This is a genomic window from Streptomyces sp. NPDC037301 (assembly GCF_055602785.1).
This window is the reverse complement of sequence record NZ_JBVJWD010000044.1, coordinates 1-54733: the sequence shown is the minus strand read 5'-3', so window position 1 is coordinate 54733 and position 54733 is coordinate 1. Positions and strand designations below refer to the sequence as shown.

Sequence of the window (54733 nt, the reverse complement as noted above, 5' to 3'; positions counted from 1 at the left end):
CACCACAGAACCAGGACACCCGTACCGTATGAGCAACTCCACGCCGCGCTTCGGCGTCAACTACACGCCCAGCCAGGGCTGGTTCCACCACTGGCTGGACTTCGACCTCGACGCCGTGCGCGCCGACCTGGACTCGATCGCCGCACTCGGGCTCGACCACATCCGGGTCTTCCCGCTCTGGCCGCTCTTCCAGCCCAACCGCACCCTGATCCGGCCGCGCGCCGTCGAACAGCTCGTCCAGCTCGCCGACGCCGCGGCGGAATGCGGCCTCGACGTCAACGTGGACGGACTGCAGGGCCATCTGTCGAGCTTCGACTTCCTGCCGGCCTGGACGCAGACCTGGCACCGGCGGAACATCTTCACCGACCCCGATGTCGTGGCCGGCCAGGCCGAGTACCTGCGTACGCTCGCGGCCGCTCTCGCCGACCGCCCCCACTTCATCGGCATGACGCTGGGCAACGAGATCAACCAGTTCTCCGGCCCCCCGCACCCCGACCCGGACGCCATCACCCCCGAACAGGCGGGCAGTTGGCTGCGTACCCTGCTCGACGCCTGTGAGGGGGGAGCACCGGGGAAGCTCCATCTGCACGCCGAATACGACGCCGCCTGGTACCAGGACGACCACGCGTTCACCCCCGCCCACGCGGCCCGGATCGGCGCCCTCACCGCCGTGCACTCCTGGGTCTTCAACGGCACTGCCCAACGGCACGGCCGTACCGGAACTGCCACCGAGCACCACGCCGCGTACTTGATCGAACTGTCCAAGGCATGGGCCACGGACCCGCACCGACCGGTCTGGCTGCAGGAGGTCGGCGCCCCGTCCCCGCTCATTCCCGCCGAGCATGCCGCCGCGTTCACCGAGGCGACCGTCGCGAACGCCCTGGACTGCGAGGACGTGTGGGGCGTCACTTGGTGGTGCTCCCACGATGTGTCCCGCTCTCTGGCCGACTTCCCCGAACTCGAATACAGCCTGGGCCTGTTGACCAACGACCGGCAGGTCAAACCGGCCGGCCGGGCCATCGCCCGGATCGTTGAGGAGCAGCGGGCGAGGGCCGACCGGCCAGCTCCCCGCACCACGGCCCTGGTGGTCGACACCGGTGACGACGAGACCGCGCCCCGCCGTTCGACCTGCGCCCCCGGCGGCACGTTCTTCGAAGCGTTCGCCCGGCTCACCGCTGACGGGGTCCGGCCCACGGCTGTCCTCGCGAGCCAGGCCGGGAACAAGGAACACCTGGACGCCCGCGGGATCACCGACGTCCTCAAGCCCGACGAGGTCCGATGACCGCGCACCCGCACCTGTATCCGCCCCCGCACCCTCATCCAGCTCGGAGCCACCCTCATGCATGACGACCGCAACCTGGTCGAAGCTCGTCTCAAGCGCGTCCTCGACGAGCGCATCCGGCCGGCCGTCCACCCGGAGTCCATACCGTTGGACGTCGCCGTCTGGAACGCGCCCGGTGAGCCCGTTCCGGTCACCGAGGGCCTCGCCGCCCCGACCGAACCGATCGCGGTCGGTGACCGGTGGGGCGCGCCCTGGGGCACCTGCTGGTTCCGGATCTCCGGGACCGTCCCCGAGGCGTGGGCGGGCCGCACCGTCGAGGCGATCCTCGACCTCGGCTTCGACGAGAACATGCCCGGCTTCCAGTGCGAGGGCCTGGTCTACCGGCCCGACGGTACCCCGGTGAAGGGCCTCAACCCGCGCAACCAGTGGGTGCGCATCGGCGCCCCGGTCGCGGGTGGCGAGGATGTGCTGCTGCACATCGAGGCGGCGTCCAACCCGGTCATCCTCGACTACCACCCCTTCCTGCCGACGCAGCTCGGCGACAAGGAGACCGCCGGGAGCGAACCGCAGTACACCCTCGCCCGGATGGACCTGGCGGTCTTCGACGAGAACGTGTGGAACCTCGTCCAGGACCTGGAAGTGCTGGGCGAACTGATGCAGGAGCTGCCCGTCGAGGGGGCCCGCCGCTGGGACGTCCTGCGTGCGATCGGCCGCGCCCTCGACGCGGTCGACCTGCAGGATGTGAACGGCACCGCGGCCGCCGCCCGCGCCGAACTCGCCGCCGTCCTCACCACGCCCGCGGAGCCGACCGCCCACCGCATCAGCGCCGTCGGCCACGCGCACATCGACTCCGCCTGGCTGTGGCCGCTGCGTGAGACGGTCCGCAAGGTCGCCCGTACGACGTCCAACATGACCGCGCTCCTGGAGGACGAGCCCGACTTCGTCTTCGCGATGTCGCAGGCCCAGCAGTTCGCCTGGATCAAGGAGCACCGTCCCGAGGTCTACGCCAAGGTCAAGAAGGCCGTGGCGGATGGGCGGTTCGTGCCGTCCGGCGGCATGTGGGTCGAGTCCGACACGAACATGCCCGGATCCGAGGCGATGGCCCGTCAGTTCGTGCACGGCAAGCGGTTTTTCCTCGACGAGTTCGGCGTCGAGAACGACGAGGCGTGGCTGCCCGACACGTTCGGCTTCGCCGCCGGGCTGCCGCAGATCATCAAGGCCGCAGGCTCCAAGTGGCTGCTCACACAGAAGATTTCGTGGAGCCAGACCAACAAGTTCCCGCACCACACATTCCAGTGGGAGGGCATCGACGGCACACGGATCTTCACCCACTTCCCGCCTGTCGACACCTACAACTGCTCGATGAAGGGCAGTGAGATCGCCCACGCGGCGAAGAACTTCAAGGACAAGGGCGTCGCCCGGCACTCCCTTGCGCCGACAGGCTGGGGGGACGGCGGGGGTGGCACCACTCGCGAGATGATCGCGAAGGCCGCCAGGATGCGCAGCCTCGAAGGCTCGGCGACCGTGACCTGGGAGACGCCCACCGACTTCTTCACCAAGGCGGAGGCGGAGTACCCGAACGCGCCGGTGTGGGTCGGCGAGCTCTACCTGGAGCTGCACCGCGCCACTCTGACCAGCCAGGCGAAGACCAAGCAGGGCAACCGCCGCAGCGAACATCTGCTGCGCGAGGCCGAGCTGTGGGCCGCCACCGCCGCCGTACGGACCGGTTTCCCCTACCCGTACGAGCAGTTGGACCGGATCTGGAAGACGGTCCTGCTGCACCAATTCCACGACATCCTGCCCGGTTCGTCGATCGCCTGGGTGCACCGCGAGGCCGAGAAGACGTACGCGGCCGTCGCAGAGGAGCTGAACGGCATCGTCGACGCTGCGATGCGCGCCCTGGCCAAAGACACCCCGTCGGGGGAGACGCTTGTCTTCAACTCTGCGCCGCACACCCGCGGAGGGGTTCCGGCCGGTGGCGCCGCGGCCGTCACCGTCGGCAGCGGCGGGCGGCTCGCACCGCGCGAGGACGGCGGATACGTACTCGACAACGATCTGCTCCAGGTGGAGATCGACAGCCGTGGCCTGGTGGTGTCCGCGTACGACATCGGTGCCGAGCGCGAGGCCGTGGCGCCCGGCCAGGCCGCGAACCTGCTGCAGATCCACCCCGACTTCCCGAACATGTGGGACGCGTGGGACGTCGACGCGTTCTACCGCAACACCGTCACCGACCTGACGGACCTCGACGAGCTCACCCCCGTCGAGGAGGGGGGAGTGGTCGGCGTACGCATCGTTCGCAGCTTCGGCGACTCGAAGGTCACCCAGCAGCTGACGCTCTCCCCGGGTGCCAAGCGGCTCGACATCGACACCGAGGTCGAGTGGCACGAGACGGAGAAGTTCCTCAAGGCGGCGTTCCCGCTGGACATCCACGCCGAGAGGTATGCCTCCGAGACGCAGTTCGGGCACTTCTACCGGGCCACCCACACCAACACCAGTTGGGAGGCCGCCAAGTTCGAGGCCTGCAACCACCGCTTCGTCCACCTGGAGGAGCCGGGCTGGGGCGTTGCGCTCGTCAACGATTCGACGTACGGCCATGACGTAACCCGGTCCGTCCGCGACTGCGATGCCGGGACGACCACCACCGTCCGGGTGTCGCTGCTGCGCGCCCCGCGCTTCCCCGACCCGGAAACGGACCAGGGCGTGCACCGCTTCCGGCACGCGCTCGCGCCGGGCGCGGCGATCGGCGACGCGGTCCGCGAGGGCTTCCGGATCAACCTGCCGGAGCGCCGGGTCGTCGGCGAACGCGCGGTGGCTCCGCTGGTGACCGTCGACAACGACGCGGTCGTCGTCAGCGCCGTCAAGCTGGCGGACGACGCGAGCGGCGATGTCGTCGTACGGCTCTACGAGTCGACGGGTGGCCGTGCCAGGGTCCGGCTCGGTACCGGGTTCGAACTCGTCGGCATGACAGTGACCGACCTGCTGGAGCGGCCGCTCGCCGTGGGGAACGTGCCGGTGCGGGTGGACGGCGGCGTACAGCTGTCGCTGCGCCCGTTCGAGCTGGTCACGGTGCGTCTGACGCGCGGCTGAGCGGAGCCGGGCCCGCCCCTCGGCAGGGGGGCGGGCCAACTCCGATCAGTAGCAGGGCATTCGGTGCCGTCCGCCCGTCCGCGCTCGACGCCTTTGCGTTATCGATCGTCAGCAAAAATCGTCCGCTATGTGGGAACCCCTCTTACCTTGCGGACTGTATGCGAAATACGGTCTGCGATATTCCGTGAGGCGGGTCGCGAGGGGCGATCGATAGCCTGCTCGACGATCAGGTGAACGAGTCGGCAGGGTCGAACTCCCCAGATTCTCCCAAGGGCCCGATTGTGAGCTTTGATTGGTTCGCTTGATACGTACAAGCAGCAAGGTGACGCGCATGTTCACGACCCGGCCCACCCTCCAGGGCACCTTCGGCATGGTGTCCTCCACCCACTGGCTCGCCTCGCAGTCCGCGATGGCCGTCCTGGAGGACGGCGGCAACGCCTACGACGCCGCCGTCGCGGCCGGATTCGTCCTGCATGTCGTCGAACCGCACCTCAACGGCCCGGCCGGTGAAGTGCCGATGATCCTGGCGCCGAAGGACGGCGAGGTGCAGGTGCTGTGCGGCCAGGGCCCCGCCCCCGCCGGTGCCACCGTCGCCCACTACCGCTCCCTCGGCCTCGACCTCGTCCCCGGCACCGGTCCGCTCGCCGCAGCCGTGCCGGGCGCGTTCGGCGCCTGGATGCTGCTGCTGCGCGACCACGGCACCAAGACCGTCGCCGAGGTGCTGCGGTACGCCATCGGGTACGCGGAGGACGGCCACGCGCCCGTCGAGCGGATCGGCCAGACCGTCGAGACCGTCCGCGAACTCTTCGAGACCGAGTGGCAGTCCTCCGCCGACGTCTACCTGCCCGGCGGCAAGTCGCCGAAGCCGGGCGAGCTGTTCCGCAACCCCGCACTCGCCGCCACCTGGCGCCGGCTGACCGCCGAGGCGCAGGAGACCGGCGGCGAGGACCGCATCGCCCAGATCGACGCCGCACGGAAGATCTGGAGCGAGGGGTTCATCGCCGAAGCCCTGGTCCGCCAGGCCGCCCGCCCCACCATGGACACCAGCGGTAGCCGCCACACCGGCACCCTCACCGCCGCCGACCTGGCCGGCTGGTCCGCGTCGTACGAGGCGCCCGCCACGTACGACTGGAACGGCTGGACGCTCGCCAAGGCCGGTGGCTGGAGCCAGGGCCCCGCCTTCCTCCAGCAGCTCGCCCTGCTCCCCGCCGAGCTTCCGCAGTACGGCTCCGCCGACTACGTCCACCTGCTCATCGAGGGTTGCAAGCTCGCCATGGCCGACCGCGAGGCCTGGTACGGCGACGCCGCCGACATACCCCTCGACACGCTGCTCTCGGAGCCGTACAACGCCGGGCGCCGCGCCCTCATCACCGACGAGGCCTCGCGCGAACTGCGCCCCGGCAGCCCGGACGGCCGCACCCCCGTCCTCAGCCGGCACGCCCACGCCGTCGCCTCCGGCGAGGCCGGCTTCGACGCCATGGGCATCCCGGCGGCGGGCGTCGGCGAGCCGACCGTGGCCAAGAACCGCGCCGGTGCCGGCGAGCCGGCCGTCGGCAAGGACGGCGCGACGCGCGGCGACACCTGCCATGTCGACGTGGTCGACCGCTGGGGCAACATGGTCTCCGCCACGCCCAGCGGCGGCTGGCTCCAGTCCAACCCGGTCGTGCCGGAGCTCGGCTTCCCGCTCGGTACCCGGCTCCAGATGGCCTGGCTCGACGAGGGCCTGCCGAACTCCCTCACCCCCGGCCGCCGCCCCCGCACCACCCTCACCCCGTCCCTCGCCCTGCGCGACGGCGTCCCGGTCATGGCGTTCGGCACGCCCGGCGGCGACCAGCAGGACCAGTGGCAGGTCCACTTCTTCCTGGCGGTCGCCCTGCGCGCCGAAGTCCGCGGCGGCCTCGACCTCCAGGGCGCCATCGACGCCCCGAACTGGCACAACGACAGCTTCCCCGGCTCCTTCTTCCCGCGCGGGATGCGCCCCGGCAGCGTCACCGTCGAGGAGGGCATGGACCCGGAGGTCGTCGAGGAGCTGCGCCGCCGCGGCCATGACGTCACCGTCGGCGACCCGTGGTCCGAGGGCCGGATGTGCGCCGTGGCCCGCGACCCGGAGACCGGAGTGCTGTCCGCGGCCGCGAACCCGCGCGGCATGCAGGGGTACGCCGTCGGACGCTGACCGGCCACCTCCCCGCCATGACCAGGTCGTCGGCTCCGCGGTGGACCGTGCTTAGCTGGGGTCATGATCGATGAATTCCTTGCCGGAGACCTGACCGAGGTCGAGGCGGCGGTCCGCGCAGCGGCCGCCGCCGAGATCATGCCGCGCTACCGGCAGCTCGCCGCGCACGAGATCGTCGAGAAGAGCGGCCCGCACGACCTGGTCACCACCGCCGACCGCCTCGCCGAGGAACACCTCACCACATCCCTGACCAGGCTCCTGCCGGGCTCGGTCGTCGTCGGCGAGGAGGCGGTCCACGCCGATCCGAAGGTGTACGACGCGCTGGGCGGCGACGCACCGGTATGGGTCGTCGACCCGGTCGACGGCACCCGCCAGTTCGTCCGCGGTGAACCGGGCTTCTGCACCCTGGTTGCCCTCGCCCACCGCGGCGAACTTCTGGCCTCCTGGACGTATGCCGCGGCCCTGGACGAGATGGCGATCGCCGTCCGCGGCCGCGGTGCCACACTCGACGGCAAGCCGATACACTCCGGCTCGCCCGCGCCCGGGGCTGTTCTGCGGGTGGCGATGTCGCACCCCGACTACACCACCGAGGCCCAGAAGCGCGCCCTCCTGGGCCTGCGCACCGAGGGCATCGATGCCCGCCCCTGTGGTTCCGCGGGCCTCGAATACCTAGCCGTCGCCCGCGGCGACCAGGACGCGGTCGCCTTCAACTGGGAGTACGCCTGGGACCACGCGGCAGGCCTGCTCCTGGTCACCGAGGCGGGCGGCGCCCAGGCCACGCTCTCCGGCGCCCCGTTCCGTATCACCGGCGGGAACGCCCTGCCGTTCACGGCGGCCCGTGACGAGGCGACCGTCGAGCGCGTCCTTCAGGCGCTGCGCGGCGAAGCCTGACCGACCGCCGCCTCGCCGTTGCCGTGCTGGATCAGGCAGAACGGATGCCCGGCCGGGTCTGCGTAGATCCGCCACGGGCGCCCCGTCCCGGCTCCGTCGTCGAGGACCACCGCACCGGCCGCCACTGCCTGTGTCTGCGCCGCGTCCAGATCCGGGACGCCGAAGTCCAGATGGAACTGCTGCGGGTGCGCCGGGTCCCCCCACAGCGGCGGCCGGTGGTCCGCCACCCGCTGGAAGGCGAGGACCGGCCCGGCCGCCGTGTGGAGCGTCGCCCAGCCGTCGCCGAGCGCCCATCGCCGGTCCGGCCGGTCGACCTCCCCGCCGAGCAGACAGTGGTAGAACCCGGCGAGGCGTGCGGGATCGGCGCAGTCGAGTACCACGCACTGGAGTTCGGCGATCATGAGCGGCTCCCGGGCTCTTTGGCGCCCGTCGCCAGCACCGATCGGACGTCCCGCACCAACTCCGCAGCCCTCTGCACCGCCGCCGCGTCCAGCCCCCGCAGCGCCTCGCCCACCCGTTCGGCGAAGTCCGCGGGGGTGTCCGGCAGCGCGGCCGCAGCGGCCAGCGCACCCTTCTCGTTCAGACACCAGGTGCGGTGGTGGGCGTGGAGCGACTGGGTGAGGATGCCGAACGCCCGCGACAGGCACAGGGCGACATGGAGCGGGTCCCCGGCAGGGGCCGACTTACGGGCGGCCGCAACCGAGAATTCCGCCTCCCACGCGGCTTCGACGAGCGCGGTGCGCAGTGGCTCCGGATAGGTCCGGGTCTCCTGCTGAAGCACTGTCAATTCGTTTCGGGGATCGGCGAGTACCCGCCCGAGCGCGACCTCCCCGGGATAGGCGGGGGACCAGAAACCGAGCGGATGCCCCGGCTGCACGCCCACTTCGAAGCGGCCTTCGAGGCAGTCGGACCAGACCGCCTCCACCCGGTCCAGATCGCGCAGGATCCAGTCCACCGGGGCGCCGTCCACCCGCAGCCAGGCCCCGCCGTCGACCCAGGGCCCCCAGCCGCCGGGACCCGCGACCTCTGCCGGGGAGCCCTGTACCTCGGACGCCAACGCGGTCAGTGCGGCCAGGTCGGGAGTGCCGCGGTAGTACACGCCCAGATCCCAGTCGGAGTCCGGGCGGTGCGTGCCGCGGGCCCGGCTGCCGCCCAGGGCGACGGCCCGGATGCCGGGCAGCGCGGCGAGCCGGGAGGCCATGTCCGCGATACGGGCGGGCATGACAGAGCCGGGATGTGCCACGGGCGGGGTGTGAGAGTTCGGCGTGTTCATCGAGCGGCGACCCTACCCGCGACCGGGCTGTCGGCGCCTCGGAATATCCTGGGTGTCCTGGCCGTCGGCTGACGAAGGAGTCCGAAGGTGCCGTCGATGCTTGATGCTGTCGTCGTGGGGGCGGGGCCCAACGGACTGACCGCCGCGGCCGAACTGGCCCGCCGTGGCTTCGCCGTGGAGGTCTTCGAGGCGGCCGAGACCGTCGGAGGCGGTGCCCGTACCGAGGAGCTCACCCTCCCCGGCTTCCGCCACGACCCCTGCTCCGCCGTTCATCCGCTGGGCATCGGCTCGCCCGCGTTCAACGCGATGCCGCTGTCCCGGCACGGCCTGGAGTGGCTCCAGCCCGAGCTGGCGCTCGCCCACCCGTTCCCGGACGGGTCGGCCGCCGTGCTCACCGGTTCGGTGGGGGAGAGCGCCATGTCGCTCGGTGCCGAGGACGCCGGGGCGTACCGCAGGCTCGTCGCCCCGTACCTGGGCCACTGGGACACCCTCGCCGAGGACTTTCTGCGCACCCCGTGGGACGGGCTGCCCCGTGACCCGTACCGTTGGGTGCGATTCGGTCTCGACGCGATCCAGCCCGCGACGCTGCTCTCCCGCCGCTTCCGCGGTGCGAAGGCGCGCGGTCTGTTCGCCGGGCTCGGCGCCCATGCCATAGCGCCCGTCAGCGGCCTGGCCACCGGCGGGGTCGCCCTGCTCTTCGCCCTCGCCGCGCACGAGAAGGGCTGGCCGGTGCCGCGCGGCGGATCGCAGGCCATCTCCGACGCCCTTGCCTCGTACATACGCGAACAGGGCGGCACGATCCGTACCGGCACGGAGGTCAAGCGCCTGGACGAGCTCCCGCCCGCCCGCGCCTACATCTTCGACACCTCGCCGACCGCCCTCGCCCGCATCGCGGGGCTGGGACACGCCTACAGCGGCTATCGGTACGGGGCATCCTGCTTCAAGATCGATTACGCGCTGTCGGGCCCCGTCCCCTGGACCGCGAAGGAGGCCCGCCGCGCCGGAACGGTCCACATCGGCCCCACGGCAGGTGAAATCAACTCCGCGCTGAGCGCCGCGGTGACGGGCCGCGACCCGAGTGTGCCGTTCCTGATCACCGCACAGCCCAGCCTGGTCGATCCGTCCCGCGCTCCCGAGGGCCGGCACGTCTTCTGGGCGTACGGCCATGTCCCGGCGGGCTGGGAGGGCGACGCCACCGATGTCATCGAGCGGCAGCTGGAGCGCTTCGCCCCGGGTTTCCGCGACCTGGTGCTCGCCCGAGCGGTCGCGGGGCCGCCCCAACTCGCGGCGCGCAACGCCAATTACGTCGGCGGCGACATCGCGTGCGGCGCGTTCTCCGGCCTCCAGACGGTGATACGGCCCAAGCTCGCACGGGTTCCGTACGCGACGGCGCATCCGGCGGTGTTCATGTGCTCCTCGGCCACTCCGCCCGGCCCGGGCGTGCACGGCATGTCCGGTCACCATGCGGCGAAGGCCGTCTGGCGGCGGCTTCGGGCGGCCTGAGCGCCTCAAGGCCGTCCGGAGCGCCGGGACCGTCCGGCCCCGGGCCCATGTGCCCGCTGCCCCACCGGGCAGGGGGGCACCGGTCGCCTCCGGCCGGTCACGGCCGCGCACCCCCGGCCGTGACCTTCAGCGCCTTCGCGGACCGGCCGTGGACGCGCGACAGGACGACGGCGACCACGACCAGGATCATGTCGAGCACGACGAGGGAGGCGAGCGGAGGCATCCAAACCGCGGCGACACCCGCGACGACGCAGGCGGCACAGGCGGCGCACGCGATGAGCCGTTCGGTCCGGGACCGGCGGGTGGTGGCGCGGAATTGCCGGGCCTGCGCGGCCAGGTGGACCACGGGTCCGCCGAACAGCAGCACCAAGGGCCGTGCGGCCGACGAGGACACGGCATCATGGCCGCATGCGCACACCCGAGGCCGTCACCGTCACCCTGGTACGCGGTGACATCACCCAGCAGTCCGCCGATGTCATCGTCAACGCCGCAAACTCCTCCCTGCTCGGCGGCGGCGGAGTCGACGGGGCGATCCACCGGCGCGGCGGTCCGGAGATCCTCGCCGCGTGCCGCGAGTTGCGTGCCTCGCAGTACGGGAAGGGTCTGCGCACCGGCCAGGCCGTTGCCACGACCGCCGGAAAGCTCGATGCCCGATGGGTGGTTCACACCGTGGGGCCGGTCTGGAGCGGCGCCGAGGACCGTTCCGCGCTCCTCGCCTCCTGCTACCGCGAATCGCTGCGTGTGGCTGCGGAGCTGGGGGCTCGTACCGTCGCTTTCCCCGCCATCTCGACCGGGATCTATGGCTGGCCCATGGACGACGGAGCGCGTATCGCCGTCCGCACAGTTCTGGAGGAGGCCGCGCCGCCCGTCGAGGAGGTGCGATTCGTGCTGTTCGACGCGCATGCGTATGCGGAGTTCGAAGAGGTCCTGGCCGCGCGGGGCTGATGGGCGCGGCGGGTACGCAGGGCCCTGACGCAAGGGGGCTGCGTGCGTCCGACGGGCCGGGGAGGGGCCGGCGAACGCACGCACCCTGCGCTGTTACCTGTGCGCGTAGGGCAGCAGGGCCATCTCGCGGGCACTCCTGATCGCCCGGGCGAGCTGCCGCTGCTGCTGTGCGGTGACCCGGGTCACGCGACGGCTGCGGATCTTGCCGCGGTCGGAGATGAACTTCCGCAGCAGATCGGTGTCCTTGTAGTCGATGTAGGTGATCCCGGCCGTGTCCAGCGGATTGGGGCGGGACTTCAGCGGCTTGTGGGGATCGTTGCATCGTGCCATGTGACATTCCTTGGAGGTGAGGGCGCCGCCGCGTTCGGTGCGGGGTCAGGAAACCGGGTCGAGGAGCGAGTCGAAGGGGGCCGGGAGCTGTTTCCACGCCTCGGGTCCCGCCGCGTATTCGGTGTCTGTGAGCAGACAGGTTTCGAGGAGTTCGGCCAGCCCGTCGCGGTCGAGGCCGGGGGAGGTGAAGACGAGGTGCTGGCAGCAGTCGCCGTGCTCGGGGTGCCAGTCGAGCGAGGCCGCCGCCCTGCGCATGGGAGGCACCATGTCCCAGGCCGCGTCCGGCAAGGACGCCAGCCACGGCCCTGCGCTCTCCACGCAGAGCGCGCCACCGGCGGCGTCCCAGGCCAGCAGGGTGTCGGGGCGGTCGGCGAGCCAGAACCGGCCACGACTGCGCGCGGCCGCGCAGCACAGGTCTTCCAGCGCCTCGTACAGCCGCTCGGGATGGAAGGGGCGGCGGCGGTGCCAGACGAGCGTGGCGACCCCGGCCTCGTCCGCTTCCTGCGGGAGCAGGGCGCAGGCGGGGTGCTGGGCCGCAGCCGCCGTCTCCACGTCGAAGCCCGCGAAGGCCAGTCGGCCGAGTTCGCCAGAACCTGCGGGCACCTGACGTGCGGTCGGGTGGAGCTGGATGAGCAGGACGCGGTCCTTGTCGTCGGCCGCTTCGCTGTCGACGAGGGCGAGCACGGGCGCGTACTCCAACTGTCGTGCCCAGGTGTCTCCCACGGTTCGCCGGTCGGTGGTGGCCGCCGCGAGACCCGCCTCGGCCAGGTCGTCGCCGTTGCCGAGGTACGGCAGCACGAGTGCGGGGTCGACGGCCGTCATCACATTGGTGAGTTCAAGTACGTGACCGCCGTGCGCGACGATGACCTCGGCCATCGCTCCGGGCTCGACCGAGTCCCACAGCTCGACGATCGCCAGCCGGGTCAGACCGCTGCCGGCCAGTCGCTCCAGCTCGGGGACCAGGTCCTCGCGCAGCGCGCAGCAGGCGCAGTCGTTGACGAGCGGGGCGTCGCCGTGGGACAGCTCACCCGACGCGTCCCGTACGAGGCGCCGCACGGTGCCCTCGGCGCCGGTGGCCAGATCGTGGTGGAGGGCGACGCTGCCGGGGACGATGCGCAGCAGTCGGTCCACGACCTCCTTGCGGGCGACGGAGTGCAGCCCGCCGACGATCACGACGGGCAACCGGGCCTGGATCCGCATCAGTTCGCCCCGCGTCGGCCGTAGCGGCGCTCGAACCGCTCAACCCGGCCGGCGGTGTCCAGAACGCGGGCGGTGCCCGTGTAGAAGGGATGGCTCACGGAGGAGATCTCGACATCGACGACGGGGTAGGTGTTGCCGTCCGCCCACTCGACCGTCCTGTCGCTGGTAGCGGTGGAACGAGTGAGGAAGGCGGAGCCGGCGGCCTTGTCGCGGAAGACGACGGGACCGTAGGCGGGATGGATTCCGGGCTTCATGACGGTGTCCTTCTGGGTGGCGTGGGAGAGCGGTCAGCGCTCTTCGCGGAAGTCGACGTGCTCGCGGGCGACCGGGTCGTACTTGCGCAGGACCATGCGCTCTGGGTCGTTCCGGCGGTTCTTGCGGGTGACGTACGTGTAGCCGGTCCCCGCAGTGGAGCGGAGCTTGACGACCGGGCGTAGTTCGGTGCGAGCCATGGCGCTACTATATGGCAATGATTTCCATTTCCATCAAATGGTCCACCGTGGAAGGCAGGTAGCGCCATGTCCGCCCACTGCCAACTGACCGGCGCCCAGCCGGGCTTCGGCAACAACATCTCCCACTCGCACCGGCGCACCTTGCGCCGCTTCGATCCCAACATTCAGCGCAAGAGGTACTGGCTGCCGAGCGAAGGCCGGAACATCCGGCTGACGCTCAGCGCCAAGGCGATCAAGACGATCGACAGCATCGGGATCGAGGCGGCCGTCGCCCGTATCCGCGCCAGGGGAGTGAAGGTCTGATGGCCAAGAAGAGCAAGATCGTGCAGAACGAGAAGCGCAAGGCGATCGTCGAGCGATATGCCGCCCGCCGCGCCGAGTTGAAGGAGACCATCCGTCGGCCGTCCTCGACGGTTGCCGAACGCCGCGCCGCCATGGACGAGTTCCGGCGCCAGCCGCGCGACGCCGGCCCGACCCGGGTGCGAAACCGGGACGGCGTGGACGGGCGGCCGCGCGGGCATCTGCGGAAGTTCGGGCTTTCTCGCGTCCGTATGCGCGAGCTGGCCCATGCCGGGTTCCTCCCCGGAGTCACCAAGTCCTCCTGGTGACCTGGTCATTCGTGATGTGTGGCGGTCGTCCGTGATCCCCGGCAGGAGGGGTGCGGCCGGCCGCCCACCCGGCCCGGAGGGGGCCGTCCTACGGCCGTCGTCCTCGGCGCCGCCCCCATTTGCCGGTCGGTCTCAGATCATTCTGCTCAAGATCGATCACCACCCCGTCCGTGTTGTTCGCGAGGCTAGGAATTCGAAGAGGCCCTGGCAGTACAAGGCTGATGTCGGATTCTCGCCAGCCCCCAAGTGCCCCGTGACCGATGCTTGAGTCATGCACACCGACACCGAGCGCTGCGTGCGGGCCGTCCAGTCCAAGGACTCCCGCTTCGACGGCTGGTTCTTCACGGCGGTCCTGACCACCCGGATCTACTGCCGCCCCAGCTGCCCCGCCGTGCCCCCCAAGGTCGAGAACATGACCTTCTACCCCAGCGCCGCCGCCTGCCAGCAGGCCGGATTCCGGGCCTGCAAGCGGTGCCGCCCCGACACCAGCCCCGGTTCCCCGGAGTGGAACGCCCGTGCCGACTCCGTCGCCCGTGCGATGCGACTCATCCGGGACGGTGTCGTCGACCGCGAAGGCGTCCCCGGTCTTGCGGTCCGGCTGGGCTACTCCGCCCGGCAGATCGAGCGCCAGCTGCTCGCCGAGCTGGGCGCCGGCCCGCTGGCCCTGGCCCGTGCGCAGCGCGCCCAGACGGCGCGGCTGCTCATCGAGACGACCGGACTCCCCATGGCCGAGGTCGCGTTCGCAGCCGGGTTCTCCTCGATCCGTACCTTCAACGACACCGTCCGTGAGGTCTTCGCACTGGCCCCGGGCGAGCTGCGCAGCCGTGCGGCGCGGTCCGCGACACCGTCGCCCACTCCGGGCGTGATAGCGCTGCGGCTGCCGTACCGGGCCCCGCTCAACCCCACCAACCTCTTCGGCCACCTGGCCGCGACCGCGGTCCCGGGCGTCGAGGAGTGGCGCGACGGCTCCTACCGCCGCACGCTCACCCTCCGGTACGGACACGGCATCGTCGCCCTCACCCCGCACCCCGACCACATCGCCTGCCGGCTCTCCCTCACCGATCCGCGCGATCTCACCCTCGCGATCAGCCGCTGCCGCTGGCTGCTCGACCTGGACGCCGACCCCGTGGCCGTCGACGACCAGTTGCGCGCCGATCCGCTGCTCGCCCCCCTGGTCGACAAGGCGCCGGGCCGACGGGTGCCGCGTACCGTCGACGGTGCGGAATTCGCCGTACGAGCGGTGCTCGGCCAGCAGGTCTCGACCGCGGCCGCCCGCACCCACGCGGCCCGCCTGGTCACCGCCCACGGCCTTCCCGTCAACGACCCGGAGGGCGGCCTCACCCATCTCTTCCCGACCTCCGGTGCCCTCGCCGCGCTCGACCCCGAACAGCTCGCCCTGCCGCGCAGTCGACGCACCACCCTCACCACACTCGTCGGCGCACTCGCCGACGGCACACTGCAACTCGGCACCGATACCGACTGGGAGAAGGCGCGGGCCGAGCTGACCGCCCTGCCCGGCTTCGGCCCCTGGACCGTCGAGGTGATCACGATGCGGGCGCTCGGGGACCCGGACGCGTTCCTCCCCACCGACCTCGGCATCCGGCGCGCGGCCGAGCATCTGGGCCTCCCGTCGACACCCGCAGCGCTCACCGCCCGCGCGGCGGCCTGGCGGCCCTGGCGGGCGTACGCGGTCCAGTATCTTTGGACCGTGGACGATCACCCGATCAACCACCTGCCCGCATAAGCAAGTTGGGAAGTTCGCTCATGACCGCGACGCATATGCGCGACGTGACCCGGCAGCACACGGTCGTCGACAGCCCGTACGGTCCGCTCACCCTCGTCGCCACCGACGGTGTCCTCGCGGGCCTTTACATGACCGACCAGCGGCACCGCCCGCCCGAGGAGACCTTCGGCGACCTGGACCCACACCCCTTCGCGGAGACGATCCGCCAGCTCGACGCCTACTTCGCCGGTGAACTGCGCGAGTTCGACCTGCCGCTGCATCTGGACGGCACCCCGTTCCAGCGCAGCGTCTGGGCGCAGCTCCAGCTGATTCCGTACGGCGAGACCCGCTCCTACGGCGAACTGGCCGAGTTCCTCGGCAAACCGGGCGCCTCACGCGCGGTGGGCCTCGCCAACGGCAAGAATCCGGTGGGCATCATCGTCCCCTGCCACCGTGTCATCGGCGCCTCCGGCAGCCTCACCGGATACGGCGGCGGGCTCGACCGCAAGCAGCGGTTGCTGGCCTTCGAGAACGGCACGCAGGACGACGCCCTGGCGCTCTTCTGACGCCGCCCGCGCGAAGAAACGCGAAGACGGGCTTGGAATTCCAAGCCCGTCCGCGAGCCACGCATGAAGAAGCCGAGCCGGCGGAGGCGTCAGCCGGTGAAGATCTCCACGAGGGTCCAGACCGCCAGCCCCAGCATGCAGAGCCCGCCGATCCGCTGAACCGTCTTGAGGGGCACCCGCTTCGCGATGAACCGCCCCGCGAGCAGCGCCAGTGCCGAGACGGACATCAGGGCGGCCGCGGACCCGATCGCCGTGGACCAGGTGCCGTTGCTCGCGGCCAGATTGGCCGTGGTGATCTGGGTGAGGTCGCCCCACTCGCTGATGAATACCGCCATGAACGCGGTCGAGTAGACCGGCCAGAAGCCGGTCACCGTCTTGGTGCCGCCCTCCTCCTCGTCATCGCCGCCGCCGTTGCGCAGCAGCATGAACGCCCCGAACGCGAAGAGGGACGCCGAGACGAGCTTGACGATCCAGTCGGGCAGCAGCCCGATCAGGCTGCCCGCCCCGACGGCGATGGCCACGTGCACGATGAACGCGGACGACGTACCGAACCAGACATACAGGGGTCGCATACGGGTGCCCATGGCAAGCGACGCGAACATCGTCTTGTCGGGGAGTTCCGCTAGGAAGATCAGCCCGAAGGCGGTGAGGATCGCCAGGGGGTCGAGGTGCATTCCGGGTGGCTTTCTGTAAGAGCCGGGCCCGGGCCTTCGCGAAGCGCCACTCGGGCTTTTCGGAGGACCACTCGGCCCGGCATGACGTCAGCGCCCACGGGGCGCGGGCGCGTCATACCTGACCGAAGGTCTCGCCCGCCCGTAAGGATCTACGGGCCCGGCCACCGGGAACCCGGAGGCTCCAGTGTGTCGACGACCGGTTTGCGGGGCTACTCCCCTTCGCAGCCATCCACTTTACCTCACCGGCCGGTGGGGGAGTGCAGGTGTTCGATCCGGCGGAGGGATCGGTAGAGTCCCACAGTGATCATCCGCGCCGGCACCGGAGGCGTCCCCGTATGAGCCGCCGCACCCGCAGGGCCGACCCCGCCCCGGGCACGCCCCGCCCCACCGTCAGCGTCTGCCGCGGCTGCTGCTGCGGGACGCCGAAGATCCCCGACGTCGACCACGCCGGTCAGCTCGCCGAGCTGCGCCGTTCGCTCGGCGAGGCCGCCACGGTCCGTGCCGTCGAGTGCCTGGACGCCTGCGAGCAGGCCAACGTCATCGTCGTACAGCCTTCCGCGCAGGGACGCAGGGCGGGCGGCCGCCCGGTCTGGCTCGGGCTGGTCAACGACCCGGACGCCGTGACGGACATCGCCGCCTGGGTCGAGGCGGGCGGCCCGGGGCTGGCGGACCCACCCGAGATCCTCGACCTGTACACGTTCCGCCCCTCGCGCCGCATACAACAGGAACTCGATCACTAGGGTCTCAAGGTTCGGTCATGCGGGGGACCGTACAGCCCACCTCCGACACTGCCCGGTGTGATCGGCGCCGGTGCGGCAGGGGCGAGCGTTCTTCGGCCGTAGCTACCACTCAGCCCCTGGAGCCCGTACCCGTTTCCGGGCCCGCGGCCAGTCGTTTCAGCAGTGCGGGAAGCGCCGTGCCGATGGGCTCGCGGATGGTCTCGTCGGCCAGTTCGTCGTACGGTGTGGGCTCCGCGTTCACCACGATCAGCCGCGCCCCGTTGTCCACCGCGATCCCGGCCAGCGAGGCGGCGGGCTGCACCTGCAGCGTCGTACCGACTGCGATGAAGACCTCGCAGGCCTTGGCGATCGACATCGCCTCGCCCAGCACCACCGGATCGAGCCGCTCGCCGAACATGATCGTCGCCGATTTCAGGATGCCGCCGCAGACGGTGCACGGCGGGTCGGCCTCGCCGGCCTCCACGCGGGCCAGCGCCTCGGCCATCGGGGAGCGGGCATGGCAACGGGTGCAGACCGTCTCGTGCGCGCTCCCGTGCAGTTCGAGTACCTTGCGGGCGGTCAGACCGGCGAGCTGATGCAGACCGTCGACGTTCTGAGTGATCACCCGCACCGCGGCGCCGGACCGCTCCAGCTCCGCCACCGCCCGGTGGGCCGCGTTCGGCTCCGCGCCCCAGGTCGCGCTGGTGCGGCGCATCTGCCAGGAGCGGCGGCGGATCTCCGGATCGGCCATGTAGAAGTCGTACGTGACAAGCTTCTCGGCCTCCGGATCCTTGCGCCAAAGCCCATTGGGCCCGCGGTAGTCGGGGATGCCGGAGTCCGTGGAGATACCGGCGCCGCTGAGGATCGCGACGAGAGTCATGGCACGAGCGTACGCAGCGCCGGCCGTCTCCCGCGAGGTCATTTCACCCGGCGCCGTGGTCCCGTTCCATGGCCGAGGTCACCGTAGGTCTCGATGCGGAACTCGTGGTGGAAGTGATGGTGCTCGCGGGCGCCGGCAGCCCGCAGGACGCCGTCGAACCCGTCGTACGCGACTGCATCGCGCGCGGCCACCGCACCGAAGCGCGAACTGCCGCGCGCGAGGAGCCGCTGCCCGAGGTGGACGTCAAGCCGCAGGACCGACAGGGCTGAACGGTGACGGGGTCCGGCCCGTCCAGGTGTTCAGCACGGCGCGGGCTGTCTGCTTGGTGACGCCGCCGTCCTGGACCGTGCCGCTCCGAGCGACATAGAACCGCCCGTCGTCGAGCGAGACCAGCCCGTACTGTCCGTACTGCCCCGGCACCGGCCACCCGTACGTGCCGGTCGCCGCATCGTGTGCCCCATCGCGCAGCAGAGGGAGCAGCAGACCGCGCTCCGGCCTCTGCTGACCGAGGACGGGGCCGCGTACCGGCTTCCTCGCACCGTCCAGCGCGAAGACCGAGTAGTTGGGGAAGCCCGGCTTGGCGCCCTTGTAGACGGCCATCAGCCAGTTGCCGCTGTAGCCGTCGTACTCCAGGTTCTGCACGCCGTACGTGGTGTTCCCGGTGTACGCGAAGAACTTTCCGCCGACGTGTGCGGGGCCGCTGGTGTGCGGGGCGGACTCGGTCAGCGGGCGCTCGTACTTCTTCCACCGGGTGACGTCGTACTGGAGCAGCACCTGGTGGTCGTTGTCCGTGCGGCCCGTGTTGGCGTACACGCCGTACGCGACCGTCAGTTTCTGCTCACCGCGCTTGCCGCGCCGGTCGCCGAACTCCGGGCCGAACGCGACGCCGTCGATGCCGCTGCAGCCGTAGCGGTGATCGGGCGTATTGGCCGTGTCGCCGTCGAAGACGCCGTCGCCGTTCATATCGGCGGTGAAGTCCTTCACCACCTCCCTGAGATAGACGGTCGAGACGACACCCGTGGACTGGGCGTCCATGTCCATCCGGGTGATGCGGTCGACATCGAGGATCGCGATGTAGAAGGACTTCGCCTCCTTGTACTCCAGCGAGCCGTAGACCCTGCCGTCCTTCTCGTTGAAGTCCAGATCGCCGAGATGGCCGGTGAATCCGGTGACCGAGCCGACCGGGTTGCCCTTGAGGTCGGTCTTGACCAGCAGGTTGGTCATCGAGAAGTACATGAAGCCCTTGCGGCGGTCGATGGCCATGCCCTGGACATGCCCCGACTGCCACGCGCCGCCGTCGACCGACAGCGGCACCTTGCGGTGTGCGGCCGGGGCCGACGCCGGCTCCGCGGTCGCGGTCGACGCCGTGGCGACAACTGCCGTACAGGCGAACGCTGCGACGATCGTGGCGAGCAGCCCGCCGAGGTGTCCCGTGTGCGTACGCATGATCCCTCCGCTGTCGTGGAGTTCGGATGATGCCGGTCGAGGGTGCACTGCGGACAACTGACACATGAACTCGGGTGTCCGGCAGCTGTTGACCGGACTATCAGCTGACGTCCTGTCAAGACAACGGGACACAACGGAAATACGGGCTGTACGTGACGGGTGATGGGTGCCGGGGCGCGAGCGGGCGCGTACGTCAGCCGGTCACCGGGCGGCCGTCCTCCAGCTCCACTGCACCGCTGCTGGAATCGAGCACATCCAGTGCCGCCCTCAGGCGCAGCGCGAGGCCACCGTGCAGATAGCGGTCGAGTTCGTCGCGCTCGACCAGTTCCCAGGACAGGAGTTCCTCCTCCTGCAGCCGGATCGCCTTCAACTCCGCCTCGTCCAGCACTCCGCCGTCGTACAGATACGCGGCGATCGGTGGCCGCTTCGGGCCACGTGCCCAGTCGATCGCGAGCAGCCGTCCCGGCTCCAGATCGAGACCGATCTCCTCGGCCGTCTCGCGTCGCGCGGCCTGCCGAGGGCTCTCGCCCTCGTCCGACTCGACCGTTCCGCCAGGCAGCGCCCAGCCGTCCCGGTAGTTCGGCTCGACGAGCAGCACTCGCCCGCGGACGTCCCGGAACACGGTGGCCGCAGCAGCGAGAACCCGGGGGAGTCCCGCGATGTAGGTGGCGTAATCAGTGGTGGTCACGCGGGCAGCGTAGTGGGGGCGGAGCCGGTGCGAGGACGACTCTGGGCAGCAGGTATCCGCTGCGGATAGGGTCAGGGGCGGCGCGACTGCCTGTTCGAAAGCAAGGGATTCAAGGTGGCGGACGGAGCAGTGATGGAGACCGCACGCGTGCTCGTCGCGGCGGACAAGTTCAAGGGCTCGCTCACGGCCGTACAGGTCGCGGAGCGGGTGACGGCCGGGCTGCGGCGCGTCGTCCCCGGGGTGCAGGTCGAGACCCTGCCCGTGGCGGACGGCGGCGACGGCACGGTGGCGGCGGCGGTGGCCGCCGGGTTCGAGCGCCGCGAGGTGCGGGTGACGGGGCCGCTCGGCTATCCGGTGACCGCGGCGTACGCGCTGCGCGACACCACGGCGGTGGTGGAGATGGCCGAGGCCTCGGGCCTCCAGCACCTCCCCGCAGGGGTGTTCGCCCCGCTCATGGCCACGACGTACGGCTCCGGCGAGTTGCTGGCCGCGGCGCTCGACGCGGGTGCCCGGACGATCGTGTTCGGCGTCGGCGGCAGTGCGACCACGGACGGCGGCGCGGGCATGCTGGCCGCGCTCGGAGCCCGCTTCCTGGACACGGACGGCAAGCCCGTCGGCCCCGGTGGCGGCGGCCTCGCCGACCTGGCCGAGGCGGACCTGTCCGGCCTCGACGCGCGAATGGCCGATGTGGACCTGATCCTCGCCAGCGACGTGGACAACCCACTGACGGGCCCGAAAGGAGCCCCGGAGATCTACGGCCGGCAGAAAGGCGCGACCGACGACGACATCGCGACGCTCGATGCCGCGCTCGCCCACTACGCGTCCGTTCTGGGCCCGGACCACGCCCGGCTGCCCGGAGCAGGCGCCGCGGGCGGCATCGGCTACGGGGCACTGGTCGCTCTCGGCGCCCGGTTCCGCCCGGGCATCGAGGTCATGCTCGACGTCCTCGGCTTCGCCCCCGCGCTGGCACGCGCCACGCTGGTGATCACCGGGGAAGGTTCGCTCGACGAGCAGACCCTCCACGGCAAGGCCCCGGCAGGTGTGGCCGCGGCAGCCCGTGCCGCGGGCGTCGAGGTCGTGGCGGTCTGCGGCCGTCTCGCCCTGCGGCCGGAAGCTCTGGCCGGCGCGGGCATCGGCCGCGCGTACGCCCTCACGGACCTGGAACCGGACCCCGCGGTCTCCATGGCCCAGGCGGGACCACTACTGGAACGGGCGTCCGAGGCGATCGCGCGCGACTTCCTGCTGTAGTCCGCCCCGGTTTCGGGAAGGGCGGGTAGGGGGCAGCCCCTTCCCGAAACCGCACTGCACCTCACATTCCGCGTCACCCCACAGAGGGCGCCGCCCCCTGACCGTCGGTCGTGTCCGCGTCGGGACGGTCCCCGTCGGCGAGCAGCTCCGCCAGACACCGCAGCTCCGCCGGCAGATCACGGCGCCACGCCATCGTCACGAACGGGGCAAGGATGATCATGCCGCCGTCCAGATGGGGCTTGACCGAAACGGTGACCATCGTTCCCTGCCGGCTCGGACTCAGCCGGAACTCGAGTTCCGGGGAGTGGCGGCCCAGCGGGGTCCACATCCGCGCACCGCGGAACGCCAGGTACTCGACGGGTGCACTCGCGGTGCACGTGAGGCGGTGCATCCGCCGCCTGCCCGGGAACTTGCAGGTGTACTCGTCGCCGCGTTCCGTGCTGATCGGGCCCTCGATCACCTGATCTATGCTCGACGACCACACGGCCAGATTCCGCGGATCCCGTAGAAACGAGAAGATCTCGTCGGCGGGGCGGGGCACATGGACGTTCGCAGACACATGGGGCATGGCTCCACCTCTTATGGCGCCCGTCCGCCGAGTCTCGGCGTCCGGTTGCCCTCGTTGCGGTGCCGTTCGCCCATCAGCTTGCTTCGGATCGCAGGTCCGCGCACTCTTCGCACGGCCGATGGAGTGATTCAGGTGTCCTGCTGCGACACCTTCTCGGAGAGTTGCTCACAGAGTCGCTTGATCTCCTGGTATGTGCGGTTCCGTTCGGCGATGACCGCCGCGAGGAGCAGAGCCGTGAGTGAGGTGGCTCCGTTGAATGCCTGGAGCGTGATCATGTTGGTGAGGAGACGGTGGTGGGCGAAGGGGCCTGTCATCCGTCCGGCGGCGAGGATCGCGAAGACGGACACGCCCAGTGCGCAGCACGCGGCGCCGGCCCGCTCGAAGCGGAAAGCGGCCCAGATCAGGAACGGGAACACGAGGAAGAGCAGGGAAGCGTTGGGGGTGTCGGTCGCCAGGACGGTGACGGTCGCCGTGCACGCCACCAGCGCGGCGGCCTCCACCCACCTGGGCAGGCCGACGCCGTGCGGCCATCGGACCCTTCGGACGACGAGAAGGAACGGCGTGACGACCATGACGCCCATGGCGTCGCCCGTCCACCAGACCGACCAGGTCGGCCGGAAGCCACCGGCCGGGATCGCCCCCGACAGGACCAGGATGCCGGTGCCCACGGTCGCGCTGATCAGCATGCCGCCCAGTGCACCGAGGAAGACCAGCGCCAGCGCGTCCCGCAAGCGGTCGAGGGCGTTGTGGAAGCCGGCACGGCGCAGCACCAGGTAGGAGCAGATCGGGGCGAGGGTGTTTCCGGCCGCGATGAACAGGACGGGCACAAGGGAAGGCCCGATGAAAATGTTGACGACGAGGGCACCGAGCGCGATTCCCGGCCAGATCCGCATACCGAACACGAGCAGCGCCGCGACCGCGATCCCGGTCGGGGGCCACAGCGGCGTGACCTGGCCGCGCACCACCTGCTGGAGCAGCCCCAGACGGGCCGTCGCGAAGTAGCAGACGGCCACCGCCAGGAACGTCAGGACCGTGACCGTGTGCTGCCGGAGCTGTGCGCTGTCCACCACCACAGCATCAGACACCACGTCGAGGCGGCCCGGCCGGTCAGGCACGCCGACGCCACACCGATGAAGCGGACGAATGAGGTGCGTCCCTGCTGGGCAGCCCGGGCTGCCGCCTTGGCCGACGAACGAGGACTTCCCGCTAGCCGCCGCCCGGCACACCGTCGTAGCGGACGACGAGGACGGCGGCGTCGTCCTCATGACCGGTCAGGTCCGCCACCTTGATCACTCGCGAGGCCAGCTCGCCGGGATCGGACCCGTCCGCCGTACCGACCAGTGCGGACACCGCAGCCAGTCCCTCGTCCATCGGGTAGGCCGGTCCTTCCACGACCCCGTCGGTCACCATGACCAGATACCCGGGCTGCTTCAGCCGCCGACGGGTCACGGGGTAGTGCTGGCCGGGGAATATCCCCAGGGGCACCCCGCCGGCGTCCAGGGAGATGCCCGAGTCGCCGCCGTCGCTGCCCCAGACGATCGGGACATGCCCGGCCCGGGCGACGCAGAACTCACCGCTCTCCGGGACAATGCTCAGCAGGCAACAGGTCGTGAACAGGTCACCGCCCAGTGAGATCAGCAGATCGTTGGCGCAGGCCAGCACCTTCCCCGGGTCGACCGTGACGCTGGCGAGGGCCCTGAGACTGGCACGGGCCTCACCCATGAAGGCGGCGGCCTCCACCCCGTGACCCTGCACATCACCGATGGCGATCTCCGCCACCCCGTCCCTCATGGAGAACGCGTCGTAGAAGTCGCCGCCGACAGCCAGACCGTTCTGCGACGGCGAGTACCGGGCCGCGATCCGGATGCCCGGAAATTCCGGAAGTTCGGCCGGGAGCATGTGCCGCTGCAGCGCCATGCCCAGCTCCGCCCGGGCTCGCTGCAGCCTGATGTTCTCCAACGCCTGATCGACCAGACGCCCAAGTGTGACCAGGAGCTCCTGGGTGCTGTCCGGTGAGCTGCGGTGTCGGTGCATGGCGTCCCTGGGCGTTGTCGGTGCGCCCCTGTTGAAACCTTAGCCCTCCTGCCGACACATGCAGGAGGGCACGGGTGAACACGGTCGAAGCACCACGGCGGTCCAGGCTCGGTGCTGTGGCCCGTTTCTCGCATACGGACAACGGGCCGGTTGCCTGGCCGGCTCCACCGCCGCACGCTGGATGTGTGGATGTCTCCGTGTCCGTCCCGGCTGAGCAGAGCGGCTGGGCCGTCCGGACACCCGGTCCGATCGGCACCGGGCCCTTGGCGCGCGTGCACCGCACGATGCCTGCTCCCGGTCCCGGGGAGCTTCTGCTGAACGTGGAAGCGTGCGGCGTCTGCCGCACGGATCTCCATCTGGCCGAGGGCGATCTCCTGCCGCGCCGTCCCTCCACGGTCCCCGGTCATGAGATCGTCGGCCGGGTGGCGGCCGTCGGCGAGGGGGCCGGCCTCTTCCGTATCGGTGACCGGGCGGGTGGAGCGTGGCTGCGCGGAACGTGCGGGAGTTGCCGGTACTGCCTGGGCGGCCGGGAGAACCTCTGCCCGCGGTCCACCTATACCGGGTGGGACGCGGACGGCGGTTTCGCCGACACGGCGCTGGTTCCGGAGGCGTTCGCCTACCGGCTCCCGGAAGATCAGGACGCCGTCCGGCTCGCACCACTCCTCTGCGCGGGAATCATCGGATACCGGTCGCTGAGGCGCAGCGCGCTGCCGGAGGGTGGGCGGCTGGGAATCTACGGCTTCGGCGCGTCGGCCCATCTGGCTGCCCAGGTGGCCGTGGCCGAGGGCGCCACTGTTCATGTGCTGACCCGCTCGGCACAGGCACGCGCGCTCGCTCTGGACCTCGGCGCCGCGTCGGCGGGCGGTGCCTATGACCGCCCGCCGGAGCCTCTGGACTCGGCGATCCTGTTCGCACCCGTCGGCGACCTGGTGCCGGTGGCGATGGAGGCACTGGACAGGTCCGGCACGCTCGCCATCGCCGGAATCCATCTGTCGGACATACCCGTGCTGAACTACCAGCGCCACCTGTTCCAGGAGCGCAATCTGCGCAGCGTCACCTCCAACACTCGCGAGGACGGCCGCGATTTTCTTGCTCTGGCCGGGCGCGTGGGCATCCGGGTCACGGTGAGCACCTACCCGCTCAGCAGGGCCGACCAGGCACTGACCGATCTGGCGGCCGACAGGGTGAACGGGGCCGCCGTGCTCGTGCCCGGCTGAGGGCCGGGCGCTGTACAGCGGGCGGGAGTACCGGGACACGTCCGTCAGCCGGTCGTCGGATACCGGCACACGCAGAGGGCCCCGGGTGCTGGGGAGCACCCGGGGCCCACTTACGTATCTGCTGTACCGCTACGGCAGCTGCGCCGCCCGCGCCTCACGCCGGTTGTCGCGGAAGGTGTTCACCCGCCGTGCCGTCGCGAAGAGCGGGATGACCGCTCCCAGGACCACCTGCAGCGCACAGCCGGTCTGGAGGAGCAGCTTACCGCCGGGGGCGTCGAACGCCCACGCGGCGAGGAGTCCCATCGCGGCCACGATCCAGCTGAGCATCGCCACCGCGAGGACGCCCCGCGGTTTCGGGTACTCGACCCGGCTGACCATCAGCCACGCCACTCCGACGATCGCGAGCAGCGTGAGTGGGAAGGGCAGCTCCAGGAGCACGATCGAGACGACCGTGAGCGCTCCGAAGGGGCTCGGCATGCCCTGGAACATGCCGTCCTTCATGGTCACGCAGGAGAATCTGGCAAGTCTGAGCACCACAGCCAGCAACACCACGATCGCCGCCAGCGCCGAAACCCGCTGGTGTGCGTCGTCCGCGACCATGCCGTACACGAGGACGAAGTACGCCGGGGCGAGCCCGAAGCTGATCAGGTCCGAGAGGTTGTCCAGCTCGGCACCCATCGGCGAGGAGCGCAGCTTGCGTGCCACGAGCCCGTCGAAGAGGTCGAACACCGCGGCCATGAGCATGAGGATCACGGCGGTGGCCGCGGAGTGCCGGGCCATACCGCTCTCGTCGCTGCCCGTGAGATGCGGGATGAGGATTCCGGTGGTGGTGAAGTACACCGCCATGAAACCGCACGTCGCGTTGCCGAGAGTGAGGGTGTCCGCTATCGACAGCCGCAGAGAGAGCGGCATGTCCTCGCCGCCATCCTCCTCGGACTCCGCCTCCGGCACCCAGCCGGCCTGTGTGTCAGGATCAATCACGGTCAATTCGAGTCACCCCCGCGGTGGTGGCCTGGCCGACCTCGACCGCGACATCGATACCTTCCGGAAGGTAGATGTCGACCCGGGAGCCGAAACGGATCAGACCGATGCGCTCGCCCTGCTCCACCTTCGTGCCCTGCGGGACATAAGGGACGATGCGGCGGGCGACCGCACCCGCGATCTGCACCATCTCGATGTCACCGAGCTCGGTGTCGAAGTGCCAGACAACGCGCTCGTTGTTCTCGCTCTCCTTGTTGAACGCCGGAACGAACCCACCGGGGATGTGCTCGACCGAGGTCACCGTGCCGGCCAGGGGTGCGCGGTTGACATGGACATTCAGCGGGCTCATGAAGATCGCGACGCGGGTGCGCCCGTCCTTCCACGGCATGATGCTCTGCACCACGCCGTCGGCCGGCGAAATGACCCGGCCCTGGGTGATCTCACGCTCGGGGTCGCGGAAGAACCACAGCATGCCCGCCGCGAGGGCGGTGGTGGGCACGGCCACCGCGGCCCAGCGTCCGGACTTGCGGGCCCGGGTGAGGCTGAGCGCCGCGGTGGCGACGGTCGGGAGGAGCCACGGCGAAGCTCCGCGCGCAAGGCGGACTCCGCCGCGTGGTGCAGAGGTTTGGCTGTCGGGCATGGATGACCTTCGTAGCGGATGATGCCGCGCTGGCAACGGGGGACGGCGGCTTTTCCGGCGATGTTATCGGTTGCGAGCCGCAACTGGGCAAGCCAGCAGCCGAGTCGGACGGCTTGAAGGCACCGCCTGAGGGTGACAGGGTGTGATCTTCTTCGCGGCCAAATCGCCTCGAAAGGGACAATCACCCCTGGAACCGGTACTCCTCGAGGAGTCGGCGCCCAATGATCATTTTCTGGATCTCGGCGGTACCTTCACCGATCAGCAGCATCGGGGCCTCCCGGTAGAGGCGCTCGATCTCGTACTCCTTGGAGAAGCCGTAACCGCCATGGATCCGGAAGGCGTCCTCGACGACTTCCTTGCAGTACTCGGAGGCGAGGTACTTCGCCATCCCTGCCTCCAGATCGTTTCGTTCTCCGGAGTCCTTTTTGCGCGCTGCATTTACCATCATCGCATGGGCGGCCTCGACCTTGGTGGCCATTTCGGCCAACTTGAACTGGATCGCTTGGTGCTGGGCGATCGGCTTTCCGAAGGTGTGACGCTGCTGGGCATAAGAAACGCCCAGCTCGAATGCACGCTGTGCGACGCCGCAGCCACGCGCAGCCACATTCACCCGGCCGACCTCGACGCCATCCATCATTTGGTAAAACCCTCGACCGGTAGTGCCACCCAGTACCCGATTGGCCGGAATGCGTAGCCCGTCCATGATGAGTTCGGTCGTATCGACGCCCTTGTAGCCCATTTTGTCGATTTTGCCGGGGATGGTGAGACCGGGCCGGACCTCGCCGAAACCGGGCTCCTTCTCCACCAGGAACGTCGTCATCGACTTGTGCGGGGCGGTCCCCTCGGGGTGGCCTTCGTCACTCCGGCACAGCACGGCGACGAGCGAGGACGTGCCACCGTTCGTGAGCCACATCTTCTGGCCGTTCAGGACGTACTCATCGCCGTCCTTGACGCCTTTGGAGGTGATCGCCGCGACATCGGAGCCCAGCGCCGGCTCGGACATCGAGAACGCGCCGCGGACCTCGCCCAGCGCCATCCGCGGCAGGAATGTGTCCTTCTGCTCCTGCGTGCCGTGCTGCTTGAGCATGTACGCCACGATGAAGTGCGTATTGATGATTCCTGACACGCTCATCCAGCCGCGGGCAATTTCCTCCACGCACAGCGCGTATGTGAGAAGCGACTCACCCAGACCCCCGTACTCCTCGGGAATCATCAGTCCGAACAGGCCGAGCTCCTTGAGCCCCTCGACGATCTCGGCCGGGTACTCGTCACGGTGCTCCAGCTGGGTCGCGACCGGAATGATCTCCTTGTCGACGAAGTCCCGGACCGTGGAGAGAATTTCCTGCTGGACATCGTTGAGACCGGCAGTCTGGGCAAGTCGCGTCATGGCTACTTCTCCACGTTCTTCTGCGAAGGCTGGTTCAGCTCGGGGCGGCCGGGCTGCTCCCCGCCGCGCTCCTTGATGTACGTCTCGGTGGGGACCATCACCTTGCGACGGAACACGCAGACGAGGGTCCCGTCCTGCTTGTACCCCTTGGTCTCCACGTAGACGATTCCGCGGTCGTTCTTGGATTTTGACGGAGTCTTGTCCAGAACGGTCGTCTCGCCGTAGACCGTGTCGCCGTGGAAGGTCGGCGCGACATGCTTCAGCGACTCGACTTCGAGGTTGGCGATCGCCTTTCCGGAGACATCCGGAACGGACATTCCGAGCAGCAGCGAGTAAATGTAGTTGCCGACGACAACGTTCTTCCCGAAGTCGGTCGTCCTCTCCGCGTAGTTGCTGTCCATGTGGAGCGGGTGATGATTCATGGTCAGCAGGCAGAAAAGGTGGTCGTCGTACTCGGTGACCGTCTTTCCGGGCCAGTGCTTGTAGATCGCACCGACCTCGAATTCCTCAAATGTGCGTCCGAACTGCATGATCAGGCCTCCGGCGCTTCGAACTTGGAGGTGCGCTGCATACCGGCCGCGCGGCCCTTGCCCGCGATGACGAGCGCCATCTTGCGGCTCGCCTCGTCGATCATCTCGTCGCCGAGCATCGCCGAGCCCTTCTTGCCGCCCTCCTCCGAGGTGCACCACTCGTACGCGTCGAGGATCAGCTCGGCGTGGTCGTAGTCCTCCTGCGACGGCGAGAACACCTCGTTGGCCGCGTCGACCTGACCGGGGTGCAGCACCCACTTGCCGTCGAAGCCCAGCGCCGCCGCACGGCCCGCGACCTCGCGGTACGCGTCCACGTCGCGGATCTGCAGGAAGGGGCCGTCGATCGCCTGGAGGTCGTGCGTACGGGCCGCCATCAGGATGCGCATCAGGATGTAGTGGTACGCGTCCGCGCCGTATCCGGGCGGCTGCTGACCGACGACCAGGGTCTTCATGTTGATCGACGCCATGAAGTCTGCCGGGCCGAAGATCAGCGTCTCCAGGCGGGGCGAGGCGGCGGCGATGTCGTCGATGTTCACCAGGCCCTTGGCGTTCTCGATCTGTGCCTCGATGCCGATCCTCCCGACCTCGAAGCCCATCGTCTTCTCGATCTGGGTGAGCAGCAGATCGAGGGCGACCACCTGCTGGGCGTCCTGGACCTTCGGCAGCATGATGCAGTCGAGGTTCTGGCCGGCGCCCTCGACCACCGTGATCACATCGCGGTACGTCCAGTGCGTCGTCCAGTCGTTGACGCGCACGACCCGGGTCTTGCCCGTCCAGTCGCCGTTGTTCAGCGCGTCGACGATGTGGTGCCGGGCGCCCTCCTTGGCGAGCGGCGCGCAGGCATCCTCCAGGTCGAGGAAGACCTGGTCGGCAGGGAGGCCCTGGGCCTTCTCCAGGAACCGCGGGTTCGAGCCGGGCACTGCCAGACACGAGCGGCGTGGACGCAGACGGTTCGGGAGGTGCGCGGCGGAGCCGCTCCCCGGAAGGGTGGTGGCGGGAGACGGGTGGGCGGGCTGGGTCATGCGGGGACCTCCAGAGGGTCGAGCTTGTTCGCTTTCCGGATCTCGTCGACGATACGGCCGATGATCTCCGTGATACCGAAATCCTTCGGGGTGAATACGGCGGCGACGCCCGCCTCGATCAGCGCGGTGGCGTCGGCGGGCGGAATGATCCCGCCCACGATCACCGGGATGTCGGCGGCGCCCGCCCCGCGCAGCCGGGTGAGTACGTCCGGTACGAGTTCGGCGTGCGAACCCGACAGGATCGACAGGCCGACGCAGTGCACGTCCTCGGCGAGGGCGGCCGAGACGATCTGCTCGGGGGTCAGCCTGATCCCCTGGTAGACGACCTCGAAACCGGCGTCACGGGCCCGTACGGCGATCTGCTCGGCGCCGTTGGAGTGCCCGTCCAGGCCCGGCTTGCCGACCAGCAGCCGCAGCCGCCCGGCGCCCAGGTCGGCGGCGGTGCGGGCGACCTTCTCGCGGACGAGGGCGAGCGGTGTGCCGGCCTCCGCGGTGACCGCGACCGGAGCGGACGAGACGCCCGTAGGAGCCCGGAACTCGCCGAAGACATCGCGCAGCGCCCAGGACCACTCGCCGGTGGTGACACCCGCGCGGGCGCACTCCACGGTCGCTTCCATCATGTTCTCGGTGCCGGCCGCGGCCTTCTTCAGGGCCGCCAGCGCCTCGGAGGCACGGGCCTCGTCGCGGTTGTCGCGCCACTCGTGGAGGGCTGTGACGACCCTGGCCTCATTGGCGGGGTCGACCGTCATGATTGCCCCGTCGAGGTCCGCGGTGAGCGGGTTCGGTTCGGTCGTCTCGTAGATGTTGACACCGACGATCTTCTCCTCGCCGCCCTCGATCCGGGCCCGGCGGGCGGCGTGCGAGGAGACCAGCTCGGACTTCAGATAGCCGGACTCGACGGCCGCCATGGCGCCGCCCATCTGCTGGATCCGGTCGATCTCGGCGAGCGACTCGGCGACCAGCTCGTCCACCTTGGCCTCGATGACATGCGATCCGGCGAAGATGTCCTCGTACTCCAGCAGATCGCTCTCGTGCGCGAGCACCTGCTGGATACGGAGCGACCACTGCTGGTCCCAGGGCCGGGGGAGCCCCAGTGCCTCGTTCCAGGCCGGCAACTGGACGGCCCGGGCGCGGGCGTCCTTGGAGAGGGTGACGGCCAGCATCTCCAGGACGATGCGCTGGACGTTGTTCTCCGGCTGTGCCTCGGTCAGGCCGAGCGAGTTGACCTGGACGCCGTAACGGAAGCGGCGCTGCTTGGCGTCGGTGATGCCGTACCGCTCGCGGGTGACCTGGTCCCAGATGCGGCCGAAGGCGCGCATCTTGCACATCTCCTCGATGAAGCGGACGCCCGCGTTCACGAAGAAGGAGATCCGCGCGACCACATCGCCGAACTTCTCCTCGGGCACCTGACCGGAATCGCGTACGGCGTCCAGGACCGCGATGGCCGTCGACATGGCGTATGCGATCTCCTGGACCGGAGTGGCTCCCGCCTCCTGCAGGTGGTAACTGCAGATGTTGATCGGGTTCCACTTCGGGATGTGGTTGACCGTGTACGTGATCATGTCGGTGGTCAGCCGCAGCGAAGGACCGGGCGGGAAGACATGCGTCCCGCGCGAGAGGTACTCCTTGACGATGTCGTTCTGCGTGGTGCCCTGGAGCCTGGTGGCGTCGGCGCCCTGTTCCTCCGCGACCACCTGGTAGAGCGCCAGCAGCCACATCGCGGTGGCGTTGATCGTCATCGAGGTGTTCATCTGCTCCAGGGGGATGTCCTGGAACAGCCGGCGCATGTCACCGAGGTGCGACACGGGCACGCCGACCCGGCCGACCTCGCCGCGGGCGAGGATGTGGTCGGGGTCGTACCCGGTCTGCGTCGGCAGGTCGAAGGCGACCGACAGGCCCGTCTGGCCCTTGGCGAGGTTGCGCCGGTAGAGCTCGTTGGACGCCTCGGCGGTCGAGTGGCCGGCGTACGTCCGCATGAGCCACGGGCGGTCCTTCTGGCGGCCCGTCATGTCAGACATTCCTGCTGTGCTCGTCGGTCCGCTCCGCCGGCGCGTCACGGAACAGGTTGATGGCGTCGATGTGCTGCTCGCGCAGCTCCTCGTTGCGTACACCCAGACCCTCGCGGGGGGCCAGCGCGAGCACGCCGACCTTGCCATGGTGGAGGTTGCGGTGGACGTCGTACGCGGCCTGACCGGTCTCCTCCAGCGAGTAGACCTTCGACAGCGTCGGGTGGATCTTGCCCTTGGCGACCAGCCGGTTGGCCTCCCACGCCTCGCGGTAGTTGGCGAAGTGCGAGCCCACGATCTTCTTCAGCGACATCCACAGGTAGCGGTTGTCGTACTCGTGGTTGTAGCCCGACGTGGACGCGCAGGTGACGATCGTGCCGCCCTTGCGGGTCACGTACACCGAGGCACCGAACGTCTCGCGGCCCGGGTGTTCGAAGACGATGTCCACGTCCTCGCCGCCGGTCAGCTCACGGATGCGCTTGCCGAACCGCTTCCACTCGCGCGGATCCTGGTTGTGCTCGTCCTTCCAGAACTTGTAGCCCTCGGCGTTGCGGTCGATGATCGCCTCGGCGCCCATCTTCCGGCAGATGTCCGCCTTCTGGTCGCTGGAGACGACACAGATCGGGTTGGCACCACCGGCCAGCGCGAACTGTGTGGCGTATGAACCGAGTCCGCCGCTGGCGCCCCAGATCAGCACGTTGTCGCCCTGCTTCATGCCCGCGCCGTTGCGCGAGACGAGCTGACGGTACGCGGTGGAGTTGACGAGGCCGGGAGCCGCGGCCTCCTCCCAGCTGAGGTGCTGCGGCTTCGGCATCAGCTGGTTGGACTTGACGAGCGCGATCTCGGCGAGGCCGCCGAAGTTGGTCTCGAAGCCCCAGATGCGCTGCTCGGGGTCGAGCATCGTGTCGTTGTGGCCGTCCGAGGACTCCAGTTCGACCGAGAGGCAGTGCGCGACGACCTCGTCGCCCGGGTGCCAGGCGTTGACGCCGGGGCCGGTGCGCAGGACGACGCCCGCCAGGTCGGAGCCGATGATGTGGTACGGCAGGTCGTGGCGCTTGGTGAGCTCGCTGAGCTTGCCGTAGCGCTCCAGGAAGCCGAAGGTGGCCATCGGCTCGAAGATCGAGGTCCACACGGAGTTGTAGTTCACCGAGCTGGCCATGACGGCGACCAGCGCCTCGCCGGGCCCGAGCTCGGGCACCGGAACCTCGTCGAGATGCAGTGACTTGCGGGGGTCCTTGTCGCGGGTGGTGAGCCCGGCGAACATCTCCGTCTCGTCCTTGTGCACGGTCACCGCGCGGTACGACTCAGGGATGGACAGGGCCGCGAAGTCCGCGGCGGTGCTGTCCTGCGATTGGATCGCGTCCAGGATTTCCTTCACGGTGTGCCTCCGGCGGGTGGGGGCGCTGAGGGAACGCTTGAGGATCCCTGCAAGCTGAGGGGAGCGGTGTGGTGTGGAGGTGCTGCCGTCGGTTCGGCTGGTAAGGCTTCGGCTTGCTCTGTGGAGCAGAAGGGTTTGCCTGTGACGCAGGCGTCCGGGCGCGCAGGCATATTGCTTGCGGGGACAGCCGGCGTACGTGAGATCTCAGCACGCCGGCCGCCCGGACAACTTCAACGTATGGCACTCCGTGACACCTGGCAAGGCACTCGGTGCCAACAATTTCTCTCACTTGTCACCCGCCGGGCACGCATGAGCAACGCAAGAGGTGTTCCGGGAGGTTCTGTCCCGCCGGAAGCGGTCAGCGCGAGGGCCGGTACACGTAAGGAATCGTGGTGCTCAGGGCCAGGAATCCGAGTCGCTGGAGGATCGGGCTGCTCTGATCGGAGGCGTCGACCTGAAGGTAGCCGTAGCCGCGCTCCGCCGCGATCCGGGCGCGGAAGGCGACCAGGGACCGGTAGATGCCCCTCCCGCGCCACGCCTCGACCGTTCCGCCGCCCCAGAGCCCCGCGAAGCCCGTGCCCGGGTACAGCTCCATCCTGGCCGAGCTCACCGGCTCGTCGCCCACCATGGCGAGGACGCCGACGAAGCTGTCCGGGTCCTCGGTCAGCCTGGCCAGCACCTGACGCCGCAGTCGCGACCAGTCCGAGCCGAATGCCTGCCCATGGGCGCGGGCCATCAGCTCCACATCGTCCGCGTCACTCACGGTGCGCAGCCGGACGCCCTCGGGCAGTTCCACCGCCGTCGAGAGGTCCGCCACCGGGGCGACCAGCAGGGTCTCCGGCTCCTCCGCCTCGAAACCGGCAGCCAGCAGCCGCTCCGCCAGATCCGCCGGCCGGTCGTGCGCGTACAGCTTCCACTCGAACTCGTCGTGTCCCAGCGCCGTGTAGTGCGCCACCTGTGCCGCGATCGCCGCGTCCGCCCGTACGGCATCCAGGTCCGGGGCCGACCACACGACACCGTTCCAGTCGTCGGCCGCGCCGACCTGTCGTACGACATCACCGGTGCGCTCGACCCGGACACCGGGGCCGTCGGGGCGGGCGTGCTCGCGCATTTCGCGGTCGAATAGGGTCAGAAGTGTGTCGCGATCATGATTCATCCGCACACCACAGCACCGGGGCGCGGGCACGGCAACCGGGTTTCCGGTACGGGGACGGGGCCGGCCGGCCCCGTCCCTGCTCAGCGGTTCTTGAGCGCCTGCTGGATCGTGCGCATCACTTCTTCGAGGGGCGCGTCCGTCCGCGCCACCGTGACGAGTACCTCGCCCTGGGACGTCACCGAAGCGGCCGGCTGCTTCGCCGGTTCGGTGCCGGCGATCCGGCCCGCGCCGATGCCGGTCCCGAACGTGTCGCGGACGATCGAGAAGGCGTGGTCGAGCTGGGCCTCCACATCGCCCTCGCCGCCCGCCCGCAGCCAGCGGCGCAGCACATGGTTGTGCGCGGTGACGACGGCGGATGCCGCGACCTCCGCGAGCAGTGGGTCGTCATTGCCGACATGGTGGTCGTGCTCGTCGAAGTGGCCCAGCAGATAGCGCGTGAACAGTCGCTCGTAGCGGGCCACCGAGGCGATTTCGGCCTCGCGCAGTGTGGGGACCTCACGGGTCAGTTTGTAGCGGGCCACGGAGACCGCGGGCTTTGCCGCGTACATCTTCATGACTTCCTTGATGCCGCGGCAGACGGTGTCGAGCGGGTGCTCGTGCGCGGGGGCGGCATTGAGGACGGCCTCGGCCCTGACGAGGGTGTCGTCGTGGTCCGGGAAGATCGCCTCTTCCTTGGAGCGGAAGTGCCGGAAGAAGGTCCGCCGGGCGACTCCCGCGGCGCCCGCGATCTCGTCGACCGTCGTCGCCTCGTACCCCTTCGAGGCGAAGAGTTCCATTGCCGCGGCGGCCAGTTCGCGGCGCATTTTGAGCCGTTGGGCGGCGGCGCGGGTGCCTGCGGCACTTTCCTGGGTGTCGGACGCGGCGGAGACACGGGGGGACCTGGCGGGCTGGGACATGGTGTGAACGTACTGCATCGGTGCAGGGGAATGCGCCCGTGGGGGCGGGCCGCCCGAAGGATCGAGCAGCCCGCCCCACCCGGCTCCCGGCTCAGCGCCGGGCATATTCGCGGAAGCCGCGCCCCGTCTTGCGGCCGAGGCAGCCGGCGGCCACCAGATGCTCCAGCAGCGGAGCCGGGGCCAGGCCCGGGTCGCGGAACTCGCCGTGCAGCACCTTCTCGATGGCGAGCGAGACATCGAGTCCGACGACGTCGAGGAGCTCGAACGGGCCCATCGGGTAGCCGCCGCCCAGCTTCATCGCGGCGTCGATGTCGTCGAGGCTCGCGTAGTGCTCCTCGACCATCTTGATCGCGTTGTTGAGGTACGGGAACAGCAGCGCGTTCACGATGAAGCCGGCCCGGTCCCCGCAGTCCACCGGGTGCTTGCGGACCTTGACGCACACCTCGCGGACGGTGGCGTGGACATCGTCCGCGGTGAGCACCGTACGGACGACCTCGACCAGCTTCATCGCGGGCGCCGGGTTGAAGAAGTGCATCCCGATGACGTCCTGCGGGCGCGAGGTGGCCCGCGCGATCGCCACGACCGGCAGTGACGAGGTGGTGGTGGCGAGCACCGCACCCGGCTTGCAGACCTTGTCCATCGTCCCGAACAGCTGCTGCTTGACCGACAGGTCCTCGGCGACCGCCTCGACCGCGAGATCGACATCGGCGAAGGCGTCCAGCGAACCGGCTGCGGTGATCCGGGCCAGGGTCTCGTCCCGCGCCTCGGCGGTCAGCCGCCCCTTGGCGACGGAACGCTCCAGGGACTTGGCGATCCGGCCCTTCGCCGTGTCCGCCTTCTCCTGGCTGCGGGCGGCGAGCACCACGTCGTAGCCGGCCTTCGCGAAGACCTCGGCGATCCCCGAGGCCATCGTCCCGGAGCCCGCGACGCCCACCGACCGCACCGTGCGTCCGCCGGCCGGCGACGCGCTCTCCTGCGGGGTCAGCGCGTCCGGCACCACGGTCTGGCTACCGGATTCCGTGTACGTGTAGAAGCCGCGGCCCGACTTGCGGCCGGTCAGCCCCGCCTCGCTGAGCTGCCTGAGGACGGGGGCCGGGGCGTGCAGCCGGTCGTGCGACGCGGAGTACATCGCCTCCAGGACGGTACGGGCGGTGTCGATCCCGATCAGGTCGAGGAGGGCGAGTGGTCCCATCGGCAGGCCGCAGCCCAGCTTCATCGCCGCGTCGATGTCCTCACGGGAGGCGTAGTTCGCCTCGTACATCGCGGCGGCCTGGTTGAGGTACCCGAACAGCAGCCCGTCGGCGACGAAGCCCGGCCGGTCGCCGACCGCGACCGGCTCCTTGCCCAGGCTGCGGGCGAGCGCGGTGACCGCCTCGACGGCCGGCGGCGCGGTCAGCACCGAGGAGACCACCTCGACCAGCTTCATCGCGGGCGCCGGGTTGAAGAAGTGCAGACCGAGCACGCGCTCGGGGTGCAGCGATTCGGCGGCGAGCCGGGTGACCGACAGGGCGTTGGTGCCGGTCGCCAGGATCGCGGTCGGGGAGACGATCGCGTCGAGCTCCCGGAAGAGCTGCTGCTTGATCTCGTACGACTCGGGCACGACCTCGATGACCAGCTCCGCCTCCGCGGCGGCCTGGAGGTCACCGAAGGTACGGAACCGGGCGAGGACGTCGCTGCGCTCCTCCTCCGTGATCCGCTCGCGCCGCACGGCGCGGGCAGTCGCGGCTTCCAGGGCGGCGACGGCCTGACGGGCGGCCGCGTCGCTGATATCGATACCGATGACCTCGTGGCCGGCGCGGGCCAGGACTTCGGCGATGCCGGTGCCCATGGTGCCGAGACCGACGACGGCAATGGTGCTGAGCGGGGTGTCCATCACGGGACTCCAGAGAATGAGTGACGACTGTGAGGAGCACGGCGCGCGCATAAAAGGCGAACTGGCGCAGGGCGTGCGGGAATTGCGTGTCGTGGTGCTCAAGGCCGAGGCGCGATGGGCGCGCCCGGACCGGGAAGGGGCGACGGACTCTGTCCCGGAGTCACGTCTCGCAAAGCTGCCGAACCGACAAGCACTCCGGGTGGCTGCGTCACCAGGCCACCGGAGCCGGCGGGATTGTGTCCCGCTCACATGAGCTTAACCGGTGAGTAACGAGCACGCCAGCCCCGAGTTGCTGTGGTCCGGCTCACACTCACTGTCATCGCCGATACGCTGAGGGTCATGGACGAGGAGTTCCGGTCGTTGACGGACCGGCTGGCGGACGAGGCGGGGGAGTCGGCGGCGTACCGCAGACTGCTCGCCACCGATGACGACGAGGAACTGGCCCGGGTCCTCGTGGAACGCGAACGCCCGCTCTGGGCACGGGAGATCGCCGCGTTCAGGCTCGGCTGCGGCGGTGACCGACGGGCCTTCGAGGCGCTGGTCCTGCTGCTCAACCACCGAGACCCGGAGCGCTGCGTCTCCGCCGCCCACGCCCTGGTGCGCCTCGGCGACCCCCGCACGCCCCGGGCCGCCGCGGCCCTGGCCACGAACAACCTGCGCACCGCGTACGCCCTGCACCCGGTGCGGCTGCTCACCGCGCTTCGGGCCCCGGAGTCCGTACCGGCGCTGATGAGCACCCTGGAGCGGCTCCTGGCCCCGGACGATCCGCACTGGCGGGTGGCGCTCGCCTGCGTGGAAGGGCTCGGGCAGCTCGGGGACGAACAGGCCCGCCCGCTCCTGGAGGCGGCGCTGCCGCACCCGAGACTGGGCGGCGCGGCACGGGACGCGCTCAGCCGCCTGCGGAGGGCCTGAGGGTGCGGACCTCTGCCGACCGGTCCGGCGCCGACGCGTTCAAGGGGTGCCGAGGGCACGCACGTACCGCACCTCGGGTACGAGTACGCCGTCCACCTCGAAGGGCTCCTCGGCGCCGTCGGGGCGGAAACCCGAGCGCTCGTAGAAGCGGCGGGCCGGGGCATTCTCCTTCAGCACCCAGAGCGCCAGGTCCGGGAAGCCGTCCGCGGTGGCGCGGGTGAGCATCTGAGCCATCAGGGCACGGCCGGCCCCGGTCCCGATCTGCTCGGGCAGCACATAGATCGCGTACAGCTCGCCCCGCGCCGGCCGTCTGCCGTTCTCGCGGTACGGGCCGTAGCAGGCCCAGCCGATCACACCGAGGCCCGCCCGTTCGGCCACCACATTCACGACCGGGTTGCCCTCGGCGAAGAATCCACGGCTCCGTTCCGCGACCTCGGCGATGTCCATGGCGTCCAGATGCGACTGCGGCATCAGTCCGGCGTACGCGGCCTGCCAGCCGCGCACCCGGACTCTCGCGACCGCCTCGCAGTCGTCGACAGTCATGTCCCTTACGAGCACATCGGGCGTGGTCCGTATCGTCATATGGGCCATCCTGATGCATGCGTCAGGATGGCCCATACAGGAATCCGGCCCGGGTTCGCAGGGCGTCAGCCGCGGAAGCCGAGCAGGCTGTGCAGGATGCTGCCCCTGCTGCCGGAACCCGTTCCCCGGGCCGACTCCACCGCCGCCCTGCCGGTCAGCGGCTTCGGGTCGGGGGACTTGGCGCAGACCGCGTCCGCGTCGGCCCCGCTGCCTTCGCCGCGCGGGACGGTGCCCTTGTCGAGATAGTCCGCCAGATAGGTGTCCAGGCAGTCGTTGCCGCTCAGTGTGATGCCGTGATTGCCGCCGCCCTGCTCGACCACCAGGCTGGAGTCGCGCAGCTTGCGGTGCAGGGTGACTCCGCCCTCGTACGGCGTGGCAGCGTCCTCGGTGGCCTGGAAGAGCAGCGCCGGCGGCAGGCTGTCGTTGGAGACCCGCACCGGGTTCAGCGGCTCCACCGGCCAGTCGACGCACGGGGCGTTGTACCAGGTGTTGTTCCAGGTGAAGAAGCGTGCTTTGTCGTGCACCTTCCAGCTGTCGTTGCGCCAGGTGTTCCACTGACGGGGCCACTGGGTGTCGCGGCACTGTACGGCCGAGTAGACCGAGTACCCGTTGTCGGCCTTCGCGTCGACCGCGCCGAACTTCGTGTACGCCTTCACGAGCGCGTCCTGGTCCTGGTCGTTCACATACGCCGCGAACGCATCGGCCAGATACGGCCAGTAGCCGTTGTAGTAGCCGCCGGGCAGGAAGGTGTCCTCCAGCTCGCTCGCCCCGACCTTCCCGCCCGCCGGGTGCGCCTTGACGGCGGCACGCATCGCGTACCAGGCATCCTCGACCTTCGCCGGGTCGCTGCCGAGCCGGTACGTGGTGTCGTGCTTCGCGACCCACGCGGCGAACGCCTTGTGGCGGGCGTCGAAAGCGTAGTTCTGGCCGATGTTGTCGTCGTACCAGACGCCCTCCGGGTCGACGTTCGAGTCGAGGACCAGACGCCGCACCCGCTCCGGGAACAGCTTGGCGTACACCGCGCCGAGGTAGGTCCCGTACGAGTACCCGAAGTAGTTGAGCTGCTGGGAACCGGTTGCCTGCCGGATCACGTCGAGGTCCTTGGCGGCGCTGACGGTGTCCATGTAGGGCAGCAGATCCGGGTACTTCTCGCCACATGCCTGCGCGAACGAGCGGGCCCGGTTGCGGTTGGCCTCCTCGACCGCGAGCGAGTCCGGCACCGAGTCGGGGCGCAGCGGATCGAAGTACTTCGGTACGCAGTCCAGCGCGGGCTCGCTCTCACCGACGCCGCGCGGGTCGAACCCGATCACGTCGTACTGAGCGGCAACCGACTTCGGCAGCGAGGACGCAACGAAGCCGGCCATCGAGAGGCCGCTGCCCCCGGGGCCGCCCGGGTTGACGAGCAGGGGACCCTGGAAGGTCTCCGCGGTGTGCGGGATCCGGGACAGGGCGAGGGTGATCTGCCGACCCGACGGATCGTCATGGTCGAGCGGCGTACTGACCGATGAGCACTGCAGACTCGGGTACGACTTGGTGCCGCAGTCGGTCCAGCTGAGCTCGGCTGCGGTGTGCCGCGCACCGTTGTCGGCGGTCGCCGGGGACGGTGCGGCGGTCACCAGACCGGCGACCGTCGCACCGACGGCGAACAGAATTCCTGGACGTTTCGTCATATGGCCTCCCGTGGTGGGGGAAAGACGGCTGCGCCTGGCGCAGCCCCCGCCGCATGCTCCCCACATTCGCGCCCGGAAGGACATGTTCTATTGAGAGTTGACCCGTTTGCCCGAGTCGGATGCGCCAGGCCTGCCCCTGTCGGATCCGCCGGGTCGGAGCAGGGCCAGCCGGCTGGGCTCGGGGCCGTCGAGCGGTGACCGCCGCTCCTGACGCACGGGGAGCCGGCGGGCCGAGCCGCGGCACGAGGGGCCGATGCCGAACTCGGCCGCCAGTTCGTGGACGTACCGCGTGATGCGCCGCTGGTACCACTTGGGCGCATAGGCCCCCTCGGCGTACAGCCGCTCGTAGCGCCGTACCAGATGGGGGTGGTGCTGCCCGAGCCACCGCATGTACCACTCCCGGGCGCCGGGCCGCAGATGGAGGACGAGCGGGGTCACCGAGGTCGCCCCGGCGGCGGCGATCGCCCGGACCGTGGCGCGCAACTGGTCCGGGTGGTCGCCGAGGAACGGGATGACGGGCGCCATCAGCACGCCGCAGTCGATGCCGTGCTCGCTCAGCGTGCGGACGGCGTCGAGGCGGCGCTCGGGGGAGGGCGTGCCGGGCTCCACGGTGCGCCACAGCCCGTCGTCGACGAAACCCACCGAGACGGAGATGCCGACATCGGTGACCTCGGCCGCCTGCCTCAGCAGCTCCAGATCGCGCAGGATCAGAGTCCCCTTGGTCAGGATCGAGAACGGGTTCGCGTGATCGCGCAGGGCCGAGATGATGCCGGGCATCAACCGGTAGCGGCCCTCGGCGCGCTGATAACAGTCGACATTGGTCCCCATCGCGATGTGTGCGCCGTGCCAGCGGCTGGACGCCAGCTGGCCGCGCAGCAGCTCCGGGGCGTTGGGGCGTTTCCCCTTGATCGTGGACACCCTGATCATTGGATCGTGAAGATCCGTAGGACAGGGTGTCCACGATCAAGGGGAAACGCCCTGTCTTCATCAGTGGCCCGGCTGATGCAGTAGTCCGTTTCGAGCACTTCCCCCACCCCCTACAGGAAACCCCGGGGCACACTCTGCACCACCGGGGCTTGTCTCGCTGCTGCGTCAGCTAACCCAGCGCAGCACCACCCGCGATACGTCGAACGTCTTCGGTCCCGGCTTGCCTGGCTTCACAACCATTTCGGCGAACGCAGCAGCGAGCAGGTCGCGCCGGTCATCGGTCATCGCCTCAGCCCAGTGCTGCGCCATCGTGCGCCCCGTGGGGACCATTTCGACGCGCTGTTCGGGTTCCTGCTCGGCGAGTTCTGCCCGGCGCTCCTGGAGGCGTTGCAGACGTTCGAACGTGGCGGCATCAGCGGCTGTGGCCATGTCCGCTAGGACGTCCCTGATATCCGCCTCCACACTGGACAGCTCATCAACGCCAGCGACGATCACCCGCTCCACATACATAGGCATCGGGCCAGCGGTGGTCAGGTAGCGGCCGGTTACGTGTTCCTCGACGTGCGGGGCGTTCACGCTGACGGGGGCCGGACAGTTCCCACCGTGGCTACGGCTGACGCAGCGATAGCCCACAACGGGATCAGGGTTCGCAGTGCGGCTTGCCCGGCGGAACACCTGCAACGTTGCCCCGCAGGAAGCGCAGGACAGCAGTCCAGACAGCAGCCGGGCGGGTCGACGGCCGCCGGAGTACGGAGCATCACCGGACGGCGTCAGATGGGCACGCAGGGCCGACAGCTCAGCGGCAGTGAGGATCGCAGGCCACGGCGCCACGTACTCACCGTCGGCATCCCGGAGCGGGCGCCCCTTCTCGCTGACCCTGCCGAGCAGGTGCTCACTGGTCAGCAGCTTTCCGAGCGTCTGCCTGGTCCACTGTGCAGCTCTCCGCGGAGCGACCCCAGCGTGATTCATCCGGCGGGCAACTCGGTTCAGCGGATCGGGAGTTGGGCCCAGCAGCGCATCGACAGCCTCACGGATTGCCTGCGCTTCGCTCGGCTCTATGTCCAGCACCCATCCGGGACCATCAGGGTTGGCGACAGCGCGATATCCGAACGGCGTAGCGCCACCTCCCCAGCGGCCTGCTCGGTTCAGCCGGCGCGCCCGGTCCTTTGCCCGCTGACGGATCCGCTCCCGCTCGCTGCGTCCTACCTCCGCCTGAATGACGAACCGGAACCGGAACGCATCACCCTGTGCCGAGTCGATACCGAAGCAATCGAGCAGGCGGACGGGACGGTGTGCGGGCCGGCCAGTCTCCGGGTTCTTCCCCTCTACTACGTCCAGGATCGATGCGGCGACGTTCAGCCCCTCACGGGTCAGCCGGTCGGTGTGGTATGCCATCAGGACATCAGCGCGGCCGGATCGGGCATCATCGAGCCAGGCGGTGAACTCATCACGGTCACGGAACCCGCCGGAGCGTCCATCGTCGACGTGCGCGGGTTCGAGGACGGCCAGCCCCTCACGTTCGGCCAGCGCTCGCATGTCGTTGACCATGCCATCTAGGGACACGTTCTCTGCGTCAGCCGCAACGGACAGGCGGGCATACAGGCTCGCGCGGGGGCGTCGTTTGGTCATGCCGGGCAGACTATCGGCTGTGATGTGCGTCTGTTGGCACTTTCGACGTGTCAAAGGTGCGCGTGGTCACCGCGTCAGCGGTGAAGAGCGCGCTGGCTCCGGTATTGGTGGGGTTGTCGACCAGATTGTCCCAGCGCATGGACGCCTCCTCGGTAGCACTGGGCAGAGAATAGAACACTTGTTCCCTTGATCGTTTTCTCCCCTTCGTCCCGGCCCGGATTTTGAGCGGCGTCCCGGAGGTGGTTGGCTCAGCACACCCCCGAACAACCGAGTGCTGGAGGAACAGCCATGGCGCAGGTCGAGGCAACGACGGAGCGAGTCATCGCGGCGGACGCGGAGACGGTGTTCGACGCGCTGGCCGACTACAAGGAGGTCCGGGGCAAGGTGCTGCCCGGACACTTCAGCGAGTACGAGGTGCGTGAGGGCGGTGACGGCGAGGGCACCCTCGTCCACTGGAAGCTCCAGGCCACCAGCAAGCGGGTGCGCGACTGTCTGCTGGAGGTCACCGAGCCCACCGATGGCCGGCTCGTGGAGAAGGACCGCAACTCCTCGATGGTCACCACCTGGACCGTCACTCCGGCCGGTGAGGGCAAGTCGAAGGCGGTCGTGTCGACCGTCTGGAACGGCGCCGGCGGCATCGGTGGATTCTTCGAGAAGACCTTTGCGCCCAAGGGACTTGGGCGGATCTATGACGAGCTGCTGCAGAACCTTGCCACCGAGGTCGAGAAGTAGCTCCAACCTCTCTTGACCGGCCTCACCGGTTCGGGTGGTTTTCTCGGCCCGTCGGTTGTGCGCCGTAGTGGCTCCCACCGGCGGCTAAGCCCCCCGAGTGCGCCGTCAGCGCCCCCCCGCCGCGTTTGCCCTCGCTTGTCGCGCAATGCGAGAAATGGGCGGCGCAGATGCGACGAGGGGAGCGGCACGTGGTGGGTGGGATCACTCTGTTGGAGGACGAGCCGAGCGGTGCGGGGGCCGCCGGGGCGGCGACCACGCCGCCCTCACCGCCCCCTGACGTGAAAAGGACGGAAGAGGCGGAGGAAGCCGCGGTCATCGCGCCTTCCGCCGTGCCGGAGGCCACCCCCCGCCACATCCGGCTGGTCTTCCTCGGGCTGATGCTCACGCTTCTGCTCGCGGCGCTCGACCAGATGATCGTCGCCACCGCACTGCCGAAGATCGTCGGCGAGCTGCACGGCCTGGAGAAGATGTCCTGGGCCGTCACCGCGTACCTCCTCGCCTCCACCATCGGCCTGCCGATCTACGGAAAGCTCGGTGACCTCTTCGGCCGCAAGGGCGTCTTCCAGTTCGCCATCGTCGTCTTCGTCATCGGCTCCGCGCTGGCCGGCTGGTCCCGCACCATGGACGAACTGATCGCCTTCCGTGCCGTCCAGGGCATCGGCGGTGGTGGGCTCATGATCGGTGTCCAGGCGATCATCGCGGATGTCGTACCGCCCCGGGAACGCGGCCGGTTCATGGGGCTCATCGGTGCAGCCTTCGGCCTCGCCTCCGTCGCGGGCCCGCTGCTCGGCGGCTTCTTCACCGACCATGCCTCCTGGCGCTGGTGCTTCTACATCAACGTCCCGTTCGGCCTGATCACCCTCGCCGTCATCACCGTCGTACTGAAACTCCCCAGGCCCACCGTCCGGCCCCGCCTCGACATCCTCGGCGCGCTGCTGCTCGCGGCCGCCTCCACCTGCCTGGTGCTGCTGACCAGCTGGGGCGGTACGGAGTACGCCTGGGGATCGCGCACCATTCTGGGGCTGGCCGCCGGAGCCGCCGGAACGGCCCTGCTGTTCGTCGTCGTCGAGCACCGGGTAGCCGAACCGATCATTCCGCTGCGGCTGTTCCGTGACTCGATCTTCAATGTCACCGCGCTCGTCGGCGCGGTCGTCGGGGTCGCACTGTTCGGCGCCGCCAGCTATCTGCCGACGTTCCTGCAGATGGTCGACGGCGCCACGGCCACCGAATCCGGGCTGCTGATGCTCCCGATGATGGGCGGCGTCGTCGGCGCGTCCGTCGTCTCCGGTCAGCTGATCTCCCGCACAGGCCGCTACCGCGTCTATCCGATTCTCGGCGCCGCCGCCTCGGTGGCCGGCATGTGGCTGCTCTCCCGGCTCGAAACCGATACCCCGCGGTTCGAATACAGCATCGCGCAGGCCGTGCTCGGCATCGGGATCGGCCTGGTCATGCCGGTACTGGTGCTCGCCGTGCAGAACTCCGTGGAGCCCGCCGACCTCGGCGCCGCCACCAGTGCCAACAACTACTTCCGGCAGATCGGCGGCAGCGTCGGCGCCGCCGTCTTCGGGACGCTCTTCGCGGGCCGCCTCGCGGACGCGCTCGCCGTCCGGCTGCCGTCCGGCGCCGACCTCCCCGACCCCGGGTCGATCACCCCGCAGCTGGTCCATGCCATGGAGCCCGCGCTGCGCGACAGTTACATCCAGGCGTACGCCGACGCGATGCCGCGGATCTTCCTCTACCTCGTGCCGGTGCTCGCGCTCGGCCTGTTCTTCGCCTTCTTCCTCAAGGAGAAACCGCTGGTGTCCCATCACAGCCCCGAAACCGCCGCCGAGTCCGCACCGATCCCCGCCGCCCGCACCACCTCTGCCGCTCCGCCGCCCGTGTACCTGTCGGGTGTGCCCGTGTGCGGCAGCGTCCAGCACCCCGACGGTACGAAGGTCCCGCGTGCTGCCCTCACCCTCATCGACGTCCAGGGACAGCAGGTCGGACGGGGCGCGAGCGGGGACGACGGGCGGTACGCGCTGAGCGTGCCCGGCGCCGGCTCGTACGTCCTCATCGCCGCGGCCGGCGGCCACCAGCCGCAGGCCGTCAGCGTCACCGTGGGCGAACGGCCCGTCGAGCTCGATGTGGTGCTCGGCGGTGCGGGACGCCTTGCCGGGACCGTCGTCACCGCCGACGGCATCCCGGTGCGCGACGCCGCCGTCACCCTCACCGATGTACGCGGTGAAGTGGTCGCGTCCACCCGCAGCGGCCGCGAAGGCGGCTATGTGATCACGGAGTTGGTGGCCGGCGAGTACACCCTCGCCGCCAGCGCGCCCGCCTTCCGGCCCGCCGCGCTGCCGGTGAGCGTGCAGGCGGCCAGGGAGACCCGGCAGGACATCGAACTCGCCGGTGGAGCGGTGCTGCGCGGCGTCGTGCGGGCCAGCGGCGGCCGGCCCGTCGAGGACGCCCGGGTCACGCTCCTGGACGCGGCGGGCAATGTGGTCGACACGCTCACCACCGGGCCCGACGGCGCATTCCGGTTCGTGGACCTGTCCACCGGTGAGTACACGGTGATCGCGGCCGGGTATCCGCCGGTGGCCACCGTCCTCCAGGTCGCGGGTGGCGGACGGACCGAACGCGACCTCCAACTGGGCCACGAGGACTGACCGTTGCGAGGAACGGGCCGGCCGATGGCTTCACCGGCCGGCCCGGCAGCGCAACGGCGCCGTTCCGTGCGCGGCCGGGTGCGCCGGGCGCACCACCCCCGGGGGCGATTGGGCCGATAGCCGGCGGGCGCCGGACGCGGAGCCGCGCCTCGCCCGCGAATGGGGCAGCAGCGCCACGGCACACGGCAAGACCGTCTGGTTCGAACAGGCGCTCAGCCGTATCCCGTGCCCCCGGTCGCACACCTGGTGAAGGACGTCGCCACGGGCGGTGGATGCTGCGTGCGGTCTTGCCGCGGCCGCCCCGGGACGGTAGTCCGTACCTGAGCAAAATGCCTCAGAAGAGCGGACTCGGGAGTGCGTATGGACGTGTCACAGCGTTACCGCGAGGCTTGGGAGGGCTTCTGGTCCGCCACCTCGGACGCACCCGGTGAGGCGATCTGGGACGCCGACCCCTCCCTCAGCTCCGTACCCCACAGCGAGCTGCTCCTGCCGTACGCCGACACCTCGCTGCCCGTCGTCGACCTCGGCTGCGGGAACGGCACCCAGACCCGCTATCTCGCCACCCGCTTCCCCCGCGCGATCGGTGTGGACCTCGCGCACGCGGCGATCGCGCTCGCACGCCGCGCGGACCCCGACGGCGTCGCCGAGTTCGCCCAGCTCAACCTCGTCGACGCGGAGGCCGTGGCGGCCCTGCACGAGCGGATCGGCGACACCAATGTCTATATGCGTGCAGTGATCCACCAGAGCGAGGCCGAGGCCAGGCCAGCCGTCGCCGCGGCGGTTGCGACGATGGTGGGGGAGCGGGGCCGGGCATTCGTCGCCGAGCTGACCCCGGCCTCCAAGAAGGTGCTCCAGCAGGCGACGCAGGGACCGGACGGCCCGCCCGAGAAACTGCGCCGGGTCCTGGACCATGGTCTCAAGCCGGCCGGCGCCACGGAGGAGGAGGTGCCTCAACTGCTGCGGGCGGCCGGCCTGACCACGCTGGCCGGCGGTGACACCGCCCTGGCCCAGACCGAGTATCTGCCCGACGGAACCCGTATCGACCTGCCCGCACGCTGGTTCGTGCTGGCCGCGTCCCTGGCCGTCGGCTGACATCGTCGGCCGACGGCACAGGGAGCGGCGGGCGAGGAGGTCGAGGCAGCAGCCGTGGCCCCCGCTTCGCCGCGAGGTCCTCGACCCAGCCGAACAGCGCCACCGCCGCGGCGGTCAGCACCCGGGCGACGGCGAACCGGAACCACATGCTGTCCAGCGGAAGATCCCGTTCGAGGGTCGGCACATTCCACATCAGATCGATCAGCGGCACGCTCCGCTGCCCTCACAGCCCGCCGTCACTTTGGAGCAGCGCCATCAGTTCCCGCGCGCCCGGGCTCATGGCCCGGGCCGCCGGCAGCACCACGACGCTCTCGTAGTAAGGCTGTCGGGGCCCTTCGAGCTCCACCGCCACCAGTCCCCGGGCCTCGGGCTTACGGGAGAAGTGGTGCGGCACCAGCGCGACCCCCAGCCCCTCGTGCACCAGCTCCAGCAGGCTGTGTACGTCATTCACCTCCAGCCCCACCGTGCGCCGCACCCGTGCCTCGGTGAACGCCGCGTCCGCCGCCCGCCGCGGACCCCAGTCCGGATGGAAGTCGATGAAGGACTCACCGGGCAGCTCACCCCACGCGACGCGGTCCGCCGTCGCGAACCGATGACCGGGGGCGCAGAGGACGACCATGGGCTCACGCGCCAGCGGGATGAGCTCGCCTCGCCACTCGACGGAACTGACGGTCGCGGCGAAGGCGGCATCGAGCCGCCCGCCGGCCACCCCGTCCACCAGACTCGTGGTGCCCTCCTGGCGGAGCCGGATCTCCATGAGCGGATGCTTACGGTGAAAGGCCGCCAGCAGACGCGGAAGATGCACCCCGGGCACGCACTGCTCGACGCCAACCGACAGCGTGCCGCGCAGCAGTCCCCGTACCGCATCGACGGCGTCCCTCGCCGCTCGCGCCCCCGCCAGCGTGCGCTTGGCCTCCACCAGCAGGGCGCGCCCCGCCTCGGTCAGCCGCACGCTGCGCGTGGTGCGGCTGAACAGCGGTGTCCTGAGCTCCTGTTCCAGGGCCCGGACGGAGGCGGAAAGACCGGACTGCGAGACGGCGAGGCGCTCGGCGGCACGCGTGAAGTGCTGCTCCTCGGCGACGGCGACGAAATGTTCCAGCTGACGCAACTCCATGATTGAGAAATATAAGCGCTGAATCCAAGCAGAATCTCCTGTTGGACTGCTGGATCGTTGTCGGCGAACCTGGGACCCTGCGCACCGCAACCGCCCCTCTTCCGTGGAGCCTGCATGTACCTCCCGTCCGCCGACCGCTACCAAGCCATGCCCTACCGGCGCACCGGACGCAGCGGACTGCTGCTTCCCGCGCTCTCCCTCGGCCTGTGGCACAACTTCGGCGGTGACCGGACGCCGGAGAACCAGGGGCAGATCCTGCGCCGGGCATTCGATCTCGGCATCACCCACTTCGACCTCGCCAACAACTACGGACCGCCGCCCGGCGCCGCCGAGACCGCGATGGGCCGCGCACTGAGGACGGACTTCGCCCGGCTCCGGGACGAGCTCGTCATCTCGACCAAGGCGGGCTATCTGATGTGGGACGGCCCGTACGGCGAGTGGGGGTCCAGGAAGAATCTGCTCTCGTCGCTCGACCGGAGCCTCACCCGGCTCGGCCTCGACTACGTCGACATCTTCTACTCGCACCGCCCCGACCCCGACACCCCGCTCGAAGAGACGATGGGCGCGCTCGACTCGGCGGTACGCCAGGGCAAGGCGCTCTACGTCGGCATCTCCAACTACTCGCCGGAGCAGACCCGGGAGGCCGCCCGGATCCTCAAGGAGCTGGGCACCCCGCTTCTCATCCACCAGCCGCGCTACTCGATGCTGGACCGCTCGGTCGAGGACGGCCTGCTCACGGCGCTCGACGAGCTGGGCACCGGCTCCATCGCCTACTCGCCGCTGGAGCAGGGCATCCTCTCCGACCGCTATCTGCGCGGCATCCCGGAAGGCTCGCGCGCGGCCGGCAGCAGCCCCTTCCTGACGCCCGATTCGGTCACCCCGGAGCTGGTGGACCGGCTGCGGGCGCTCGACGAGGTGGCTTCCCGGCGCGGTCAGTCCCTCGCGCAGATGGCGCTCGCATGGGTGCTGCGGGGCGGCCGGATCACGTCCGCCGTGGTCGGGGCGAGCAGCGTCGCCCAACTGGAGAACAGCGTCGAGGCGGTCCGTGATCTGGAGTTCACCGACGAGGAGCTGGCCCGGATCGAGGAGATCCTCAAGGGCCCGGACGTCCGCTGAGCCGTCGGGCGCACCCGTGGCCGGGGGCGCCGTCGGGTCCCGGGAATTGCCCGGGCGTACGGCTGTCCTGCGTGGCATGACGGCTTGCTGCAGGATGACAAGAGAACCTAGGATTCCCTTGAAATCACCGGGAGTTACGGCGACGAAGTGTTCTCGCTGAGATACATCCTCACTCATATGATCGAGGAGTACTCGCGGCACAACGGCTACGCGGACTGATGCCGCAGGTGGAGCGGTCGCACGCCGGCCGGCGCCGCTTCAGCAACAGGGACCTGGACCGGCTCGCTTTCGTGGGCAAGGCGAACTCACCTGCCCGTTTCATGCGTTGAGGAACTCCGCACACCGGTAGGGGCCCAGCGCGGCGCCTTCGGACGGCCGCAGGGTGACTTCGACGTCGTCGGTCCTGACCTTCGGGTCGAGTACGGACTGGGCGCGCGCCAGCGTGCACACCAGCTGGCCGGTGCCCTGGTCGCGTCCCGACTCCGCATAGGGGCCGTCGAGGCGCACCGTGACGCGGGTGCCCGTTCCGGTCACCGAATAGCCGCCGAGCTGGACGAGAGAGGTGAGCCCGTCGCGCTGCTCGGCGGGCGAAGGCCCCACGGCGAGCAGCTTCACCACCGCGTTGAGGTCCTTGACCTCCTTGTCCAGCAGGGGTACTCCGCGCAGTCCGTTGTCGGACGCGTAGTAGAGCCGCATGCCGCGCGTCAGCCCGGACGCGGGCTCGCCCGCGCCTATCACTCCGGTCGGCTGGACGCCGCAGCCCACGAGAGCGATCGCCAGCGCGGCGATCACGACTCCCTGTCGGACGTTCATTCCGTGCCCTCTCCTGTGCGTCGCAGGGGCAGCCGCAGCGTGAACACCGCGCCGCGCTGTGGTCCATCGGACGCGTCGGCCACGTCGATCTTGCCGCCGTGCAGCCGTGCGTTCTCCAGTGCGATCGCCGTGCCGAGGCCGCTGCCCTGTCCGCTGTCGTCGGCCGTGCCACGGGTGCGGGCCGCGTCCGCCTTGTAGAACCGGTCGAAGACCCGTTCCCGAGCCTCCGGCGGCAGCCCGGGACCGTGGTCGGCGACCTCCAGCGTCACCCACTCCCCGTCGGCCTCGCGGGCCGTCTTGAGGGTCACGGTGACCGGCGGGGCTCCGTGCCGCAGCGCGTTGCCGACCAGGTTCGCGACGATCACGTCGATGCGGCGCCGGTCGACCACCGCCCGTACGCCCTCGTGGAGGTGCGTCTGCACCCGGTCGGTCCAGCCGCGCAGTGCCAGCGACGCCCGTACGGTGTCGGCGAGGTCCGTCTCGGCCGCGTTCAGCCGTACGGCCTTGGCGTCGAAACGGGAGATCTCCATCAGGTCCTCGACCAGCCGGGACAGCCGTGCCGTTTCCGCGCCGACGGTACGGGCCGCCCGCGCCGCGTCCGGCGGCAGCTGGTCGGCGTCCTCCTCCAGAACGGTCGCCACCATCGTCATCGCCGCGAGGGGCGTGCGCAGTTCGTGCGACACGTCCGCCACGAAACGGCGTGCCTTCGCCTCCTGCTCGCGCAGTTCCGTGTCGGAAGCCTGGAGCGCGTCGGCGGTCTCGTTGAACGTCGTTGCCAGGTCGGCGAGTTCGTCGTGCCCGGTGACGGCGACCCGGCTGCCGAGGTCTCCGGCCGCGAGCTCGCGGGTGGCCCGGCCCAGCTTCCGTACCGGACGAAGGACCGTCCCCGCGGCCAGCAGCGCCAGGACGGCGGCCAGCAGCACCACCGGGACGATGCCCGTGCGTACGGAGTCCAGCAGGGCGGCGGTGTCGTCGCGCTCGGCCCGCAGATCGGTGATCGTGAAGACCTCCAGGCCGGAGGTGCGGCGGTCCCCGTCGGCGAACGTGACAGGCGTGCCGACGACCAGGTAGGGCTCACCCCGCCACTGCACCCGCTGGAACGCGGCATTGTCGCCGGTCATGACGGCGGTGCGCAGCTCGACGGTGATCCGGTCCTGCGTCTCGGCGTACGAGTCGGAGACCGCGGTGAGGTCCTGGTAGCGGGCGACCACGATCTTCCCGCCGATGCCGTCCGACACCTTCGCCGCGAACCGGGACAGCGACTGCTGGTCGGGCGGTACGTCGAAGTCGGCGGCCACCGCGCTGGCCCGCTCCCGGAAGTCGTTCACGGCCGCGTTCTGGGTGCGCTGGAGGACGGCGGTACGGGCGTCCCGGTAGGCGAGGGCGGTCGCGGTCACCGCGCTGATCAGGGCGACGACGACGAAGGTGACGACGAGCCGGACGCGCAGCCCGCCGACGAGCCGCCAAGAGCGCCGCTTCGAGGCGACCCCGCGCCTGCCCTTGTCCGTACGCTTCACAGCGGCCCGAAGCGGTAGCCGAAGCCCCGCACGGTCTGTACGTACCGCGGCTTGGCCGGTACGTCCTCGAGCCTGGCCCGCAGCCGTCCGACCGCCGCGTCCACCAGCCGGGAGTCGCCCAGGTAGGTGTGGTCCCAGACGGATTCGAGGAGCTGCTCGCGGCTGAAGACCCGGCCGGGGGAGGCCGACAGTTCCAGCAGCAGCCGCAGTTCGGTGGGCGGCAGCGCGACCGGTGTGCCGTTCTTGGTGACGGTCAGCCCGGCGCGGTCGATCACCAGCCCGGCGAGATCGGCGTCCGAACGCTGTCGTGCGGACGGTTCCGCGCGCCGCAGGGCGGCCCGGATGCGGGCCTCCAGGACGGGCGCGGTGACCGGCTTGACGACGTAGTCGTCGGCGCCCGCCTCCAGGCCGGTCACGATGTCCGAGTCGTCGCCGCGCGCGGTCAGCATGATCACCGGCAGGGTCGCCGAGCGGGCGCGGATGCGGCGGCACACCTCGAAGCCGTCCATGCCGGGCAGCATCAGGTCCAGTACGGCCAGTTCGACCCGCGCGCCCCGCTCCCCGGCCAGCAGGGCAAGCGCCTGCTCGCCGGTGGCGGCGGTGTCCACGCCGTATCCGTGACGGCGCAGCACGAGCTCCATTCCGTCCCGTACGGACGCGTCGTCCTCGATGAGCAGTACATGCGGCATGGGACCGATTATGGGCACACGGGACCGTTTCCGCCTACTCCGTACTGGGGGTGAACGCGCAGGTCGGGGGCATTGTTACGTTCCCATCATGTGGTCATGGACGGGCCATCATCTGCGGCGGCGAACGTGAAGCGCATGAGTTTCCTCAGGACGAACCCCCGAACCCCCGCCCGGCTGCGCATGGCCACCCTCGTGGCCGTGCCCGTACTCGCCTTCTCCGTCGCCTGCGGGGGCGGTGACGACAGCGCCGGCGGTGCGAAGAAGGACGACGCGATCGCCGACGTGCCGGACGCTCCGACCGCGGGCGCCGCGAAGGGCGGGAACAAGGCGAGCACCCAGCCCGCGGGCAAGAGCGCCTTCTACGACGCCCAGATGAAGTACGTCCAGTGCATGCGTACCAAGGGCGGCTACAAGGACTTCCCCGACCCCAAGCTCAGCGGGCACCTCGACTGGACGAAGGTCAACGAGATCGGCTCCCAGCCCGGCCGCAACGAGGGCATCAAGGGCGGCAAGGACGGTGCCTGCGTCACCGAGTTGCAGGCCGCCATGACGGCCGAGCCCAAGCGCGACCAGCAGAAGGACTACGAGTCGATGCTCGCGCACGCCAAGTGCATGCGGGACAACGGCGTCTCCAAGTTCACCAACCCGACCATGAGCGGCGGCAACGCGATCCCCGGCGGCGACCCGAACCCGGGGTCCCCGTCCATCGACCCGGAGTCGCCGGCGTACAAGCAGGCCCGCGAGGCGTGCAAGTCGAAGCTGCTCGACGGTCTGGACGGCATGCAGTGAAGGGCCGCACCGCCTTCCTCGCGCTCGGCGCGGTGACCGTCGCCGGCGCCGTCACCGGGGGAGTCCTGTTCCTCGGCGACGGCGGCGACGGGGGTGCCTCCGGTAGGGGCGGCGACCTGCCGCCCGCCACCGCGACCGTCGTACGCACCGACCTCGTGCAGTCCAAGACGGTCGACGGAAAGCTCGACTTCGCCCAGCGCCGCCCCGTCAAGTCCGCCGTCGAGGGCACCGTCACGGTGGCCGCTTCCGAAGGGAAGACGCTGACCATGGGGCAGGCACTGTACGAGCTGAACGACAAGCCCGTCACCCTCCTCTACGGCCCGGTCCCGATGTTCCGCGAGATGAAGGTGGGCGACCGGGGCAGCGACGTGCTTCAGCTGGAGCGGAACCTGCGGGACTTGGGGTACGGGGCGAATCTGTACGTCGACACGCAGTACGGCAAGGACACCGAGGCCGCCGTCAAGCGGTGGCAGAAGTCCCTGAACCGTGAGGCCACCGGCAGGGTCGGCAAGGGCGATGTCGTCTTCCAGCCCGACCGGGTCAAGGTCGTCACCGCTGACGCGGCGCTCGCCGACCAGGTCGGCCCGGACACGCCCGTACTGACGGTCGCCTCCACCAAGCCGGTCGTCCGGGCGCAGCTCGACCAGGGCGACGGCGCGCTCACCTCCCGGGGCACCAAGGTCGAGGTCACCCTGCCGAGCGGGAAGACGGCGACCGGCAAGGTGGCCCGGACGGTGCGTCCCGAGGAGACCGCCTCCGGGGACGCCGCGCAGGACGGCATCACCGTCGAGGTCGTCCTGGACGGCGGGGCGAGCGCCGCGTCCGGCGAGGACGCCAAGGCGTCGGCGAGCGTGAAGTTCGTCAGCGAGGCGCACAAGGGAGTCCTCGCGGTCCCCGTCGAGGCGGTCGTCGCCCTGCGCGGCGAGAACGGCGGCTACGGCCTCCAAGTCGTCCAGGGCGCCACCTCGAAGATGGTGCGGGTGGAGACGGGCATGACCACCGACGGACAGATCGAGGTCAGCGGCCCGGACGTGCGCGAGGGCATGAAGGTCGGAGTGGCGAAGTCATGACGCCGGCCCCGGTGATCGAACTGCGGGACGCCACCAAGTCCTACCCCGGTGGCGTCC

At 70.0% G+C, this 54733-nt stretch carries 53 protein-coding genes and 2 pseudogenes; 22 read left to right on the top strand and 33 right to left on the bottom strand.

The genetic code is table 11. The annotated features are described in order from the left end of the window. The first annotated feature begins 28 nt into the window (after positions 1–28). The 4 genes from ACZ7IB_RS39120 to ACZ7IB_RS39105 all read left to right on the top strand — a co-directional run bounded on the left by ACZ7IB_RS39120 (position 29) and on the right by ACZ7IB_RS39105 (position 7433). Positions 29–1282 (top strand): glycoside hydrolase 5 family protein, encoded by a 1254-nt coding sequence (locus ACZ7IB_RS39120; RefSeq protein ID WP_398633395.1) that lies wholly within the window; start codon positions 29–31, stop codon positions 1280–1282. 57 nt (positions 1283–1339) lie between these two features. Further along, positions 1340–4369, top strand: a complete 3030-nt coding sequence (locus ACZ7IB_RS39115) for an alpha-mannosidase (RefSeq protein WP_470919305.1) — start codon at positions 1340–1342, stop codon at positions 4367–4369. 331 nt (positions 4370–4700) lie between these two features. Then, positions 4701–6542, top strand: a complete 1842-nt coding sequence (locus ACZ7IB_RS39110) for a gamma-glutamyltransferase family protein (protein WP_470919303.1) — start codon at positions 4701–4703, stop codon at positions 6540–6542. Between the two features lie 63 nt (positions 6543–6605). Then, complete coding sequence (locus ACZ7IB_RS39105; RefSeq protein WP_470919302.1) at positions 6606–7433, top strand: inositol monophosphatase family protein; 828 nt, start codon at positions 6606–6608, stop codon at positions 7431–7433. Here the strand turns inward: ACZ7IB_RS39105 and ACZ7IB_RS39100 are convergent. Together ACZ7IB_RS39100 and ACZ7IB_RS39095 are read right to left on the bottom strand one after the other, a co-directional pair. Next, positions 7409–7834, bottom strand: coding sequence for a VOC family protein (locus ACZ7IB_RS39100; protein ID WP_470919301.1), 426 nt, complete (start codon positions 7832–7834; stop codon positions 7409–7411). The genes ACZ7IB_RS39105 and ACZ7IB_RS39100 overlap by 25 nt on opposite strands. Continuing rightward, positions 7831–8655 carry a nucleotidyltransferase family protein gene (locus tag ACZ7IB_RS39095; protein WP_470919300.1) on the bottom strand — a complete coding sequence of 275 codons (825 nt, stop codon included), beginning with the start codon at positions 8653–8655 and terminating at the stop codon, positions 7831–7833. The genes ACZ7IB_RS39100 and ACZ7IB_RS39095 overlap by 4 nt, the downstream gene beginning before the upstream one ends. Positions 8656–8793: 138 nt before the next feature. Between ACZ7IB_RS39095 and ACZ7IB_RS39090 the strand changes: the two genes are divergently transcribed. Beyond that, the gene (locus ACZ7IB_RS39090; RefSeq protein ID WP_470919299.1) at positions 8794–10209 is read left to right on the top strand and encodes a phytoene desaturase family protein; all 1416 of its coding nucleotides are present in this window, start codon (positions 8794–8796) and stop codon (positions 10207–10209) included. A 97-nt stretch (positions 10210–10306) separates the two neighbouring features. On the opposite strand, the gene ACZ7IB_RS39085 is transcribed toward ACZ7IB_RS39090, so the two are convergent. Next, positions 10307–10603, bottom strand: coding sequence for a hypothetical protein (locus ACZ7IB_RS39085; protein ID WP_470919298.1), 297 nt, complete (start codon positions 10601–10603; stop codon positions 10307–10309). 14 nt (positions 10604–10617) lie between these two features. Here ACZ7IB_RS39085 and ACZ7IB_RS39080 point away from each other — a divergent pair, with 14 nt between their 5' ends. Further along, positions 10618–11154 carry an O-acetyl-ADP-ribose deacetylase gene (locus ACZ7IB_RS39080; RefSeq protein WP_470919297.1) on the top strand — a complete coding sequence of 179 codons (537 nt, stop codon included), beginning with the start codon at positions 10618–10620 and terminating at the stop codon, positions 11152–11154. Positions 11155–11247: 93 nt separating this feature from the next. Here the strand turns inward: ACZ7IB_RS39080 and rpsR are convergent, their stop codons facing one another. From rpsR to rpmG, 4 genes are read right to left on the bottom strand one after another with little or no spacing between them, the layout of a single operon-like run. Further along, entirely contained in the window at positions 11248–11484 is a 237-nt protein-coding gene (gene rpsR, locus ACZ7IB_RS39075) for a 30S ribosomal protein S18 (protein ID WP_470919295.1), read from the bottom strand. Between the two features lie 45 nt (positions 11485–11529). Continuing rightward, on the bottom strand, positions 11530–12684 hold the full coding sequence (locus tag ACZ7IB_RS39070) for a CobW family GTP-binding protein (protein WP_470919294.1): 1155 nt from the start codon (positions 12682–12684) through the stop codon (positions 11530–11532). Beyond that, positions 12684–12938 (bottom strand): type B 50S ribosomal protein L31, encoded by a 255-nt coding sequence (locus ACZ7IB_RS39065; RefSeq protein ID WP_470919292.1) that lies wholly within the window; start codon positions 12936–12938, stop codon positions 12684–12686. Before ACZ7IB_RS39065 ends, ACZ7IB_RS39070 begins: the two co-directional genes overlap by 1 nt. A 33-nt stretch (positions 12939–12971) precedes the next feature. Further along, positions 12972–13136, bottom strand: a complete 165-nt coding sequence (gene rpmG, locus ACZ7IB_RS39060) for a 50S ribosomal protein L33 (RefSeq protein WP_470919290.1) — start codon at positions 13134–13136, stop codon at positions 12972–12974. A 66-nt stretch (positions 13137–13202) separates the two neighbouring features. Between rpmG and rpmB the strand changes: the two genes are divergently transcribed. The 4 genes from rpmB (at position 13203) to ACZ7IB_RS39040 (ending at position 16033) form a co-directional block, all read left to right on the top strand. Then, positions 13203–13439, top strand: coding sequence for a 50S ribosomal protein L28 (rpmB, locus tag ACZ7IB_RS39055; protein WP_470919288.1), 237 nt, complete (start codon positions 13203–13205; stop codon positions 13437–13439). After that, on the top strand, positions 13439–13744 hold the full coding sequence (rpsN, locus tag ACZ7IB_RS39050; RefSeq protein ID WP_470919287.1) for a 30S ribosomal protein S14: 306 nt from the start codon (positions 13439–13441) through the stop codon (positions 13742–13744). Before rpmB ends, rpsN begins: the two co-directional genes overlap by 1 nt. A 271-nt stretch (positions 13745–14015) precedes the next feature. Then, entirely contained in the window at positions 14016–15488 is a 1473-nt protein-coding gene (locus ACZ7IB_RS39045; RefSeq protein WP_470919286.1) for a DNA-3-methyladenine glycosylase 2 family protein, read from the top strand. 20 nt (positions 15489–15508) lie between these two features. After that, positions 15509–16033: a methylated-DNA--[protein]-cysteine S-methyltransferase gene (locus ACZ7IB_RS39040; protein ID WP_470919285.1), complete on the top strand. Its 525-nt coding sequence runs from the start codon at positions 15509–15511 to the stop codon at positions 16031–16033. Positions 16034–16122: 89 nt separating this feature from the next. Here the strand turns inward: ACZ7IB_RS39040 and ACZ7IB_RS39035 are convergent, their stop codons facing one another. Continuing rightward, complete coding sequence (locus ACZ7IB_RS39035) at positions 16123–16707, bottom strand: TMEM165/GDT1 family protein (RefSeq protein ID WP_470919283.1); 585 nt, start codon at positions 16705–16707, stop codon at positions 16123–16125. 335 nt (positions 16708–17042) lie between these two features. Between ACZ7IB_RS39035 and ACZ7IB_RS39030 the strand changes: the two genes are divergently transcribed. Continuing rightward, entirely contained in the window at positions 17043–17447 is a 405-nt protein-coding gene (locus ACZ7IB_RS39030) for a (2Fe-2S) ferredoxin domain-containing protein (RefSeq protein ID WP_470919282.1), read from the top strand. 109 nt (positions 17448–17556) lie between these two features. Here ACZ7IB_RS39030 and ACZ7IB_RS39025 read toward each other — a convergent pair whose 3' ends face one another. Further along, the gene (locus ACZ7IB_RS39025; protein WP_470919280.1) at positions 17557–18306 is read right to left on the bottom strand and encodes an SIR2 family NAD-dependent protein deacylase; all 750 of its coding nucleotides are present in this window, start codon (positions 18304–18306) and stop codon (positions 17557–17559) included. Positions 18307–18374: 68 nt separating this feature from the next. Here ACZ7IB_RS39025 and ACZ7IB_RS39020 point away from each other — a divergent pair, with 68 nt between their 5' ends. Continuing rightward, positions 18375–18575: a DUF2191 domain-containing protein gene (locus tag ACZ7IB_RS39020; RefSeq protein WP_470919279.1), complete on the top strand. Its 201-nt coding sequence runs from the start codon at positions 18375–18377 to the stop codon at positions 18573–18575. Here ACZ7IB_RS39020 and ACZ7IB_RS39015 read toward each other — a convergent pair. Further along, positions 18550–19752, bottom strand: a complete 1203-nt coding sequence (locus ACZ7IB_RS39015) for a hypothetical protein (RefSeq protein WP_470919277.1) — start codon at positions 19750–19752, stop codon at positions 18550–18552. The genes ACZ7IB_RS39020 and ACZ7IB_RS39015 overlap by 26 nt on opposite strands. Positions 19753–19945: 193 nt before the next feature. Continuing rightward, positions 19946–20440, bottom strand: a complete 495-nt coding sequence (locus ACZ7IB_RS39010; RefSeq protein WP_470919276.1) for an NUDIX domain-containing protein — start codon at positions 20438–20440, stop codon at positions 19946–19948. 132 nt (positions 20441–20572) lie between these two features. Between ACZ7IB_RS39010 and ACZ7IB_RS39005 the strand changes: the two genes are divergently transcribed. Continuing rightward, a complete protein-coding gene (locus ACZ7IB_RS39005; RefSeq protein ID WP_470919275.1) occupies positions 20573–21688 on the top strand; it encodes a glycerate kinase in 1116 nt (371 codons plus the stop codon). Positions 21689–21761: 73 nt separating this feature from the next. Here the strand turns inward: ACZ7IB_RS39005 and ACZ7IB_RS39000 are convergent, their stop codons facing one another. From ACZ7IB_RS39000 to ACZ7IB_RS38990, 3 genes are all read right to left on the bottom strand, one after another. After that, a complete protein-coding gene (locus ACZ7IB_RS39000; RefSeq protein WP_470919274.1) occupies positions 21762–22256 on the bottom strand; it encodes an SRPBCC family protein in 495 nt (164 codons plus the stop codon). A gap of 128 nt (positions 22257–22384) precedes the next feature. Beyond that, on the bottom strand, positions 22385–23341 hold the full coding sequence (locus ACZ7IB_RS38995) for an MASE1 domain-containing protein (RefSeq protein WP_470919273.1): 957 nt from the start codon (positions 23339–23341) through the stop codon (positions 22385–22387). A gap of 121 nt (positions 23342–23462) precedes the next feature. Beyond that, positions 23463–24290, bottom strand: coding sequence for a PP2C family protein-serine/threonine phosphatase (locus tag ACZ7IB_RS38990; RefSeq protein ID WP_470919271.1), 828 nt, complete (start codon positions 24288–24290; stop codon positions 23463–23465). A 185-nt stretch (positions 24291–24475) separates the two neighbouring features. On the opposite strand from ACZ7IB_RS38990, the gene ACZ7IB_RS38985 reads away from it, so the two are divergent. Beyond that, positions 24476–25507 (top strand): zinc-binding alcohol dehydrogenase family protein, encoded by a 1032-nt coding sequence (locus ACZ7IB_RS38985; RefSeq protein ID WP_470919269.1) that lies wholly within the window; start codon positions 24476–24478, stop codon positions 25505–25507. A gap of 129 nt (positions 25508–25636) precedes the next feature. On the opposite strand, the gene pssA is transcribed toward ACZ7IB_RS38985, so the two are convergent. From pssA to ACZ7IB_RS38935, 10 genes are all read right to left on the bottom strand, one after another. After that, positions 25637–26458 carry a CDP-diacylglycerol--serine O-phosphatidyltransferase gene (gene pssA, locus ACZ7IB_RS38980; protein WP_470919308.1) on the bottom strand — a complete coding sequence of 274 codons (822 nt, stop codon included), beginning with the start codon at positions 26456–26458 and terminating at the stop codon, positions 25637–25639. A gap of 22 nt (positions 26459–26480) precedes the next feature. Then, positions 26481–27128: a phosphatidylserine decarboxylase gene (locus ACZ7IB_RS38975; RefSeq protein WP_362196922.1), complete on the bottom strand. Its 648-nt coding sequence runs from the start codon at positions 27126–27128 to the stop codon at positions 26481–26483. 181 nt (positions 27129–27309) lie between these two features. Next, on the bottom strand, positions 27310–28515 hold the full coding sequence (locus ACZ7IB_RS38970; RefSeq protein WP_470919267.1) for an acyl-CoA dehydrogenase family protein: 1206 nt from the start codon (positions 28513–28515) through the stop codon (positions 27310–27312). Positions 28516–28517: 2 nt separating this feature from the next. Then, on the bottom strand, positions 28518–29045 hold the full coding sequence (locus ACZ7IB_RS38965) for a MaoC family dehydratase (protein ID WP_470919265.1): 528 nt from the start codon (positions 29043–29045) through the stop codon (positions 28518–28520). A gap of 2 nt (positions 29046–29047) precedes the next feature. Then, positions 29048–30067 carry an HpcH/HpaI aldolase/citrate lyase family protein gene (locus ACZ7IB_RS38960; protein WP_470919263.1) on the bottom strand — a complete coding sequence of 340 codons (1020 nt, stop codon included), beginning with the start codon at positions 30065–30067 and terminating at the stop codon, positions 29048–29050. After that, positions 30064–32076, bottom strand: a complete 2013-nt coding sequence (locus tag ACZ7IB_RS38955; RefSeq protein ID WP_470919261.1) for a protein meaA — start codon at positions 32074–32076, stop codon at positions 30064–30066. Before ACZ7IB_RS38955 ends, ACZ7IB_RS38960 begins: the two co-directional genes overlap by 4 nt. A 1-nt stretch (position 32077) precedes the next feature. After that, the gene (gene ccrA / locus ACZ7IB_RS38950) at positions 32078–33451 is read right to left on the bottom strand and encodes a crotonyl-CoA carboxylase/reductase (protein ID WP_470919259.1); all 1374 of its coding nucleotides are present in this window, start codon (positions 33449–33451) and stop codon (positions 32078–32080) included. Positions 33452–33809: 358 nt separating this feature from the next. Then, positions 33810–34607 (bottom strand): GNAT family N-acetyltransferase, encoded by a 798-nt coding sequence (locus tag ACZ7IB_RS38945; protein WP_470919257.1) that lies wholly within the window; start codon positions 34605–34607, stop codon positions 33810–33812. 80 nt (positions 34608–34687) lie between these two features. Continuing rightward, complete coding sequence (locus tag ACZ7IB_RS38940; protein ID WP_470919255.1) at positions 34688–35503, bottom strand: TetR family transcriptional regulator; 816 nt, start codon at positions 35501–35503, stop codon at positions 34688–34690. Positions 35504–35594: 91 nt separating this feature from the next. Continuing rightward, positions 35595–37376 (bottom strand): 3-hydroxyacyl-CoA dehydrogenase family protein, encoded by a 1782-nt coding sequence (locus ACZ7IB_RS38935; protein WP_470919254.1) that lies wholly within the window; start codon positions 37374–37376, stop codon positions 35595–35597. Between the two features lie 339 nt (positions 37377–37715). Here ACZ7IB_RS38935 and ACZ7IB_RS38930 point away from each other — a divergent pair, with 339 nt between their 5' ends. Then, positions 37716–38288 carry an adenylosuccinate lyase gene (locus ACZ7IB_RS38930; RefSeq protein ID WP_093894901.1) on the top strand — a complete coding sequence of 191 codons (573 nt, stop codon included), beginning with the start codon at positions 37716–37718 and terminating at the stop codon, positions 38286–38288. A 39-nt stretch (positions 38289–38327) separates the two neighbouring features. Here the strand turns inward: ACZ7IB_RS38930 and ACZ7IB_RS38925 are convergent, their stop codons facing one another. From ACZ7IB_RS38925 to ACZ7IB_RS38905, 5 genes and pseudogenes are all read right to left on the bottom strand, one after another. Beyond that, positions 38328–38870: a GNAT family N-acetyltransferase gene (locus tag ACZ7IB_RS38925; RefSeq protein ID WP_470919252.1), complete on the bottom strand. Its 543-nt coding sequence runs from the start codon at positions 38868–38870 to the stop codon at positions 38328–38330. Between the two features lie 65 nt (positions 38871–38935). Beyond that, complete coding sequence (locus ACZ7IB_RS38920) at positions 38936–40540, bottom strand: alpha/beta hydrolase (RefSeq protein WP_470919250.1); 1605 nt, start codon at positions 40538–40540, stop codon at positions 38936–38938. 87 nt (positions 40541–40627) lie between these two features. Then, positions 40628–41431: pseudogene (locus ACZ7IB_RS38915) on the bottom strand (radical SAM family protein); the annotation flags it as partial. Between the two features lie 201 nt (positions 41432–41632). Next, positions 41633–43096: a recombinase family protein gene (locus ACZ7IB_RS38910; RefSeq protein WP_470919249.1), complete on the bottom strand. Its 1464-nt coding sequence runs from the start codon at positions 43094–43096 to the stop codon at positions 41633–41635. A gap of 10 nt (positions 43097–43106) precedes the next feature. Next, positions 43107–43235, bottom strand: coding sequence for a hypothetical protein (locus ACZ7IB_RS38905; RefSeq protein ID WP_470919314.1), 129 nt, complete (start codon positions 43233–43235; stop codon positions 43107–43109). A gap of 149 nt (positions 43236–43384) precedes the next feature. On the opposite strand from ACZ7IB_RS38905, the gene ACZ7IB_RS38900 reads away from it, so the two are divergent. The 3 genes from ACZ7IB_RS38900 to ACZ7IB_RS38890 all read left to right on the top strand — a co-directional run bounded on the left by ACZ7IB_RS38900 (position 43385) and on the right by ACZ7IB_RS38890 (position 47568). Then, positions 43385–43828 (top strand): SRPBCC family protein, encoded by a 444-nt coding sequence (locus ACZ7IB_RS38900; protein WP_327271869.1) that lies wholly within the window; start codon positions 43385–43387, stop codon positions 43826–43828. 188 nt (positions 43829–44016) lie between these two features. Continuing rightward, a complete protein-coding gene (locus ACZ7IB_RS38895) occupies positions 44017–46476 on the top strand; it encodes an MFS transporter (protein WP_470919248.1) in 2460 nt (819 codons plus the stop codon). Between the two features lie 360 nt (positions 46477–46836). Then, positions 46837–47568 carry a class I SAM-dependent methyltransferase gene (locus tag ACZ7IB_RS38890; protein WP_470919247.1) on the top strand — a complete coding sequence of 244 codons (732 nt, stop codon included), beginning with the start codon at positions 46837–46839 and terminating at the stop codon, positions 47566–47568. 223 nt (positions 47569–47791) lie between these two features. Here ACZ7IB_RS38890 and ACZ7IB_RS38885 read toward each other — a convergent pair whose 3' ends face one another. Further along, the gene (locus tag ACZ7IB_RS38885) at positions 47792–48682 is read right to left on the bottom strand and encodes a LysR family transcriptional regulator (protein ID WP_470919246.1); all 891 of its coding nucleotides are present in this window, start codon (positions 48680–48682) and stop codon (positions 47792–47794) included. 114 nt (positions 48683–48796) lie between these two features. Here ACZ7IB_RS38885 and ACZ7IB_RS38880 point away from each other — a divergent pair, with 114 nt between their 5' ends. Further along, positions 48797–49798, top strand: a complete 1002-nt coding sequence (locus ACZ7IB_RS38880) for an aldo/keto reductase (RefSeq protein ID WP_470919245.1) — start codon at positions 48797–48799, stop codon at positions 49796–49798. 212 nt (positions 49799–50010) lie between these two features. Next, a pseudogene (locus tag ACZ7IB_RS38875) lies at positions 50011–50097 on the top strand (MerR family transcriptional regulator); the annotation flags it as partial. A gap of 19 nt (positions 50098–50116) precedes the next feature. Here ACZ7IB_RS38875 and ACZ7IB_RS38870 read toward each other — a convergent pair. From ACZ7IB_RS38870 to ACZ7IB_RS38860, 3 genes are read right to left on the bottom strand one after another with little or no spacing between them, the layout of a single operon-like run. Continuing rightward, entirely contained in the window at positions 50117–50611 is a 495-nt protein-coding gene (locus tag ACZ7IB_RS38870; RefSeq protein ID WP_470919244.1) for a GerMN domain-containing protein, read from the bottom strand. Beyond that, positions 50608–52128, bottom strand: coding sequence for an ATP-binding protein (locus ACZ7IB_RS38865; protein WP_470919242.1), 1521 nt, complete (start codon positions 52126–52128; stop codon positions 50608–50610). The genes ACZ7IB_RS38870 and ACZ7IB_RS38865 overlap by 4 nt, the downstream gene beginning before the upstream one ends. Further along, the gene (locus ACZ7IB_RS38860; protein ID WP_413752434.1) at positions 52125–52817 is read right to left on the bottom strand and encodes a response regulator; all 693 of its coding nucleotides are present in this window, start codon (positions 52815–52817) and stop codon (positions 52125–52127) included. Before ACZ7IB_RS38860 ends, ACZ7IB_RS38865 begins: the two co-directional genes overlap by 4 nt. 135 nt (positions 52818–52952) lie before the next feature. Here ACZ7IB_RS38860 and ACZ7IB_RS38855 point away from each other — a divergent pair, with 135 nt between their 5' ends. Continuing rightward, positions 52953–53606, top strand: a complete 654-nt coding sequence (locus ACZ7IB_RS38855) for a hypothetical protein (protein ID WP_470919240.1) — start codon at positions 52953–52955, stop codon at positions 53604–53606. Then, positions 53603–54676 carry a peptidoglycan-binding protein gene (locus ACZ7IB_RS38850; protein ID WP_470919238.1) on the top strand — a complete coding sequence of 358 codons (1074 nt, stop codon included), beginning with the start codon at positions 53603–53605 and terminating at the stop codon, positions 54674–54676. The genes ACZ7IB_RS38855 and ACZ7IB_RS38850 overlap by 4 nt, the downstream gene beginning before the upstream one ends. The last annotated feature ends 57 nt before the right edge of the window (positions 54677–54733 follow it).

What these genes read in the sequence shown, in the direction of transcription:
- ACZ7IB_RS39120 (WP_398633395.1), top strand. Translation starts at nt 29, where the DNA reads ATGAGCAACTCCACGCCGCGCTTCGGCGTCAACTACACGCCCAGCCAG.
- ACZ7IB_RS39115 (WP_470919305.1), top strand. Translation starts at nt 1,340, where the DNA reads ATGCATGACGACCGCAACCTGGTCGAAGCTCGTCTCAAGCGCGTCCTC.
- ACZ7IB_RS39110 (WP_470919303.1), top strand. Translation starts at nt 4,701, where the DNA reads ATGTTCACGACCCGGCCCACCCTCCAGGGCACCTTCGGCATGGTGTCC.
- ACZ7IB_RS39105 (WP_470919302.1), top strand. Translation starts at nt 6,606, where the DNA reads ATGATCGATGAATTCCTTGCCGGAGACCTGACCGAGGTCGAGGCGGCG.
- ACZ7IB_RS39100 (WP_470919301.1), bottom strand. Translation starts at nt 7,834, where the DNA reads ATGATCGCCGAACTCCAGTGCGTGGTACTCGACTGCGCCGATCCCGCA.
- ACZ7IB_RS39095 (WP_470919300.1), bottom strand. Translation starts at nt 8,655, where the DNA reads ATGCCCGCCCGTATCGCGGACATGGCCTCCCGGCTCGCCGCGCTGCCC.
- ACZ7IB_RS39080 (WP_470919297.1), top strand. Translation starts at nt 10,618, where the DNA reads ATGCGCACACCCGAGGCCGTCACCGTCACCCTGGTACGCGGTGACATC.
- rpsR (WP_470919295.1), bottom strand. Translation starts at nt 11,484, where the DNA reads ATGGCACGATGCAACGATCCCCACAAGCCGCTGAAGTCCCGCCCCAAT.
- ACZ7IB_RS39070 (WP_470919294.1), bottom strand. Translation starts at nt 12,684, where the DNA reads ATGCGGATCCAGGCCCGGTTGCCCGTCGTGATCGTCGGCGGGCTGCAC.
- ACZ7IB_RS39065 (WP_470919292.1), bottom strand. Translation starts at nt 12,938, where the DNA reads ATGAAGCCCGGAATCCATCCCGCCTACGGTCCCGTCGTCTTCCGCGAC.
- rpmG (WP_470919290.1), bottom strand. Translation starts at nt 13,136, where the DNA reads ATGGCTCGCACCGAACTACGCCCGGTCGTCAAGCTCCGCTCCACTGCG.
- rpmB (WP_470919288.1), top strand. Translation starts at nt 13,203, where the DNA reads ATGTCCGCCCACTGCCAACTGACCGGCGCCCAGCCGGGCTTCGGCAAC.
- rpsN (WP_470919287.1), top strand. Translation starts at nt 13,439, where the DNA reads ATGGCCAAGAAGAGCAAGATCGTGCAGAACGAGAAGCGCAAGGCGATC.
- ACZ7IB_RS39045 (WP_470919286.1), top strand. Translation starts at nt 14,016, where the DNA reads ATGCACACCGACACCGAGCGCTGCGTGCGGGCCGTCCAGTCCAAGGAC.
- ACZ7IB_RS39040 (WP_470919285.1), top strand. Translation starts at nt 15,509, where the DNA reads ATGACCGCGACGCATATGCGCGACGTGACCCGGCAGCACACGGTCGTC.
- ACZ7IB_RS39035 (WP_470919283.1), bottom strand. Translation starts at nt 16,707, where the DNA reads ATGCACCTCGACCCCCTGGCGATCCTCACCGCCTTCGGGCTGATCTTC.
- ACZ7IB_RS39030 (WP_470919282.1), top strand. Translation starts at nt 17,043, where the DNA reads ATGAGCCGCCGCACCCGCAGGGCCGACCCCGCCCCGGGCACGCCCCGC.
- ACZ7IB_RS39025 (WP_470919280.1), bottom strand. Translation starts at nt 18,306, where the DNA reads ATGACTCTCGTCGCGATCCTCAGCGGCGCCGGTATCTCCACGGACTCC.
- ACZ7IB_RS39020 (WP_470919279.1), top strand. Translation starts at nt 18,375, where the DNA reads ATGGCCGAGGTCACCGTAGGTCTCGATGCGGAACTCGTGGTGGAAGTG.
- ACZ7IB_RS39015 (WP_470919277.1), bottom strand. Translation starts at nt 19,752, where the DNA reads ATGCGTACGCACACGGGACACCTCGGCGGGCTGCTCGCCACGATCGTC.
- ACZ7IB_RS39005 (WP_470919275.1), top strand. Translation starts at nt 20,573, where the DNA reads ATGGAGACCGCACGCGTGCTCGTCGCGGCGGACAAGTTCAAGGGCTCG.
- ACZ7IB_RS39000 (WP_470919274.1), bottom strand. Translation starts at nt 22,256, where the DNA reads ATGCCCCATGTGTCTGCGAACGTCCATGTGCCCCGCCCCGCCGACGAG.
- ACZ7IB_RS38990 (WP_470919271.1), bottom strand. Translation starts at nt 24,290, where the DNA reads ATGCACCGACACCGCAGCTCACCGGACAGCACCCAGGAGCTCCTGGTC.
- ACZ7IB_RS38975 (WP_362196922.1), bottom strand. Translation starts at nt 27,128, where the DNA reads ATGCCCGACAGCCAAACCTCTGCACCACGCGGCGGAGTCCGCCTTGCG.
- ACZ7IB_RS38970 (WP_470919267.1), bottom strand. Translation starts at nt 28,515, where the DNA reads ATGACGCGACTTGCCCAGACTGCCGGTCTCAACGATGTCCAGCAGGAA.
- ACZ7IB_RS38965 (WP_470919265.1), bottom strand. Translation starts at nt 29,045, where the DNA reads ATGCAGTTCGGACGCACATTTGAGGAATTCGAGGTCGGTGCGATCTAC.
- ACZ7IB_RS38960 (WP_470919263.1), bottom strand. Translation starts at nt 30,067, where the DNA reads ATGACCCAGCCCGCCCACCCGTCTCCCGCCACCACCCTTCCGGGGAGC.
- ACZ7IB_RS38955 (WP_470919261.1), bottom strand. Translation starts at nt 32,076, where the DNA reads ATGACGGGCCGCCAGAAGGACCGCCCGTGGCTCATGCGGACGTACGCC.
- ACZ7IB_RS38945 (WP_470919257.1), bottom strand. Translation starts at nt 34,607, where the DNA reads ATGAATCATGATCGCGACACACTTCTGACCCTATTCGACCGCGAAATG.
- ACZ7IB_RS38940 (WP_470919255.1), bottom strand. Translation starts at nt 35,503, where the DNA reads ATGTCCCAGCCCGCCAGGTCCCCCCGTGTCTCCGCCGCGTCCGACACC.
- ACZ7IB_RS38935 (WP_470919254.1), bottom strand. Translation starts at nt 37,376, where the DNA reads ATGGACACCCCGCTCAGCACCATTGCCGTCGTCGGTCTCGGCACCATG.
- ACZ7IB_RS38930 (WP_093894901.1), top strand. Translation starts at nt 37,716, where the DNA reads ATGGACGAGGAGTTCCGGTCGTTGACGGACCGGCTGGCGGACGAGGCG.
- ACZ7IB_RS38925 (WP_470919252.1), bottom strand. Translation starts at nt 38,870, where the DNA reads ATGACGATACGGACCACGCCCGATGTGCTCGTAAGGGACATGACTGTC.
- ACZ7IB_RS38920 (WP_470919250.1), bottom strand. Translation starts at nt 40,540, where the DNA reads ATGACGAAACGTCCAGGAATTCTGTTCGCCGTCGGTGCGACGGTCGCC.
- ACZ7IB_RS38910 (WP_470919249.1), bottom strand. Translation starts at nt 43,096, where the DNA reads ATGACCAAACGACGCCCCCGCGCGAGCCTGTATGCCCGCCTGTCCGTT.
- ACZ7IB_RS38905 (WP_470919314.1), bottom strand. Translation starts at nt 43,235, where the DNA reads ATGCGCTGGGACAATCTGGTCGACAACCCCACCAATACCGGAGCCAGC.
- ACZ7IB_RS38900 (WP_327271869.1), top strand. Translation starts at nt 43,385, where the DNA reads ATGGCGCAGGTCGAGGCAACGACGGAGCGAGTCATCGCGGCGGACGCG.
- ACZ7IB_RS38890 (WP_470919247.1), top strand. Translation starts at nt 46,837, where the DNA reads ATGGACGTGTCACAGCGTTACCGCGAGGCTTGGGAGGGCTTCTGGTCC.
- ACZ7IB_RS38885 (WP_470919246.1), bottom strand. Translation starts at nt 48,682, where the DNA reads ATGGAGTTGCGTCAGCTGGAACATTTCGTCGCCGTCGCCGAGGAGCAG.
- ACZ7IB_RS38880 (WP_470919245.1), top strand. Translation starts at nt 48,797, where the DNA reads ATGTACCTCCCGTCCGCCGACCGCTACCAAGCCATGCCCTACCGGCGC.
- ACZ7IB_RS38870 (WP_470919244.1), bottom strand. Translation starts at nt 50,611, where the DNA reads ATGAACGTCCGACAGGGAGTCGTGATCGCCGCGCTGGCGATCGCTCTC.
- ACZ7IB_RS38860 (WP_413752434.1), bottom strand. Translation starts at nt 52,817, where the DNA reads ATGCCGCATGTACTGCTCATCGAGGACGACGCGTCCGTACGGGACGGA.
- ACZ7IB_RS38855 (WP_470919240.1), top strand. Translation starts at nt 52,953, where the DNA reads ATGAGTTTCCTCAGGACGAACCCCCGAACCCCCGCCCGGCTGCGCATG.